The sequence below is a fragment of the Pontibacter pamirensis genome (assembly GCF_010015475.1).
GTDB classification, from domain to species: domain Bacteria; phylum Bacteroidota; class Bacteroidia; order Cytophagales; family Hymenobacteraceae; genus Pontibacter; species Pontibacter pamirensis.
The window spans coordinates 1-57,671 of the sequence record NZ_SSNI01000018.1; the positions used below are offsets into that span (position 1 = coordinate 1).

At 47.0% G+C, this 57,671-nt stretch carries 45 protein-coding genes and 1 rRNA gene (1 of these 46 running past the window's edge); 28 read left to right on the top strand and 18 right to left on the bottom strand.

The annotated features are described in order from the left end of the window. Positions 1-82, top strand: a 5S ribosomal RNA gene (gene rrf / locus E1919_RS15385); the annotation flags it as partial. 79 nt (positions 83-161) lie between these two features. Here rrf and E1919_RS15390 read toward each other — a convergent pair. The 3 genes from E1919_RS15390 to E1919_RS15400 form a co-directional block, all read right to left on the bottom strand. Continuing rightward, positions 162-554 carry an SPW repeat domain-containing protein gene (locus E1919_RS15390; protein WP_162054297.1) on the bottom strand — a complete coding sequence of 131 codons (393 nt, stop codon included), beginning with the start codon at positions 552-554 and terminating at the stop codon, positions 162-164. 235 nt (positions 555-789) lie between these two features. Beyond that, on the bottom strand, positions 790-1,035 hold the full coding sequence (locus E1919_RS15395; RefSeq protein WP_162054298.1) for a hypothetical protein: 246 nt from the start codon (positions 1,033-1,035) through the stop codon (positions 790-792). A 252-nt stretch (positions 1,036-1,287) separates the two neighbouring features. Next, on the bottom strand, positions 1,288-2,037 hold the full coding sequence (locus E1919_RS15400; protein ID WP_162054299.1) for a class I SAM-dependent methyltransferase: 750 nt from the start codon (positions 2,035-2,037) through the stop codon (positions 1,288-1,290). Positions 2,038-2,630: 593 nt separating this feature from the next. On the opposite strand from E1919_RS15400, the gene E1919_RS15405 reads away from it, so the two are divergent. The 4 genes from E1919_RS15405 to E1919_RS15420 all read left to right on the top strand — a co-directional run bounded on the left by E1919_RS15405 (position 2,631) and on the right by E1919_RS15420 (position 7,380). Further along, the gene (locus E1919_RS15405) at positions 2,631-3,428 is read left to right on the top strand and encodes a HipA family kinase (protein WP_162054300.1); all 798 of its coding nucleotides are present in this window, start codon (positions 2,631-2,633) and stop codon (positions 3,426-3,428) included. Further along, entirely contained in the window at positions 3,406-3,789 is a 384-nt protein-coding gene (locus tag E1919_RS15410) for a DUF3037 domain-containing protein (RefSeq protein ID WP_162054301.1), read from the top strand. The genes E1919_RS15405 and E1919_RS15410 overlap by 23 nt, the downstream gene beginning before the upstream one ends. Before the next feature lie 455 nt (positions 3,790-4,244). Then, positions 4,245-6,326, top strand: a complete 2,082-nt coding sequence (locus E1919_RS15415; RefSeq protein WP_237144461.1) for a M3 family metallopeptidase — start codon at positions 4,245-4,247, stop codon at positions 6,324-6,326. 586 nt (positions 6,327-6,912) lie between these two features. Beyond that, a complete protein-coding gene (locus tag E1919_RS15420) occupies positions 6,913-7,380 on the top strand; it encodes a hypothetical protein (RefSeq protein ID WP_162054302.1) in 468 nt (155 codons plus the stop codon). A 229-nt stretch (positions 7,381-7,609) separates the two neighbouring features. Here E1919_RS15420 and E1919_RS15425 read toward each other — a convergent pair whose 3' ends face one another. Next, positions 7,610-8,101, bottom strand: a complete 492-nt coding sequence (locus tag E1919_RS15425; RefSeq protein WP_162054303.1) for a GAF domain-containing protein — start codon at positions 8,099-8,101, stop codon at positions 7,610-7,612. A 1,060-nt stretch (positions 8,102-9,161) separates the two neighbouring features. Here E1919_RS15425 and E1919_RS15430 point away from each other — a divergent pair. From E1919_RS15430 to E1919_RS15440, 3 genes are all read left to right on the top strand, one after another. Continuing rightward, positions 9,162-10,067, top strand: a complete 906-nt coding sequence (locus E1919_RS15430) for a YihY/virulence factor BrkB family protein (protein ID WP_162054304.1) — start codon at positions 9,162-9,164, stop codon at positions 10,065-10,067. 339 nt (positions 10,068-10,406) lie between these two features. Further along, on the top strand, positions 10,407-11,681 hold the full coding sequence (locus tag E1919_RS15435; RefSeq protein ID WP_162054305.1) for an MFS transporter: 1,275 nt from the start codon (positions 10,407-10,409) through the stop codon (positions 11,679-11,681). A 307-nt stretch (positions 11,682-11,988) separates the two neighbouring features. Next, positions 11,989-12,489 (top strand): DUF4168 domain-containing protein, encoded by a 501-nt coding sequence (locus E1919_RS15440; RefSeq protein ID WP_162054306.1) that lies wholly within the window; start codon positions 11,989-11,991, stop codon positions 12,487-12,489. 98 nt (positions 12,490-12,587) lie between these two features. Here E1919_RS15440 and E1919_RS15445 read toward each other — a convergent pair whose 3' ends face one another. After that, the gene (locus E1919_RS15445) at positions 12,588-13,742 is read right to left on the bottom strand and encodes a formylglycine-generating enzyme family protein (RefSeq protein WP_162054307.1); all 1,155 of its coding nucleotides are present in this window, start codon (positions 13,740-13,742) and stop codon (positions 12,588-12,590) included. A gap of 37 nt (positions 13,743-13,779) precedes the next feature. Beyond that, positions 13,780-15,306, bottom strand: a complete 1,527-nt coding sequence (locus E1919_RS15450) for a sulfatase family protein (protein ID WP_237144474.1) — start codon at positions 15,304-15,306, stop codon at positions 13,780-13,782. 416 nt (positions 15,307-15,722) lie between these two features. Here E1919_RS15450 and E1919_RS15455 point away from each other — a divergent pair, with 416 nt between their 5' ends. The 3 genes from E1919_RS15455 (at position 15,723) to E1919_RS15465 (ending at position 19,504) form a co-directional block, all read left to right on the top strand. Next, on the top strand, positions 15,723-16,694 hold the full coding sequence (locus E1919_RS15455) for an aldo/keto reductase (RefSeq protein WP_162054308.1): 972 nt from the start codon (positions 15,723-15,725) through the stop codon (positions 16,692-16,694). A 331-nt stretch (positions 16,695-17,025) separates the two neighbouring features. After that, the gene (locus E1919_RS15460) at positions 17,026-18,555 is read left to right on the top strand and encodes a PD40 domain-containing protein (protein ID WP_162054309.1); all 1,530 of its coding nucleotides are present in this window, start codon (positions 17,026-17,028) and stop codon (positions 18,553-18,555) included. A 100-nt stretch (positions 18,556-18,655) separates the two neighbouring features. Further along, positions 18,656-19,504: a sugar phosphate isomerase/epimerase family protein gene (locus tag E1919_RS15465; RefSeq protein WP_162054310.1), complete on the top strand. Its 849-nt coding sequence runs from the start codon at positions 18,656-18,658 to the stop codon at positions 19,502-19,504. A gap of 122 nt (positions 19,505-19,626) precedes the next feature. Here the strand turns inward: E1919_RS15465 and E1919_RS15470 are convergent, their stop codons facing one another. After that, complete coding sequence (locus E1919_RS15470) at positions 19,627-20,433, bottom strand: NIPSNAP family protein (RefSeq protein WP_162054311.1); 807 nt, start codon at positions 20,431-20,433, stop codon at positions 19,627-19,629. A 238-nt stretch (positions 20,434-20,671) separates the two neighbouring features. Between E1919_RS15470 and E1919_RS15475 the strand changes: the two genes are divergently transcribed. Beyond that, positions 20,672-21,121: a GNAT family N-acetyltransferase gene (locus E1919_RS15475; RefSeq protein WP_162054312.1), complete on the top strand. Its 450-nt coding sequence runs from the start codon at positions 20,672-20,674 to the stop codon at positions 21,119-21,121. A 38-nt stretch (positions 21,122-21,159) separates the two neighbouring features. Beyond that, positions 21,160-21,423, top strand: a complete 264-nt coding sequence (locus E1919_RS15480; protein WP_162054313.1) for a DUF3820 family protein — start codon at positions 21,160-21,162, stop codon at positions 21,421-21,423. Between the two features lie 63 nt (positions 21,424-21,486). On the opposite strand, the gene E1919_RS15485 is transcribed toward E1919_RS15480, so the two are convergent. Beyond that, on the bottom strand, positions 21,487-23,199 hold the full coding sequence (locus E1919_RS15485) for a GMC oxidoreductase (protein ID WP_162054314.1): 1,713 nt from the start codon (positions 23,197-23,199) through the stop codon (positions 21,487-21,489). Between the two features lie 4 nt (positions 23,200-23,203). Next, positions 23,204-23,737, bottom strand: a complete 534-nt coding sequence (locus tag E1919_RS15490; RefSeq protein ID WP_237144463.1) for a gluconate 2-dehydrogenase subunit 3 family protein — start codon at positions 23,735-23,737, stop codon at positions 23,204-23,206. Between the two features lie 1,228 nt (positions 23,738-24,965). Between E1919_RS15490 and E1919_RS27595 the strand changes: the two genes are divergently transcribed. Both E1919_RS27595 and E1919_RS15500 read left to right on the top strand, forming a co-directional pair. Continuing rightward, positions 24,966-27,881 (top strand): T9SS type A sorting domain-containing protein, encoded by a 2,916-nt coding sequence (locus tag E1919_RS27595; protein ID WP_237144464.1) that lies wholly within the window; start codon positions 24,966-24,968, stop codon positions 27,879-27,881. Positions 27,882-28,046: 165 nt separating this feature from the next. Further along, entirely contained in the window at positions 28,047-28,895 is an 849-nt protein-coding gene (locus E1919_RS15500; RefSeq protein WP_162054315.1) for an alpha/beta fold hydrolase, read from the top strand. A gap of 173 nt (positions 28,896-29,068) precedes the next feature. Here E1919_RS15500 and E1919_RS15505 read toward each other — a convergent pair whose 3' ends face one another. The 4 genes from E1919_RS15505 to E1919_RS15520 all read right to left on the bottom strand — a co-directional run bounded on the left by E1919_RS15505 (position 29,069) and on the right by E1919_RS15520 (position 34,136). Next, positions 29,069-30,385, bottom strand: a complete 1,317-nt coding sequence (locus E1919_RS15505; RefSeq protein WP_162054316.1) for a gluconate:H+ symporter — start codon at positions 30,383-30,385, stop codon at positions 29,069-29,071. Positions 30,386-30,479: 94 nt separating this feature from the next. Further along, the gene (locus E1919_RS15510; RefSeq protein ID WP_162054317.1) at positions 30,480-32,012 is read right to left on the bottom strand and encodes a gluconokinase; all 1,533 of its coding nucleotides are present in this window, start codon (positions 32,010-32,012) and stop codon (positions 30,480-30,482) included. A gap of 213 nt (positions 32,013-32,225) precedes the next feature. Next, entirely contained in the window at positions 32,226-33,458 is a 1,233-nt protein-coding gene (locus E1919_RS15515; protein ID WP_162054389.1) for a Bcr/CflA family multidrug efflux MFS transporter, read from the bottom strand. Between the two features lie 393 nt (positions 33,459-33,851). Beyond that, positions 33,852-34,136 carry a hypothetical protein gene (locus tag E1919_RS15520; RefSeq protein ID WP_162054318.1) on the bottom strand — a complete coding sequence of 95 codons (285 nt, stop codon included), beginning with the start codon at positions 34,134-34,136 and terminating at the stop codon, positions 33,852-33,854. A 404-nt stretch (positions 34,137-34,540) separates the two neighbouring features. Here E1919_RS15520 and E1919_RS15525 point away from each other — a divergent pair, with 404 nt between their 5' ends. Beyond that, on the top strand, positions 34,541-34,948 hold the full coding sequence (locus E1919_RS15525) for an ACT domain-containing protein (protein WP_162054319.1): 408 nt from the start codon (positions 34,541-34,543) through the stop codon (positions 34,946-34,948). Between the two features lie 183 nt (positions 34,949-35,131). Beyond that, positions 35,132-36,034, top strand: a complete 903-nt coding sequence (locus E1919_RS15530; protein WP_162054320.1) for a bestrophin family protein — start codon at positions 35,132-35,134, stop codon at positions 36,032-36,034. 131 nt (positions 36,035-36,165) lie between these two features. On the opposite strand, the gene E1919_RS15535 is transcribed toward E1919_RS15530, so the two are convergent. Continuing rightward, the gene (locus E1919_RS15535) at positions 36,166-36,447 is read right to left on the bottom strand and encodes a hypothetical protein (RefSeq protein WP_162054321.1); all 282 of its coding nucleotides are present in this window, start codon (positions 36,445-36,447) and stop codon (positions 36,166-36,168) included. Between the two features lie 362 nt (positions 36,448-36,809). Here E1919_RS15535 and E1919_RS15540 point away from each other — a divergent pair, with 362 nt between their 5' ends. Continuing rightward, the gene (locus tag E1919_RS15540; RefSeq protein ID WP_162054322.1) at positions 36,810-37,235 is read left to right on the top strand and encodes a helix-turn-helix domain-containing protein; all 426 of its coding nucleotides are present in this window, start codon (positions 36,810-36,812) and stop codon (positions 37,233-37,235) included. Positions 37,236-37,453: 218 nt separating this feature from the next. Here the strand turns inward: E1919_RS15540 and E1919_RS15545 are convergent, their stop codons facing one another. Both E1919_RS15545 and E1919_RS15550 read right to left on the bottom strand, forming a co-directional pair. Next, complete coding sequence (locus tag E1919_RS15545; RefSeq protein ID WP_162054323.1) at positions 37,454-37,939, bottom strand: META domain-containing protein; 486 nt, start codon at positions 37,937-37,939, stop codon at positions 37,454-37,456. A 154-nt stretch (positions 37,940-38,093) separates the two neighbouring features. Continuing rightward, a complete protein-coding gene (locus E1919_RS15550; protein ID WP_162054324.1) occupies positions 38,094-38,987 on the bottom strand; it encodes a hypothetical protein in 894 nt (297 codons plus the stop codon). Between the two features lie 476 nt (positions 38,988-39,463). Here E1919_RS15550 and E1919_RS15555 point away from each other — a divergent pair, with 476 nt between their 5' ends. Continuing rightward, on the top strand, positions 39,464-41,092 hold the full coding sequence (locus E1919_RS15555; protein ID WP_162054390.1) for a catalase: 1,629 nt from the start codon (positions 39,464-39,466) through the stop codon (positions 41,090-41,092). A 765-nt stretch (positions 41,093-41,857) separates the two neighbouring features. On the opposite strand, the gene E1919_RS15560 is transcribed toward E1919_RS15555, so the two are convergent. Continuing rightward, a complete protein-coding gene (locus E1919_RS15560; protein WP_162054325.1) occupies positions 41,858-43,198 on the bottom strand; it encodes an amidohydrolase family protein in 1,341 nt (446 codons plus the stop codon). Positions 43,199-43,300: 102 nt separating this feature from the next. Next, positions 43,301-46,321 carry an amidohydrolase family protein gene (locus tag E1919_RS15565; protein WP_162054326.1) on the bottom strand — a complete coding sequence of 1,007 codons (3,021 nt, stop codon included), beginning with the start codon at positions 46,319-46,321 and terminating at the stop codon, positions 43,301-43,303. A 217-nt stretch (positions 46,322-46,538) separates the two neighbouring features. Here E1919_RS15565 and E1919_RS15570 point away from each other — a divergent pair, with 217 nt between their 5' ends. From E1919_RS15570 to E1919_RS15610, 9 genes are all read left to right on the top strand, one after another. Then, a complete protein-coding gene (locus E1919_RS15570) occupies positions 46,539-47,678 on the top strand; it encodes a BamA/TamA family outer membrane protein (RefSeq protein WP_162054327.1) in 1,140 nt (379 codons plus the stop codon). 222 nt (positions 47,679-47,900) lie between these two features. After that, positions 47,901-49,040: a BamA/TamA family outer membrane protein gene (locus E1919_RS15575; protein ID WP_162054328.1), complete on the top strand. Its 1,140-nt coding sequence runs from the start codon at positions 47,901-47,903 to the stop codon at positions 49,038-49,040. A gap of 473 nt (positions 49,041-49,513) precedes the next feature. Continuing rightward, positions 49,514-49,819, top strand: a complete 306-nt coding sequence (locus E1919_RS15580) for an ArsR/SmtB family transcription factor (RefSeq protein ID WP_162054329.1) — start codon at positions 49,514-49,516, stop codon at positions 49,817-49,819. Positions 49,820-49,926: 107 nt separating this feature from the next. Further along, positions 49,927-50,328 (top strand): rhodanese-like domain-containing protein, encoded by a 402-nt coding sequence (locus tag E1919_RS15585; RefSeq protein ID WP_162054330.1) that lies wholly within the window; start codon positions 49,927-49,929, stop codon positions 50,326-50,328. Between the two features lie 303 nt (positions 50,329-50,631). Next, a complete protein-coding gene (locus E1919_RS15590) occupies positions 50,632-51,858 on the top strand; it encodes an exonuclease SbcCD subunit D C-terminal domain-containing protein (RefSeq protein WP_162054331.1) in 1,227 nt (408 codons plus the stop codon). 162 nt (positions 51,859-52,020) lie between these two features. Further along, positions 52,021-55,674, top strand: coding sequence for an AAA family ATPase (locus tag E1919_RS15595; protein ID WP_162054332.1), 3,654 nt, complete (start codon positions 52,021-52,023; stop codon positions 55,672-55,674). A 140-nt stretch (positions 55,675-55,814) separates the two neighbouring features. After that, positions 55,815-56,669, top strand: a complete 855-nt coding sequence (locus E1919_RS15600) for a thermonuclease family protein (RefSeq protein ID WP_162054333.1) — start codon at positions 55,815-55,817, stop codon at positions 56,667-56,669. Positions 56,670-56,704: 35 nt separating this feature from the next. Continuing rightward, positions 56,705-57,106: a hypothetical protein gene (locus tag E1919_RS15605; RefSeq protein WP_162054334.1), complete on the top strand. Its 402-nt coding sequence runs from the start codon at positions 56,705-56,707 to the stop codon at positions 57,104-57,106. A gap of 436 nt (positions 57,107-57,542) precedes the next feature. Further along, positions 57,543-57,671: the 5' portion of a hypothetical protein gene (locus tag E1919_RS15610; RefSeq protein WP_162054335.1), read on the top strand. It continues 51 nt past the right edge of the window; the window shows 129 of its 180 coding nt (coding positions 1-129); its start codon is at positions 57,543-57,545; its stop codon lies off the right edge, out of view.

Below are 57,671 nucleotides of genomic sequence, written 5' to 3' on the forward strand. Positions count from 1 at the left end.
TTCCCATCCCGAACAGAGAAGTTAAGCCCGGACGCGCCGATGGTACTGGGGTCACACCCGGGAGAGTAGGTGGCCGCCAACCCTACAAAAAGACGCCCCCTGTTAGAGATAGCAGGGGGCGTTCTTGCGTTTGGGGGCTTCCCTACTCAGTTAAGTTCAAACTAGTTTTCCCACCCTTCAATCTCTGGTTCTGTTGTTTGGTAAGAGGCAGCAGGAACACGATGTGTTATGAATGCTGATAATATAAGGTATAAACCAAAAATTAGATGCGGCATGTATATTCGTTGCGCGAAGTCGAAAAGCAAAGGTGAGACGGCCAGTATGACACCTATGAAGACATCAAACATTAGATGTGTGCTCATAGATGTTTTTTTTACAATACCGACCTCTATGTCTGTAAAAGCTGTTTGCATGAATACCAAAACACCTGCAAGCACAGCAGTCCAACTGGCAACTTCTACTTCTTTGAAACCTATTAGCCATGGAGATGCTATCAGCATAGGTCCTACTATATAGTCTAACATTCCATGAAAACGCGTCGGTAAAAACCTCATATATCTCCTCTTTTTTCCCTCAGTTTATACTGTTGTATGTGCTTCTTTATAAGTAACAGGAATAAATGCTTTAGGTTTAGTACAATAGTGGATGATAAGATTATCTCACAAAAGACACCCAGTTCAGGCGCAGTAGTGACAGTTGCCTTTAACCATTTCATATCATTCCCTAGGCTTTCAGAAATAGTGCATCACAACTAAGCTGAAGAGAAATGCTTCACTTATTCAAATTAGATTAACTAACTTGATTGTCATACTCTTCCGAGCTTTTAAAGTCCCAGTATATCTCTAGCGTAGTGGGGCTACTGAGGTAAGCTGGAATCGGAGTGTAAACGACCAGTCCCTGCTTAAATATCCGCTTGCCTGTCTTCGCAAGCCGCATGGCCTGCCACAGTAACCTGTTGTGGATTTCTAAGCCAATAGGACGTCTGCTGTTGATGTAAGGACTCCCCTCTTCGAATTTAAATACTGTAGTATGCATATTCTTCTTGTTCTACAGGTACAATGTACCCTACATAATTTTCTATACTTTAGCATATTAAGTTAACAAATTCAAAGTAATTACTCACTTACTATATAAAAAAATCTCTACTGATACACCTTTATCTATATTACTAGATTGAAAAGCTGTCACAGGAGAAACAGAAGCATTAAATGAAAAGCCGGTTTTATAATACAGAATAAAGGCAGGGCAGCAGCAACTGCTTTTTGCATGAAAGAAACCTACCTCCCTCTACTCTACTGCTTTCTCATAAATGAGAAAATGCTGTATCGGCAAAAAGTCTTCCTGCCTGTATAACTGAAAACCATTAGCGTCCAACTCTTTATTCACCTGACTTACACTCATCTTGTGCAGCTCCTTTATAGGTATACTGGTGTCTTCGGCGCGGTATTCAAGGAGGAGTAATTTGCCATCAGGCCTCAAGGCTTTATGAATTGCCTGTAGCATCTCCTGTGGATACTCCAGTTCATGATATACATCTACCATAATAGCCAGATCTATTGAAGCATCCGGAAGATTTGGACTTTGGCTTCCTCCTTTCACCACCTCTACATTAGATAAACCAAGTTCCTTTTTCTGCTCATTTAATGCCGAGATAAAAGCATCCTGCACATCTACAGCATAAACTTCTCCTGCGGGCACTTTAGGAGCAATTCTGAAGGTATAATAGCCCGTACCTGCACCAATGTCTGCGACCACGCTTTGCGTGCTCAGTTCCATGTTTTCAATGGCTAAAGTCACGTTCTCCTCCTCCTGCCGTGAGTTTCGCTCCAGCCATCTTCCACCTCCAGCCCCCATGATGCCTGCGATCTCGCGCCCCAGATATACTTTACCTGTGCCATCAGAGTGGGGCACTTTAGAGGAATAGCCATCGCTGACTGCTTGCTCTTTCTGGGCCTGGCAGGAGTTGCAGGCACTCAAACACAGCGACAGCAAAAGTACATACAAGCAGGTAACTGAAATGGAGGAAGCTTGTTTCATAATTGTTATGGCGTAAGTGTGGCACCTTGTTCATTTATAATCCAGCAACTGAATAACATTATTAAATAAGCAGCAAACATGGATAAAGCCTTCAAGTAAATTTTCACTCAATAAACCTGTGATGCCTTTCAATGTTCAGCTCCATAATTCAAGGTACAAGGAAATTTCGAAGCACTTGAACTTGATGAGAATATACACAACACAAGTTGAAAAATACAATATATCACAAGCAGGAAAGCAAAAGCTCAAGCTCCTTTGCAGGCGTTCAGACTTTTGTTACAGTTAAGGTAGTAGCAGATCCTTCGAATGTAAGACGCCTACCACCATATCTTCACATGTTTCTCCGAAGCTAGATATAAGCATAAACGATAAATCAGAAACAGTTGCGCCCACCCCAGTGCAGGGACAAGAGTGGCAGGTTTTCCTTATATTGCAGGTATAAGCCAGCAGGAGAAAAAAGGCTTCTCCACATACCTTTCGTCCGAGTATCGAGGTAATGCGACGGCAAAAGGAGCCCTGACTCTACTGGCTGAGATTAGCGCCAAATGCTACTAGCACTCTGGCTAAATGCTTTCTATAGATTTAAAGCTTTTATGAAGTATAGTCCACCAGAAATTCGGACCGTTGATGTGACCCGTTATGTCACACCTTTGCGTGAGGGCGGCTCACTACCTGCCATTGTGGAAGCTGACGATGAATTTCTATACGTGCTGAAGTTTCGTGGCGCAGGACAAGGCGTGAAAGCGCTTATTGCCGAACTTATTGCCGGCGAACTTGCCCGCGCGCTTGGCTTTCGGGTGCCAGAAATTGTTTTTGCAACCTTAGACGAAAGCTTTGGGCGAACAGAGCCTGACGAAGAAATTCAGGATTTGCTCCGCTTCAGCGAGGGTCTCAACCTCGGGCTTCATTACTTGTCCGGTTCCATTACATTTGATGCTTTGGTGACAACTGTCGATGCTACACTTGCCTCCCAAATAGTCTGGTTTGATTGCCTGATAACGAATGTAGACCGCACCCCCCGCAACACTAATATGCTGATGTGGCACAAGGAACTGTGGCTGATTGACCACGGCGCTTCACTCTACTTTCATCATTCCTGGCCAGACGTGGAGGAGCAGGCCAGACGGCCATTTATACAGGTAAAAGATCATGTGCTGCTGCCTCAGGCCAGTGAATTGGATACTGTGGACACAGCTTTTCGCACGATTCTTAGCCCCGAGCGTATCCGCTCCATCGTCGCCTTGATCCCGGAGGATTGGCTTACCGGCGACTCCCCTTTTGAGACGACCGATGAGCACCGGGCCGCTTACGTCCGGTTCCTGGAAATACGACTTGCCCATACCGAAAATTTTATCAAAGAAGCGCAGCATGCAAGAAAAGCACTTATTTGAGTACGCCGTTATTCGCGTGGTGCCCTGTGTAGAACGTGAAGAGTTTATAAATGTCGGAGTTGTTGTTTACTGCGCCTCCCAGGGCTTTTTGCAGACGCTGTACAAACTGAATGAGGACCGCCTTCGCGCTTTCTCCCCCAACATAGACACGCAGGAACTTCAGGAACGCCTTCATGCCTTCGAGCGCATTTGCGCTGGTCGCAGGGAAGGCGGAGCAATTGGACAGCTTCCCATCGCATCACGTTTTCGCTGGCTAACCGCTACCCGCAGCACGATCGTACAAACGTCACCAGTTCATCCGGGTTTGTGTGTTGCACCCCAGGAAACGCTCGCCCGGCTATACGCGCAGTTAGTTGATTGAATAGGAGGTGCTAGCAATAGTATAGACATGGAAAGCGCATCAACTTAATTTTATTTAGCATACCCCTCACAGCTGGAGAGGCCTTCTTGCTGCAGATTGCCTTTGGTAAGCTTTTTGCACTGTAATGTGCAAAACCTGGGTGTTCACTGGTTCTGGAGCATAACAGCAGGAGCACCTGAAAATCCAAAGAAGCTATATCCATGGAAATATGTTGTAAGCCTTTGCTGCAATTGCCTACGCTGTGAGTTTTCAGAAGGCTGTTCTCTTTTTAGTATCTTTGTTGATTAGTAACATTCACAGGGCCTGAACAAGGCCTTAATCTTTCACTTCATAAAGTATTAATGGGAAATAAATTTATTTACACAGGCAAAAAATCAAGCTTGCTTGTGATGCTGGCTTTCGTTGGCTGTACCTCCACCCAAACGCAGGTAGCTTCACAACAAACGCAAACAACAATGGAACAAAAGCAAAACACAGACAATTCTTTACTGGCTGAGTGGACCGGGCCTTACGGTGGGGTTCCTGCTTTTGATAAGATGAAGCTGGCTGATTTAAAGCCAGCCATGGAGAAAGGCATGGCATTACAGTTAGCAGAAATAGATGCCATCGCTAATAACCCGGCTCCTGCCACCTTCGAGAATACCATCGAAGCCATGGAAAGAGCAGGCGAAGAACTGAACAGGGCTTTTACATACTATGGCATCTGGAGCAGTAACATCTCATCTCCGGAGTTCAGAGCAATCCAAGCTGAACTGGCTCCTAAGATTTCTGAGTTCTCCTCTAAGATTTCGCAGAATGAGAAGCTTTTCCAGCGCATCAAAACAGTATATGATAACGCACAGAAGAACCCTTTGCCAGCTGACCAGCAGCGTGTGGTACAACTGGTGTATGAAGGCTTTGCCATGGAAGGTGCTGAATTGGATGCCGCCGCGAAGGAACGTTATGCCGCTATCAACAAAGAGCTCTCTTCCCTCTACACTAAGTTCTCGAATAACATCTTAGCAGATGAGGAGAAGTATGTGGTTTACCTGACAAAAGACCAACTGAGTGGTTTACCGGAGTCTTTTGTAAAAGCATCGGCAAAAGCTGCAGCCGACCGCGGCCAGGAAGGCAAGTATGCTGTTACCAACACCCGCTCGTCTATGGACCAGTTCCTTACTTACTCTGATGAAAGAGAGTTGAGGGAGCAGGTATGGAACAACTATTATTCCCGTGCCGACAATGCCGATGAGTATGACAACAACGAGAATATTGCAAAAATCCTGCAACTGAGAAATGAGCGTGTCAAACTGATGGGCTATGACAATTTTGCGGAATGGCGCCTGCAGAACCGTATGGCAAAGAATCCTGAAAACGCTATGGAACTGATGAATGCCGTATGGCCGGCTGCCCTTGCCAGAGTAACAGAAGAAGTGGCAGACATGCAGGCAGTGGCAGATGCCAGTGGCAAAAAGATTACTATCGAGCCTTGGGATTACCGTTACTACGCTGAAAAGGTGCGCAAGCAAAAGTATGACCTGGACTCTGATGAAGTGAAACAGTACCTGCAGTTGGACAACCTGACACAGGCTTTGTTCTTCACGGCCAGAGAGCTTTTCAATTATGATTTCCAGCCCGTTCCGGAAGGCTCAGTGCCGGTGTTTCATGAAGATGTGAAGGTATGGGAGGTGACAGACAAAACCACCGGCGAACATATCGGCCTTTGGTACCTGGACCCGTTCGCTCGCCAAGGCAAGCGTTCCGGCGCCTGGGCATCCCCTTACCGCAGCCATACCACCTTTGATGGCAAGGAAACCGTGTTAGCGTCCAACAACTCCAACTTCATAAAGCCAGCTCCGGGTGAGCCGGTGTTGGTTTCTTGGGACGATGCTACTACCTTCTTCCATGAGTTCGGACATGCGTTGCACTTCCTGGCCTCGAATGTTAAGTACCCTACGCTGAACAGTGGTGTAAGAGACTATACAGAGTTCCAATCGCAACTATTGGAGCGCTGGTTGTCTACAGACAAGGTAATCGACCAGTTCTTAAAGCACCATAAAACAGGTGAGCCCATGCCGGATGAACTGGTGGCTAAAATCAAGAAAGCCTCCACCTTTAACCAAGGGTTTGGAACGACAGAATTCTTAGCTTCTGCCCTGATGGACATGAAGTACCACTTGGCTGACCCTGCAGATATAGACCCTGACAAGTTCGAAAGGGAAACACTGACAACCTTGAATATGCCCAAAGAAATTGTGATGCGACACCGTTCGCCGCACTTCGGGCACGTTTTCTCTGGAGAAGGATATGCGACAGGATATTATGGATACCTTTGGGCTGATGTATTAACCTCAGATGCAGCCGAAGCTTTTGAAGAGGCACCCGGCGGCTTCTACGACAAAGATGTAGCTGCCCGATTGGTGAAATACCTGTTTGCCCCAAGAAACTCCATGGACCCAGCAGAGGCTTATCGCCTGTTCCGTGGCCGGGATGCAAAGATAGACGCCTTGATGCGTGACCGTGGTTTCCCGGTTCCTGAACCGCAATCAAGAAAATAAGAATAGGTCTCTTTAGAAATACAAAAAGGGAAGCGCCTGTAGTGGCGCTTCCCTTTTTGTATTTCTAAAGAGACTACATTGCACCCTTTGTCCCGGAAGATTGACACAATTCTTCAGCCTGTGCTCGTAGAAGGAACATGATTGAAATAAATGCCCCCCCCCGGAAGGTCAAGCTTCTGTTACTTGCTCATAACAAAATATCACATGCGCTTGCCTGCCTTTAGGCCAACTGTATAAAGTGTATTCTTACAAATTTCCTTTTGTAGCTTAAAGCCATAACAAGCTTCCTTCAAAAATTTCCAGTTTAGATGTATCGCCACTTCGCCATTTCTTTCCTAAAGCTGATACAGTCATACTTTAAACAGCAGGATTTTATTTACCAGGGCACAATAAACAAACGCCTCAGGGTAAGGATCTTCCATAACAAAGAAGCAGTGTAAAAGGCTGAAGGCTTCTTATATATTTTGTAGTTCTGACCTGTTTATTGTTAAACTTATTAAAAGTGGTCACTCACAATTAATATGAATAAAATATTATTTATTATAAATAAATAAACTATCTTGTTTTTATTTATAACTGCTTTTATATGGTTGCTGCAATGGGAGAGTCTGTACTTGTCAGGAGCACGTTGATACTGCCCGAAAACATTTTTGAGGTAGAGAGAGCTAATTTTCGTCTTTGGATAGACTTTGACGTGAAACTGATGTATACGGAGTGGAAACTAAAACCTTCTGCAGCGGAGTACCAGGAGGTATGTGACTTGTGTGTCAAATTAATAAAGAGCCATGCTGTAGAATGTTGGATAGCTGACTCCAAATTACTAACCGGCTTTCCCACACAAGTGCAAAAGCCTATTTTATATCAGGTAGCTCTTTCCCTGCTAGGCAGCTCACTGAAGAAAATTGCACGCATCATCGAAAAAGACTCGGAGAGCATTATCATGTTCGAAAATATATCAAGCCGTCTGAAGGAAACGCATACTTCTGCTATTGAAGTTGAACAATTCATCACCTTCGAAGATGCAGCAGATTGGATCGGAACAATTCGGGGATGATGCGTAGAATGTGTCCGGCATCAACAATACATGCCTTATTGGAAAACTGCTGTTACACACTGGTACGTGGAAGCAGAACCAACGATAGTCAATACGGTTAGCTTACCTCCTAAAAGAACAGAACAAACTGAGAAACAACTGCGCTTCTCATAAAGTAGATTGAGCCCTTGCTATGGGAGGCTTAATACTGCTACTCCCACAGCAAAGTTCAATAAACTTAGTTTTAAGCCTAAGCAGAAGCCTGTGCTGGGTTGGCAGAAATGTAGCGGCTCATCTCCTCCCCTATCCGCAGCAGGTCTTTAGTTTCCTCCTCTGTAAAATCATAAGAAACCGGTTTAGCTATACCTAATGTGCCGTATAATTCCCCGTTAAGCAACATCGGCACCGCAATAGAACCCTCTACCTTTGTCTCCTTAGCAGCAGGTCGCGCCACGCCAGAGCCATCTGTCTGCAGGTTACACATTTCTACTGGCTCTTTGCGTTCTGCAGCAATTCCGGCCATCCCCTTGCCTATAGGTATCGCATTCATTTTAGGTAGCAGAAAGGGCGGTATGCCTTCATGGGCCTTTAGCGTCAGCAGCCCGGTATTCTTATCGAGGGTATGAATCGTACCGGTGGTGCAATTAAACGCTTTTATGATAGACACTAAAAGTTGCTGCCAATCAACAGCAGATTGCGTGTTCTGAAGAGTAGAGAGAATGGAGGGATTAGTAGAAAGCATAGCGTTGTCTGTTATAAATTAAAATAAGTTCCTGGTTTAAAAAGAACAAGAATGCCTGCAATGTGAACAAGCACTTTATCATTCAGGCGTCTGGATTTTACCTTCCAGAGTATTAGGTACGATAAAACACTACGACCCGAACAAAAGAGCAGGTTTGGTGTCACAGGTTAATAAGCGAATATAGCATAAACAAATAAACGTGCCACCGCAAAGCATAGGAAAAGATGCGTAGAAAACCCTGAACTCATCTCCACACGTTGTGGAAATATTCTACAATATGTGGCGAACATACACAACAACGCAGGCCTTCCACACATAGCCCAGCCCTCATCATCTTGCCTTAATAACCTATACAACAACATCTTGAAATTAGATATAGTATTTGGCACGATTATGCTAATAAATGAGGAAGTACAAAAGAACACGACTAAGAAAAAATATAGTTTAGCTACAGCTACCGCATCTGTAGGTCATTCTCTCATAGTGCAAGCATTCAGACTTCCATCCGGCAAGCGTAAAACCCGGTTAGACAAGAGCAGAAAGAAAAATAACACAAGAACAACTACCAGAGCCTGTGAAAACAGCTCTGCGAAGTGATAGAAATAAATATTGGCTGTATAGGATCGTATCTGCCGCAGGAGAAACTAAAGGCAGTGCAGCTTATGATTTAACGGTGACCAATGCACAAGGCCAGACAGGCATTGTATGAATGAATGAAAAAGGCGGCAACGCTTCTAAAGACTAGTGAACGAATAGGTAATCCTATTGTTAAAAAGCCTTCGCCTTGCGGGGGCTTTTTTTTTGATATCACAATTACATGATGTTACCTGTAAGTACAACTTCTCTGTATAGTTTCGCTATCTCAGGAAATAGGCTAAAACCAAATTTGCTGGTATACTTTTTAGTGTTGCTGCCAGTAGGCACTGGCTCAATGACTCGACTATTATTCATCTAACTCAACCAATAGCTACTGCGTGATATTAACCCCTGGAGCAAGTACGCGTTATTTAGTAAAAGCAATTCGTTCACTTATCCTGTTGAGGGGTAACAACTACTACATGTGAAACATTTTTTTAAGACAGCCTGGCAGATTCTAAAAGACACCAAAAGTAATTTCAGGGGTAACCAGCCTATTGTGTATAGTGCTGCCATTGCCTTTTTTATGATTTTCTCACTGCCTGCCATCTTAATTGTTCTTACGCTTATAGGGTCTATTTTCTTTGCAGAAGAGGCTGTGAGAGAACGAATAGAGAAAAATGTAGCGAACTTAATAAGCAAAGAGGCTGGTGAACAGGCAAATATCATTCTGGAAAATGCAACGGAGGTGCCTGCCGGCTTTTGGGGAGTTCTTATCGGAATCATAGTCGTGATCCAAAGTGCATCTATTATATTTTTTATGGTGCAGAAAGGCCTGAACGCAATCTGGCAGGTAAAGGTAAAATCGGGAGTGAATTTCTTCAGGCTTCTGAAATATAGGTTGATAGCGTTGGCTATGGTAGTAGGCCTAGGCTTATTGCTTGCCATCAGCCTGCTGATTGACACGTTAATCGTTATTTTCAATGAGGAGTTGCAAGCTGTTTTTGAGGAGTATCTCACGCCTGCTATCCGTACATTTAACACCCTATTTTACCTGTCTGTGATTTTAATTTTTTTCACAGCAGTTCATAAAGTTTTACCCGATGCCAAGATTGCTTGGAAGGATGCATTGGCAGGCGGAGTAATCACCTCCATCCTCTTTCTGATAGGAAAGCAGATAATAAATTTTGTACTGAGCAATGTACAACTGATTGGTATTTATGCCGCTGCGGGCTCACTGGTTGTACTGCTGTTATGGGTATTCTACTCTTCCATAATTCTGCTTTTGGGCGCAGAAGTAACAAAGGCCTATGCCAACAACCACGGAAGAAAGGTAGAGCCAAAATCGATCGCAGAAAAATATAGAGAAGTAATAGGAGAAGAGGGTTAAGGTGGATAAACAGGAAGCAGAAGGTTTCTCAGAACACCCTGTCTTTTGCGTAAGTTGTTGATATATTCTGATTTCAACCACAAGAACAGGCATGAGGCGAAAACGGAAAGAACAATGCGGTGCAGGCCTCTCATTCTTAAACTCAAGTGCTTCGCCATTTCAGGTACAGTGCCAGGAACTCCTGTCATTTCAAGGAACCTGTTCAATACTGACGAGCAGAAACCTTTCAGTTGCAGGCTTATTCTCTTACTTTTGAAGATTATTGACTACAGTATAAGTTGCCGTTGTTTATAGGACAAAGCTTTTGTAAGGCTGTAGGGCATCAATTAAGAATATTCGATGAGTAAAATAATTGCCCAACCGGGCCTAAAGGAGAATGCAGGTCAGTTCTGGCTGCTGATGTTGATGACCGGATTTGTTGGGGCTATGGTGGGGCTGGAGCGAGCCGTAATACCAAAATTTGCCGAGACCGTCTTTAGCCTGAACGGGCACACCGCTATTCTTTCTTTTATTGTGGCATTTGGCCTGGCTAAGTCAGTAGCCAACCTGGTGATGGGACAACTCTCCATGCATTTAACGCGCAGGCAATTGCTGCTGATTGGCTGGCTTTTTGCGCTGCCGGTGCCCTGGCTCCTGCTTTACGCTAACAGCTGGTGGTGGGTACTGGCAGCCAACCTGCTGCTGGGCATTAACCAGGGCCTCGCCTGGACCTCCAGTATTGTAATGACAATAGACCTGGTGGGCGAAAAGAACCGTGGCCTGGCCATGGGTATCAATGAGTTTGCAGGTTACCTGGCGGTGGGGCTTGCCTCCTTTCTGGCCGGCTATATTGCCTCCGCCACCGGCGAGGTGACGTATGCCTTCGTGCCAGGCATTGCTTTCTCTCTGGCAGGTGTGCTGCTCGTGCTTTTTGTGGTACACGACACCCACGCACATGTGCAGGCAGAGGCAGCTATAAGCAGAGTGCAATTATTGTCAAACGTCTGGAAAGACACCACCTGGCGCCATATTAACCTAGGTCCTGTGACCTTGAACGGCTTTGTGACAAAAATAAACGATGGGGTACTGTGGGGGTTACTGCCCATGGTGCTCAGCTCTAAAGGTTATTCGCTGGTGGAGATTGGATTTCTGGCTGGTATCTACCCTGCTGTCTGGGGCATAGGACAGCTGTTTACAGGAAAATTAGGGGATACCTACTCCAGAAAGAAGTTGCTGTGTTTGGGCATGTTACTGCAGGGAATGGCCATTGCCGCGCTATTTTTTACGAATTCTTACGCCCTAATGCTACTGGCCCTCGCAGTCGTTGGAGTCGGAACAGCCATGGTATACCCTACCTTCCTTACCTTGGTGGCAGATAACACACACCCTAGCCAGCGGTCGCAGAGTATGGGTATCTTCCGGTTCTGGCGCGATTTCGGCTATGTGGGAGGTGCCGTGGCAGCAGGAATCTTCAGCGATTTGTTTGGGGCAGAAGTAGTATTGTTAGGCGCCGGTATTGGTACTATTGGTGCCGGTGTGTTTTCGGGAATACGCATGCTGGAACAGCCTTTGGATTCCAGCCCGCTGGAGCCTGCAAAATTGAAAAGACATAAAGCATTAGCAGAGACAAAGTAAAAGGCAAAGGTGCTCACACTTTCCCTTTCAGAAACATCCTGATTATTTGCTGCCGTAAGAGTTCCTGTTTCTGATGCACTTAACTATCCCTTAAGTGCTGCTCTCGGGAGGTTTAATGTCGTGCCGGCACAATGTATTTGGCAAGCAAGGTTTGACTTTGGCACCGTAATTGGTTAATTTTAACTACGAGTGGGCATGTGAAGATCTTCTTTATGCATTTTTTGTAGCTTTTTCACTTATGTTTTCGTTATAAAAAAGGTGCCCAATCGTTTAAAACTATTTTTAACCCAATCCTAAAAACTCCATTATGGTACTAATTAAGAAAGGGACTATTGCAGCTGCATTTGTAGTAGCATCTATGTCTTTTAGTCATGCGGCTTTTGCGCAGCAGGCAACAACTCCTCAAACTGAAACACAAGAACAGGCATCAGCCGAAGAATTCTCTGAAGATGTACTAGAGAAGTTTGTGGAAGCAAACTCAACCGTTACAGAAATACAGAAAGCCAGCCGCGACTCTTTAATTTCCGCTATTGAGAGTGAAAATCTGACAGTAGATAGGTTTAATGAGTTAGCCAAGGCACACCAGGCTCAAAAGCTTGAAGAGGTTGCCGAGGGCACGGAAGAGATTTCGGCCTTTAGTAGTGCAGCACAGCGTGTTGTAAAAATGCAGCCTGAAACAAAAGAAAGAGTGGAAGAGGCCATACAAGAAGAAGGTCTGACTGTAGAACAATATGAAAAAATAATGGCAGCCTACCAGAGCGACCCTGTTGTAAAGGCTAAAATCAGTGCAGTGATAAACAAGGACTAAAGACATTTATGGTCTGAAATATCAAAATAAAACTTCGGTTCTGTTGAACCGAAGCTTTATTTTTTTATCTGGCACGCAAAGTAGTGTCACCCCTGTTATTAATTTAAAAGCTTGTCAGGAGTTCCAGCTGGTCTGCCGTCTTTCACACATCTGAACCCGAGGTTGCTGGAACCGCTGGTTACTTCGCCTTTCCCACGGCTGCCTGCCCTGTAGCGGATGCAGTATTGGTCGCTGCACAGGTAAGAGCCTCCCCGCTGCACCCGCTTTACCGCTCCGGGCTCATCCGGATCATAACTGCTGGCCGGGCCTTTGGGATTTTCTTTGGTGCTGTGCTGGTAGTAGTCCGGCCGGTAGTAGTCGCTGCACCACTCCCACACATTGCCGTCCATATCATATAATCCGTAGGGGTTAGGAAGATAGGATTTGACCGGGGCCGCCCCGACAAAGCCATCCGCTCCTGTGTTGCGTTCAGGGAAGTGGCCCTGGTAGATGTTGGCCATCCACTTTCCATCGGGCTTTACCTCATCTCCCCAGTAATATGGCTGCTGCTCTTTGCCGCCTCTCGCAGCATATTCCCATTCTGCCTCTGTTGGCAAACGCTTTCCTGCCCATGTGGCATAGGCAAGCGCATCTTCATAGGAAACATGCACAACAGGCTCATTGGGGTGTGCTAAGGCAGCACTCCCCTTTCCTAAAGGCTTCCTCCAACTGGCGCCGGGGACATACTGCCACCACTGAAGCGGATTATCCAAAGATACCGGCTGGGCAGTAGCCACAAACACACCGGAACCGGGAACTAACTTATCAGCAGGCACCCCAGGGAAATCAGCAGGGTTCAGGGGCCGCTCCGCCACTGTTACGTACCCGGTGGCCTGCACAAACGCAGCAAACTCAGCATTCGTTACCTCATGCTCATCCATCCAGAAGCCGCGCAGGGCTACATCATGAACCGGCTTTGCATCAGGAAACGAGGCATCTTCCGCCCCCATGGCAAAGGTGCCCCCCGGAATCCAGACCATCTTCGAAGGAACAGTGTCTGTTGTTTCTTCAACTCGCCCTTCTCCCTTGCTAGCTACTCCAGCAAGTTTCGCAAACTGCTGCCCCGCCTCAGGCTGGCATACGGCTATCCCGCTTTCGTTACCAGTTGCAGCTGCCTTGGCTTGTTCCTCATGCCCAGACTGGCAACCTGTAAGGCTAGAAAGGGAGAGGCAGAAAGCTAAAGCAGCTGTGGCTATTCTATACGACTTATTCATATATATTTTTCTTTTTACACAACCACACTTTACAACATTACTGCAATATGGCTGGCTTCCTGACATTCTCGCCCACCCGGTTTGTCAGATCATCGCCTAAGTCTTTTCGTGCCTCCTCCGCAAGGCTCATTATTTTTGCGACCACCTCCGGGTACAGCTCCTGAACGTCATAATCCTCCCCGGGGTCGTGCGACAGGTTATAGAGCGCCATCGGAACCTGCACCCTTGCTATCTTGCCCGGTGTGCCCTCTTTGCCATGCAACGCTGCGTAGGTGTTGGAAGGATGCGGTAGTACGAGCTTCCAGTTCCGGTAACGTACAGCTTCCAGGCTGTTCTTACCGAAATAGTAGTAAAACACCTCCCGGGGTCCTTCATCTGCTTTACCAAGTAAAACCGGCAGGAAGTTCATCCCGTCGATTTTCTTTTCAGGAAGCGGGGCTCCTGTTGCCGCCGCAATGGTTGGCAGCAGGTCCATGTTTGTCATAAGATGGCTGTTAACGCCGGCAGCCTCTACTTTGCCTGGCCAACGCACCAGCATCGGAACCCGTGTTCCTCCCTCCCATGAGGTTGACTTGCCTTCCTTAAAGCCGCCAGACGAGCCGGCATTGTCTCCGAAGTTCAGCCAGGGGCCGTTGTCGCTGGTAACGATCAGCAGGGTGTTGTCTGCTATCTTCTCCTGGTCCAGCGCCTCCAGCACCTCCCCTAACGACCAGTCAAGTTCCAGTATCACATCCCCGAACAGGCCTATTTTACTTTTCCCCCTGAATTTATCTGATGCGGCCAGCGGCACGTGTGGCATGGGGTGCGCCAGGTAGAGAAAAAACGGTTTGGACTTGTTTTCCTTTATAAAGGCAACCGCCCTTTCGGTAAACGCTGTTGTTAAACGCGACTGCCCCTGTAAGGTAAGGATGGAGTCAACCACAACATCTCCCTGGTACACGGGTAGAACTGGCCAGCCTCCGCGCATATTCGAAGAATCCGTAATGCGGTTCCCGGCATAGTCTATGGGCCAGATGTCATTGGAATAGGGAATACCGTAAAAACTGTCGAACCCATAGTGGACAGGAGAATATGGAGGCTTGTTGCCCAGGTGCCACTTCCCGAGCATAGCGGTTTTATAGCCGGCTGCTTTGAGCAAAGAAGCAATCGTCTCTTCTTCCGGGTTCAGCGCCACTTTGCTCCCCGGGAGCAAAGCTCCAGCCAGTCCTAACCTGTTGGGGTAGGTGCCGGTAAGCAGGGCCGCTCGCGAAGTAGTACAGACAGCCTGCGCCGCATTGAAGTGGGTGAAACGTGTCCCCTCTTTTGCAACCCGGTTAAAATTGGCTGTAGATACTCCTGTCATGCCATAGGGCTCAATATCACCATAGCCCATGTCATCCATGTAAATGATGATAACGTTTGGCCTGGTCTGCTTTTGAGCGTTCACACTGGCACAAACGACGAATGCGACAATCAGCAAAAGTAAATTCCTTATCATACTTCCTTTTTTAAGTGTCGCTGCTAATGAGTAGTAGTAGTAGTAGTAGTAGTAGTAGTAGTAGTAGTAGTAGTTGCGACAAAACATATTCAAATATGCGAAGCTAGCTCTCCATCAACCTATTGTTGGAGGTAAGTGTATCATCAAAGCAAATTCATGTAACTCAATTCTAGCCTCAGCACATAATTGGTATACTTCTGAACAACGTTAAGGCATGGTGCTGATACCGCGATTACCCCCTAAGCTATATCTTCCTCAATTTAAAAAATTATAAATGCATTACCGAAGGAAAAAAGGTATGTATGTTCATGGCTACAAATGGCAATGACGACTTTATGCTAGCGCTAAAGTTATAAAGTGAAAAACAGTAAAGAAAGAGTGTCTTCCTATACAGAACATTACCCGGCTTTATCCGCACAGGCAGAACATGCGTATGTTCTGACAGAGGCCTCTTACATACAAAAGGCTTTTCTTATATTTACTTTTACATTTTAACAACAACTATGGAATATAGAAGATTTGGCCGCACGGGCTGGAAAGTAAGCGAAATCGGGTATGGCATGTGGGGTATGGCAGGATGGACGAACTCTGACGACGAGCAATCAGACCGCTCCCTGGATATTGCCGTGGAAGGCGGCTGCAACTTTTTTGACACTGCCTGGGGCTACGGCGCCGGCAAAAGCGAGGAGATACTGGGCCGCCTGCTGAAGCGCCACCCGGACCAGCGACTATATGTTGCCACTAAGATACCGCCCAAAAACATGAAATGGCCATCCAAACCAGATTATAAACTGGAAGACTGCTTTCCGGCAGATCACATTATAGAATACACGGAGAAGAGCCTCAAAAATCTCGGAGTGGAAACCATCGACCTGCAGCAGTTTCACGTGTGGGAAGACGGCTGGGCTGAAAATGAGGAATGGCAACGGGCAGTGGAGAAGCTGAAAGCAGAAGGCAAGATTCAGCATATGGGCGTGAGCGTAAACCGTTGGGAGCCTGAGAATGTGCTGAATACCCTGCGCACCGGCCATATCAGCAGCGTACAGGTCATCTACAACATCTTTGATCAGGCGCCCGAAGACACACTGTTCCCGCTTTGCAGAGAACTGGACATCGCCACAATTGCACGTGTCCCGTTTGATGAAGGCACCCTGACCGGAACATTTACGAAAGAAACTACCTTCCCGGAAGAAGACTGGCGCAGCACCTATTTTGTGCCGGAGAACCTAAATTCCAGTGTAAACCACGCCGACCGCCTGAAACCACTGGTGCCACAAGGTATGACCATGCCGGAAATGGCACTTCGGTTCATTTTGAGCAATCCGGATGTGAGCACAACCATTCCGGGTATGCGCAAAGCACCACATGTAAAATCTAATCTAAGCGCCAGCGATGGAAATGGCTTGCCTAAAGACCTGCTGGACGAACTGAAGCAGCATCGCTGGGATCGTAAACCAACGGAGTGGTCACAATAAGCGCAACTGTTGCCATATCAGTGTTCAGATGCTGGTTTAACAGAATCTGACCTTATCAACAGAAAGGCCCCTGATGAATTTCAGGAGCCTTTCTGTTGATGGGATGTAGGTTGTGCTACTGGTGCTTCTCTTATTACTTTTCCCCAAAAATGTTCTTGCTGTGTCTTTCGACAAGCAAGCTGTTGGGGATAATACACCACTGCTGCACTTCTGGCTTCTGGCTGGTGCAGCAGTGGTTATAGATATTTAATTTCCTGATTTTTAGAATCCTAAAAAGATTCTACTTATATTAATAAATCAATGAGTAATCACTTTTTCAAGAAGCCATAGAATGAAGCATACGACGTGGGGCACACTCCTATTTTGTGTTGGGTTATTAGTCACACTCTCCTTTTCTGCTTTCTCTCAGCAGCAACAGATTGGTGTGTTTGAAGGCAGTACGGATATTGGTCAGGTGCGGAAACCCGGCTCCGCCACCTATAAACCAAGTACACAGCAGTACGAGGTAGCAGGATCCGGATATAACATCTGGTTCGACAAGGACGAGTTTCATTATCTATGGAAACGCATGTCCGGTGACTTCATCCTCTACACCCGCGCCAAATTTGTGGGCGAGGGCGTAGACCCACATCGGAAAGTGGGCTGGATGGTGCGCTCTAACCTAGAGGGAAACTCGCCCCACATCAACGCAGTAGTGCACGGCGACGGACTTACATCGCTGCAGTACCGGGAAGCAAAGGGCGACAGTACTAAAGAAATACGCGCTGACCTGACAGGCGCGGATGTGATTCAACTGGAAAGAAAAGGAACTACCTACACCATGCGTGTCGCTAAATTCGGTGAGCCTTTCGTGACGGAGGAGGTCCGCCATTTAAATTTAGGCGATGAGGTATATGTCGGGCTGTTTGTGGGTTCGCATAACGAGGATGTGCTGGAGCGGGGCGTTTTTCAGGATGTGCGCATTACGGTGCCTGCCCCGGATGACCTCGTACAGTACCGGCAATACCTGGGCAGTAACTTGGAGATACTCGACGTGAACACCGGCGACCGCGAAATAATCTATACATCACCTAAGTCACTGCAGGCTCCGAACTGGACCCCGGACGGTAAAACCCTTATTTACAACTCCGATGGTTTGATTTACACGTTTGATTTAGCCACGCGCGAGCCGAAAAGACTGAACACCGGCAAGGTCACCAACAACAATAACGACCATGCGCTGTCTTTCGACGGCAAAATGCTGGGCCTGAGCAGTGGTGTAGAGGAACTGGGCGGCTCCATCATCTATACCGTGCCTGTAACAGGCGGAACACCAAAACAGATTACGCCCAGAGGCCCCTCCTACCTGCACAGTTGGTCTCCCGATGGCAAAACGCTTACCTACACAGCAGAGCGAAACGGAGAGTGGGATATTTATACTATACCCGCCAAAGGTGGTAAGGAAAAAAATCTGACCAATGCCAAAGGCCTCGACGATGGCTCAGAATATACTCCGGACGGCAAGTACATTTACTTCAACTCCAACCGCAACGGCCCTATGCAGATCTGGCGCATGAAAGCAGACGGCAGCGAGCAGGAAGCCGTTACTAATGGCGATTTTCATGACTGGTTCCCGCATATTTCACCGGATGGCAAGTCCATTGTGTTCCTCTCGTTCCTGAAAGAGGAAGTGGAACCCGGTGATCATCCCTTTTACAAGCACGTGTACCTGCGCATGATGCCGGTGAGTGGCGGAGAGCCAAAAGTGATAGCCTATGTGTATGGCGGCCAGGGCAGTATAAACACGCCATCCTGGTCTCCGGACAGTAAAAAGGTCGCCTTCATCAGTAACTCAGCACCAGTTGAGGCTCAGGCTAAATAATATGATGCTTCAGAAAATATACTCCCGGTTTTTCCTTTTATTCATTTGGTAATCAGGAACTGATACAGGCAATACTATAAGAGATCTAAACAAAACCTAAATGAACACAAGACGTGATTTTTTAAAAAGCTCAGGCGCTATGGCACTTGGTGCACTCCTTCTTCCAAACCTGGCCGCCACCGCCAAAGGAACAGCCAAAGTAAACAACGTAGGCATACAGCTCTATACTGTCCGTAAGGAGATGCTTGCTGATGCGGTGGGCACGCTGAAGCAACTTGCCAACATCGGCTACAAAGAACTGGAGTCTGCCCGTAGTGAGAAGGGTTTATACTATGGCCTGGAGCCAAAGGAAATCAAGAAGATAACAGAGGACCTGGGTATGACGCTGCGTAGCGGCCACGTGGGCATTGACAAGGACTGGGAGCGCACAGTAGCCGCCGCAGCAGAAACAGGTCAGGACTACCTTATCTGCTCTTCACTCCCTTCAAGCGGGCAAACTGTGTCTAACTACAAGCATGTGGCAGATACCTTCTCTAAAGCCGCCGAAGATTGTAAAAAAGCAGGTATGATTTTCGGCTACCATAACCACGAATACGAGTTCGAAAAAGAAAACGGGCAGGTACTGTACGATGTGCTGTTAGATGAAACAGATCCTGAAATGGTGAAGATGGAATTAGACTTAGGCTGGGTTATCTTAACCGGAAATGATCCGGTGACCTATTTCAATAAATACCCGGGCCGCTTCCCGCTCTGGCACCTGAAAGATATGGATAAAACAAAAAGGGAGAGCACTGAATTCGGTAAAGGTGCCATTGATATAAAGCGGATGTTGCAGAATGCAGACAAATCCGCCATGAAGTATTTCTTTGTGGAGCAGGAAGAGTACGCTGGTGTCGCCATGGACAGCGTGAAGCACAATTACCAGTATCTTCAAAAACTGAGCATATAAGTTTAAAACAACTTTCTGCTGAAAAGGATTTAAAATAAAAACGCCTGACCTTTTATATGAGGTCAGGCGTTTTTTATAGCTGTGGAAAATATGCCAGGCTACTTGTGCAGCAGCAAAGCTATTTAAATATCAGAGTATGACGTTGGGTGAAGCAGGTAGATATCGGCATGAGATACGTTATTTGCATATTCCGGCATAGCACTCATCTTTTTCCACTCCGGGTCTGCTCCGAAAGCCTTCCATTTCTTATCACGCTCTGCCATGTTCTCAAAAGTAGTCATGTACATGAGGTTCGGCATTCTGCTACCGGCTAGCACACGCCCATAGAAAACAGCATTGAAGCCCAACCGGTCAAAAAGCTGGATCTCCCCTTTGTTGAACATGTCCACTTTATTCTGGTGGAGTTTTTCGGTAGCTGCTTCGTAGCTGCGCAACTCATATATCCTTTCCTGTGACGCAGACTTAAGTTTCGGGACACTTACACCCTTCATGCCGACAAAAGCATCTAATAAAATCGTCTCGAAGTGGCTATAGAGAGGGTTGTTATGGGGAGCATCTATATACTCTTTTCCTGCAGCAGTATACTGTTTGTCTTTTGCCAGCGTCTCATCCAGTTTATATACCTGGTCTGGAGAAGAGAGTGGAATTAATACGTAAACCAGTTGCTCTGTCGGAGCGGGCGCACTGGCATCCGTGTTCTCGGCTGGCTTGAACACACCTACTTTGCTGATGCCCGCACGGTGCAGGGCTGGCAGGTATGCGTTCTGCAGGAAGTTATCGAGCCGTTCTTCCTGACCTTTATCTTTCAGGTGGAATATTTTTAACTGTTGAAGGTTAGGCTTGGCAGCCTGGCTAAGGGCAGGCATGGCGCTTACTACCCACAGCACAAGCAGGCAGAGGGCAAACAGGTTCAACTTTTTATAGTTCATGTTAAGAGGTTGATGTTGAAGTGTAAGATTGAACATAACAGAACTCTAATCTAACACATAATCCGGAATTTTCTTTAAAATATGTTCACTCACTTACTTCTGATTTTGATAGTAAAAGCATTCTCATTCGTTGAAACTTAATTTATCTTTGCCATTCCGTGCTTTAGCATGATATTGCGCAGCATTGCATCAGCCTTGATTTAATTAGAGGCTAAGACAGAGAAAGAATTTGATTCGAATGACACTTACCAAAGTAAGCAAAGGTTTTGATGACCTCACGCCGCATGAAATGTATGAGATGCTGCGCTTAAGAAGCGATGTGTTTGTGGTAGAGCAAAACTGTGTTTTCCTGGACCTGGACAATAAAGATCAGAAGTGCCACCACCTGCTGCTCTACAACGAGCAGGCACTGGTAGCTTATGCGCGTTTAGTGCCTCAGGGTGTTTCATACCCCAACATCATGTCGATTGGCAGAATTGTGACGAGTTCAGAGGTAAGAGGAACTGGGCTGGGCAAGCATTTAATGGAGATAGCAATTGCAGAATGCTATACCTTGTTTGGCACTGGCTCCATTAAAATCGGAGCACAGCTCTATGCTAAAAAGTTCTACAACGCATTTGGCTTTGTGCAAAGCAGCGAGGTGTATGACGAAGACGGCATTGACCACATCGAAATGATCAAAGCATAACAGACGCAACTTTCACCTCACGTATCAACAAAAATATCATGGCAGAATTCACGCAACCGGACCCGAGCATTCTGGTCGATCTGGTAAAAATTAAAATGCCTTTTGGAAAGTACAAGAATACTGTGTTATGTGACCTTCCTGTCTCCTACCTCGAATGGTTTTACCGGGAAGGCTTTCCTCCCGGGAAACTGGGGATGCAACTGGCTACCATTTTTGAAATTAAAACAAACGGCTTAAGTTATTTATTAGATCCCCTGAAGCGGCAGGCTTCCAAGAGCCAAACTAAATTCCCTCGCAGATAAACAGGAAAGCCAGCAATAAACACCGCTGGCTTTCCTGTTTTAGGTAGAGTTTATGCTCTGCGATCAAAGATTCATTTTCTTCATTTCTTTTACAGCGTAATCTACTGCACGGGCAGTAAAAGCCATGTAAGTAAGCGAAGGGTTCTGCGTAGAGGTGGAGGTCATACTGGCACCGTCTGTTACAAATACGTTCTTGCATTCGTGCAGCTGGTTCCACTTGTTCAGCAGCGATGTCTTTGGATCTTTGCCCATTCTCACGCCACCCATTTCATGTATGTCAAGACCGGGAGCCTGCTTCGAGTCTTTTGCCTGGATGTTCTTGAAGCCGGCGTTTGTGAACATCTCCGTCATCTGCTCTATATAATCCTTCGTCATTTTCTCGTCGTTCTCATCATAGTCAATCGAGACTTTAAGCTGCGGCATGTCGTACGGATCTTTCTTGCTTTTGTCGAGAGCTACATAGTTGCTTTCTTTCGGAATAGTCTCGCCCATCATGTGAGAACCGACTGACCAGCCACCCAACGAAGGGTTCAGCAAACTGTTTTTCAGGCTCTCCCCCAACCCATCCTGATTTGTGATGCTTTTACGGTTGGCATTGAAGCCGGCAGCATAGCCTCTCAGGAAATCTGTCTCCTGCTTATGCACATTCCTGAAGCGTGGTATATACGGGCTATTCGGTCTGCGCCCGTCAGTGGTAGAGTCCAGGTGGCCATCATACTCCGCAGACACTCTTGCCCGGTAGTTATGGAAGCCCACATACTTGCCCATCAGTTCGTTGTCGTTACCTAACCCGTTCGGGAAGCGCTTCGACGTAGAGTTTAGCAGGATAAGGTTGGTGTTAAGCGCAGCAGCATTCACAAAAATGATTTTGGCATAAAACTCCATCACCTCTTTCGTGTTCGCATCGATCACGCGCACACCGGTTGCTTTGCCTTTCTCATCGTCGTAGATAATAGAATGCACCACTGAATCAGCACGAAGCGTCAGGTTCCCTGTCCTGGCAGCCCAGGGAATAGTAGAGGCATTGCTGCTGAAATAGCCGCCAAACGGGCAGCCACGCTCGCAGATGGTACGGTGCTGGCACTGTGCCCTCCCCTGCTCCAGGTGGATAGGCTGTGGCTTTGTGATGTGTGCCGCACGCCCCATGATCACCTGCCGGTCTTTGTATTTCTGCGCTACCTGCTTCTGAAAAAAGGTTTCTGCGCAGTTCATTTCATGCGGTGGAAGAAACTCTCCGTCCGGAAGCTGCGGAATACCGTCTCTGTTACCGGAGATACCGGCGAACTTCTCCACATAGCTGTACCATGGCGCGATGTCCGCGTAACGGATAGGCCAATCTACAGCAAAGCCGTCGCGAGCCGGTCCTTCAAAATCGAAGTCGCTCCAGCGCTGCGTCTGTCGCGCCCACAGTAACGACTTGCCCCCTACCTGGTAACCGCGAATCCAGTCGAAAGGCTTTTCCTGCACGTAAGGGTGCTCGGCATCTTTTACAAAGAACTGCTCGGTGCCTTCATAAAAAGCGTAACACTTGCTGATGATCGGGTTCTGATTCTTTACCTCGAGCGGCAGTTGCCCACGGTGCTCGAACTCCCACGGGTTTTTAGTGGTGGTCGGGTAATCTTTTATATGTTTTACGTCCTTGCCCCTCTCCAGAACAAGGGTTTTAAGGCCATGTCCGGTCAGTTCTTTTGCTGCCCAGCCGCCGCTGATGCCTGAACCTATAACGATGGCATCATAGGTCATATCTTTAACTGCGTCTATCGCTAAATTTGCCATTTTATTAAGAAAGGGATTCTTGATTAACAGGAACACAACCATAGTAGTGGCCGGGTACTGCCTGGTAGTTGGTAAGGTTCATCATCACGTACTCTGAATTCATATAACCGCGCACGGTCAGGCCTTTTACCAGTTTATAAAACTCACTCTCACTTGTGTCGCCGGACTGCTCCATGTCTCTCAGCAAGGCTATGCGCTCGTCAGTGCTGCAGGCTTCGAATACTTTGCCGTGCTTTTTCCTAGCCTTCGCTTTAAGACCATCCAGTCCTTTCGATAAATTTTCCTGCGCTTCCTTCTCATAGCAATCAGCCACCATTTTCTGGACGAAGAGATGCACATTCAGGTCTTTGGCGCCGGGAGTGTCTGTAGCGGGGATAATGGTATCAACCACATGTGCTAAAAGTCCCTCTTGGCTAGGTGAAAGGTATGGCTGCAATTCCTGCGCTGTTGCTTTTTTACTGCTGAGATCGCATCCCGGGAGAAGCACCAGGCCAGTAACGGCCAGGGCCATATTTCTAATTACTACTCGTCTGTTCATGCGGGCCTAAATAATTCTAATATTGTTATGTAAAATGTTAGCGGGTATGCACTGGTTGAGTTTACACTTATCTATTCAAGCATAAGAAGGCTAATCTATTAAAAGAATCAGCTACTGACGCAAACTAAATCTCTGGAATTATATGCTGTGCGGCAACACAATTATGTAAGACTACATTATCCTGAAAAGTTCATTTTGCATTTGGGAACATATTACAGCTTTTTTCTAAAGTTGCCAAATACCGGAGATAGAAAGGACAAAGCGGCAGCTTTATCAGAAGGCGCAAACATATTTGGCACCTATACTACGCGCTGTTGGCTATTATGACAAGGGAAAGCACGAGGAGCTAATATACTGATCGAAACTTCAGGATACTCTATACTATCTTATCCAGTACTGAACTGCTTTTTTACCATCACTACCTAAAGCCACATATGATTAAAAGCTTGGGTGCTATAGATGGTCTTTTTATCCAGATTTTATGGTTGGAAGCGAGTCATCCGGAACTTAAGAAGAGTTACTTCTGAAATGTACAGCTATCTTTTTGTTTAAAAGGTAACTACCCCCAGTTTTTAAAGATATACTTCCAGAATTAAAGTACAAAGCTAAACAAGTGCTTAGCGGATTGGTTTGTGAATGAGTCGGAAAGGGAAGGGTACTAAAGAAGCATTCCGCATGGGGAGCATCATGAAAAAGGAGTTCAAAAAAAATTTTTAAACCAAACACTTGAATTTACACCAGCCTTGAAATGATTATTTTTTATGAGCACTTCAACAAAAACTAAAAGGACAATATTATATACTGTTTTTATTATACATGAATAGCATGTTAATCACTTTTCAGTTGTTTTTGTTCACTTTTATTACAAAATGAACAACCGCATTATTGTCTTAAACCAACATATAAAATACTTATCTCATTATTTTTTCCTAATAAAGCTCTAGTATTTAATATACCTTATATGTAATATTGCTCCATATCTATATAAAATTAGAGTAAAAGAAGCCTATTAGATAAAACATCAGGAAATATTACCAAATGAAAAATGCTGTGAAAACAGCAATGGGAAAACTATTGCCTAAAAAGTAAAGACTTCCTGTAGCCAACTGCAGCATCTATAAATAAGCAAAAATCATCATGTTTTTGCAAAGGAAAACTATTGCCTAAAAAGTAAGACAAACCTATTCGCTAAGTAAGAGCTCAGTCACCCTCAACACAAAACAATTATATGGAAAACCTTTACATTTCAAATTCACCTCTATTACGGACAAAACCTGCCACGGTTGCATTAAAAAGCATTTGCGGCAGAATTAATCAACAAATGCTGCTTTTAATGCTGAGCATGCTGCTGCTTAGCTTTAGTAGTTTTGGGCAAGCAGGAACAACATTCACAACAGTAGGGTCTGGAGATTGGCATTTACCTGCTACTTGGGGTAAACCAGCCACTTCTAGCCCTCTGGCTGGTACACATTATCCTAGTACAAACGACAACGTTAACATATTTAACGGTCATGCAGTAACTGTAAGAACTGGCGAATACGCATGTAAAAACATAAGAATCTATGCGGGACAAGGTCAGCCTAAGACAGGTGGCCAGTTAATTATCGGAGATACTACCAACAGTACAGCCATTACTTCGATTGCAAAACTTAGTTTGGCTGATTTGATGTTTGAAACTGCTACTGGCAAGCCAAAAGAACGCGCTACTTTAAGGATAGCTCGTAACGGGAACATGATTCTTTCTGGAGCCATAACCAAAGGTAAATTTCAAGGTAACAACAACTCAGACTATAGTAACAATCAAGATATTTTCTATAGATTCAGTTCTACTAGTACTATTGAGTACAACGGAACAGCGGCTCAAAATATCTTCAACTTCTACGAAATGGCTGGAGTCAACGTGGCTGAAACGGCAACATCATATGGTAATTTAATATTAAGCGGTTCCGGTACAAAAACGCCAGTTGCAGGGCTTGGTGTTAGAGGTAATTTAACAGTAAATTCCGGTGTTATTTTTGATGCTCTCGCATTAAATCATACTATATTAAAAAGTCTTTCTAACGCTGGAACCATAGAAGCAAAAACAAGCACCATTAATATTGGGGAGAATTTTACTAACAACATCAATACTATAACAGGCATATTCAATAAAGGTACAGGTCTTGTAAACTATAACGGTGGAAACCAAAGTGTTGCTGGCATAGCGTACCATAACTTACAGTTCTCGGGTTCGGGCACTAAAATGGCTACAGGCAATCTTTCAGTTGGGAGTAACTTGGATATAATATCAGGTGTCACTTTTAATGCTGGTAGTGGAGTCCATTCAATTGCTGCCAATTTAACAAATGCAGGTAGAATTGATGCTTTCACCAGCACTATCCATATTGGAGGCACTTTCAACAGCACTGGTCAGTTCAATAAAGGAATCGGTAATGTTATATATGATGGTAACGCTCAGTCCATTTCACCTCTTAGTTACTATAATCTAACTTTAACTCATGCTTCAGGCACTTCAGATATAACAAAAACTGCAGGTGGTGCAATCTCTGTAAGTAATATTTTCACAATAAATACCGGTGTTTCGTTTGCTCATAATAACAGTTTTTTCTTTTACGATGGTGACGCAAATCAAAATATCACACCTGCTGTCTATTACAATTTAACTCTTGGCGGAAAAGACACTAAGTTCGCTACCACAGGACTTGAAATAAAGAACAACTTTCAAGTTTACAGTCAGGTTAATTTTGAATCGGACGGTAACTACACACACACTATCACAGGGAATGTGCAAAACGATGGCACTATTAATAATCCCAACACCAATGTCACCAATCAATTAAATGTAAGAGGCAACTTTACAAACAACGGTATTTTTAATGCAAAGGCTGCAACTCACACTATAAGCGGGAACTGGCTAAATGATCGCACCTTTAATTCCGATGCTTCAACTATTATCCTCAATGGACTCAACAAAACAATCACGTCTACAATAACTAGTACTGGAGCCTTCCATAACTTAACAGTTTCAAATGGCACAACATCTAGCATGACAACAGATTTAACTGTTAACAATGAGTTGAAAGTTGAAAACACAGTGCTGACGACAGGCGATAGAACACTGTTTTTAGGTGCAACCGCAAACATGTTATCTTTAGAGACAGCAACAGCGCATGTCAGAGGAAATCTGCAAACGACAAGAAACGTGGCAGCAGGTGGTACTGAACTGTTTGGAAGAATGGGCATGAGAATTACTGATAGTTCTACTCCTATAAACAACGTTACTGTAAAACGCGTGACTGGAACAACTTTCGAAAACAGTTCCGTACAGCGCCAGTATTATGTTTCTACTCCAAATGCCCAGGCAACAGATAAATTTACAGCTGGGATGGAGTTAGCATTTCCTGATTTCAATTTAACGGAATCAGCTGGAACGTTGTATGAGGTTTACCGAAAGAACATAAACAACACCTACGAATTCTTGCCAAAAGTTGAAACAGCAGAAGCTTTTTACAACTATCAGCTAGCTGATGCAGACAGAAAGTACGGAGTATATACGTTAGCAAACCGTAACAATCCCCTCCCCGTCGAACTTACCTGGTTCAAAGCGCAGCGCCAGGCGCAGGGCGTGCTGCTGACATGGGAGACGGCTTCTGAGCAAGATAACAGTGGCTTTGAGGTGCAGGTGTCAACCAACGGCACGACCTTCAGCAAAGTAGCTTTTGTGGATAGCAAAGTGGTAAACTCATCCGTGAAACAGCGCTATAGCTATACAGACAACGCCACTCTTGCCTTTGGCACACGCTACTACCGTTTGGCTCAGATGGATTTAGATGGCACAACTACTTATTCTAGCATCAAAGCGGTAAACATGGATACAAAGATGGAGGCGGCCGCCGCTTTCCCTAATCCGTTCGCAGACGGACAGGAGGTAATGGTGCGCCTGCCACAGGGTGGTGAAAGCCGTCCGGTGAGCCTGGTACTGACAAACACGCTGGGCCAGGTAATATTGGAGCAGCAGGCACAGGTGCAGGATGGCCAGGTGGAACTCGCAGTGAACACTGCAAAAGCAAATGCAAAAGGGATGTACCTGCTCAACGTCATCGACAACGGCTCAAAGTATACCTTTAAGCTGGTTAAAAAGTAACACACCACATACACCAACAGCAGAAGAGGGTAGCACAAGCGTGTTGCCCTCTTTCTGTTTTAACCAACCTGGCTATAAGGGTTGAAACAGAGTTGCTCTGCCTCAGAGAATTTCTATTACACGTTTTTATGCATCCTGAAGTGCTCTAGGCAGGTATGACAGCCTATGGAGATAAGAGACAAATACTACACAGTAAATGGTATCCGGTTGCATGTAGCGGAAGCAGGTAACCCGGAGGGGCCGGTTTTGTTATTCCTGCACGGGTTCCCGGAGTTCTGGTACGGCTGGCGCAAGCAACTGGGCTTTTTTGCAGCCAAAGGCTTTTGGGTATTGGCGCCCGATCAGCGGGGGTACAACACCAGCAGCAAACCTTCCGGAGTGAAAGCTTATACCATCTCTCAACTAACAACTGATATTGCTGACCTGATACAGCAGGTTATCTCCCGGAAGGTATACCTGGTCGGCCACGATTGGGGCGGAGCGGTAGCGTGGGCTGTGGCACAACACTACCCGAACCTGCTGGAAAAGCTCATTATTCTGAACATGCCGCATCCCGAGGTGATGCACCAGGAACTCCGGACAAACCCAAAGCAGCTCTTAATGAGTTGGTATACCGGCTTTTTCCAGCTTCCTATGCTGCCGGAGGCATATTGTAGGGCCTTTAATTTTAAGGCGCTGGAGAAAAGTATGATGCTAACGGCAAATGAGGGTACCTTCTCCAAGGCAGAGATAAAATGTTACAAAGTAGCCTGGCAGCAGCCCCAGGCCCTGACTACTATGATTAACTGGTACCGCGCCTATAAGTATAAAACGCTGTACGTAAGCCGAGAAGTAACCGTGCCCACCCTGATGCTATGGGGAAGGAAAGACACCTTCCTAAGCGACACAATGGCACAGCCCAGTATAGCGAAGTGCACCAATGGACAACTGGTTTTTATGGATAACGCCACCCATTGGCTGCATCACGAAAAACCAGATGAGGTAAACAGCTTCATATATGAATTCATAAAATAAGGCACCAAAGATAAACATGTAGCATACGGGCTTCTCCTTTGATAAATTAATCTGCTTTCTCTATAACTGAACAATAGTTCTCCAAAGGCTGTTTTGGATGCCCTGATCAATCCTGCTCGCAAAGCACCAATAATAATCAGTATATCGCTGTGCATACTGCTGTTTAAGCGTCTTTATAGAAAGGGCTCCAGCGCGAGTACGCCCAGCAATCCCAAGACGGACACTAGTGTTTCCATAATAGACCAGGTAGCCAGGGTTTGGGGAATCGAAAGGTTGAAATATTCTTTAAACATCCAGAAACCAGGGTCATTAACGTGGGAGAACATAAGGCTACCGGCTCCGATGGACAGCACCATCAGTTCCGGACTTACGCCGGTGCTGGCAACCAGCGGCAGCGCAATACCGGCACCTGTAATGGCCGCTACGGTTGCCGAACCCAGGCAAACCCGCAGGAGCGCCGTAATCAGCCAGGCCAGAAACAGGGGCGAATAGTTGGTGCCGCTGAGCATGGCCGTTACCTCATTTCCTACGCCACTGTCTATCAGTACCTGCTTCAAGGCACCACCACCGCCAATAATCAGCAGAATCATAGCAATGCCTGCTATGGAGTCTGTACATACCCGCATCACTTCCGGCATTGTTTTCCCTCTGTTCAGGCCCAGGGTAACAATGGCCACCAGCACCGAGATCAGGAGCGCCATCACCGGATCGCCTATAAACTCAAACAGTTGCCTTAAAGGCGAAGCAGCAGGCAGCATGATGGTCAATACAGCAGACGTGGCCATCAGTGCAATCGGAACCAAGGCTGTTAAAATGCTTATCCCGTAGCCTGGCATTTGCTCCTCCGAAAGGGGCTTTAGCACAAAGAGGTTCTGAGGCGGCTCTGTTTTGATATTCCTCAGAAAGCGCGTGAACAAGGGGCCAGCCACCACAATAGTAGGCACAGCCAGTATGAGGCCGTAAAGGAGTGTGAGGGTTATATCGGCTCCGAATATGACTGCAATGGCGGTTGGCCCGGGGTGCGGTGGCAGAAAACCGTGCGTTACAGAAAGTGCGGCCGCAGCCGGGATGCCTACATAGAGCAGCGGCAGTTCCGCAGAAATAGCAACAGCGAACACCAGTGGCATGATCACCACAAATCCTGCATTATAAAACATGGGCAAGCCCACAATAAAACCAGTCAGCACCATGGCCCACTGCAGGTTGCGCTTACCAAAGCGCTTTATCAGGCCGTAGGTAATACGTTGCGCCGCGCCGCTCTCCGACAACAGGTTTCCCAGCATGGCCCCGAACCCCAGTATCAGCACCAGCGAACCCAGTGTATCGCCTATCCCTTTCTGCAGCGACGCCAGTGCATCTTTCACGGCCATGCCTTCGGCCAGTCCTACGCCTAACGCCACCAGCACAAGTGCTATAAAGGCATTTATCCGGAAAACAAGCGTCAGGATAAGCAGCGATATAACGCCAAAAAGAACGATGAGAAGCGACATAGTGTAGGGATTTACAGGTGCTGAAAATCTAGTATAACCGGCATACGACATGCTATGCCTGAATATATAGATTAAAGTTTATATCCTGTACTTTTTATGCGCCAATGTGGTGAGAAGCTTTATGGAGGCAGTCTTTTAACTTTGGGTAGAGTTCGTTGAACAGCGAAAAATTCTGCATGTAGCGTGAATGAAGCTTGGAATCAGGCACAAAGGTTTTCTTTACCCTAATCATAGCTGCGGCATCTTCAAGGTTGGTGATAAAGCCTAAGGCATACATGCCCATGATAACCGCGCCGAAAGCAGATCCCTCGTGCGTATCGGTAAGGTGCACTTCTTTGTTGAAGATATCAGCCAGCATCTGCACCCATAAGTCGGAGCGCGAAAAGCCGCCGTTCGCATAAATGGCAGCAATGGGACCTGTGGTTTGTTCAAGCGCCCTACCCACGCTGTACACGTTGTACATGACGCCTTCCATCAGTGCCCGCAGAAAATGCTCGCGGGTATGGTTATAATGTACACCAAAAAAACAGGCCCGTGCCGCAGGATCCCAGATAGGAGCGCGTTCGCCCAGCAGGTATGGCAGGAAAATCAATCCGTCAGCACCGGGCGGCACGGCAGCAGCCTTCTTGTTCATCAGCTCATATATATCTTTGTCCTCCTGCGCTGCCAGGGCTGCTTCGGATGCATAGAAATTATCTCGGAACCAGCGCAGGACTACACCACCGTTGTTCACGGCTCCTCCCAGCACAAAGCGCTTTGGGGTAAGAATATAGCTGAAGATACGCTCCTGGATATCTGTGGCTGGCTCACTCGCCATCACACGCACCGCACCGCTGGTACCAATCGTGACAACGGCATCCCCCGGACGAACAGCATTGGAACCCAGATTGGCCAGGCAACCATCGCTCGCCCCAATCACAAAAGGAACGGTAGCAGGTATGTTAAGCAAAGTCGCATAGTCCGGCTTCAGGTTGCGGAAGGTATGGGTAGGTGGTACAGGCTCAGACAGCTTGTCTTTGGTGATTCCGGCTAATTCCAGGGAATCCAGGTGCCAATCAAATTTAAAAATGTTAAAGAGACCGGTAGCTGAGGCAATGGAGTAATCTATCTTGTACTCCCCGAACAGCCGGAAAAACACATACTCTTTTATACCGATAAACTTCGCTGTGTTCTTAAACAACAACGGCTCGTGGTCACGCAGCCAGCGTAGTTTGGGCAAGGGCGACATGGGGTGCAGCGGTGTTCCGGTGTGCAGGTAAATGTCGTGTCCAATCACGCTTCCTTTCAGGTTTGTTGCATACACTTTGCTTCGGGTGTCGGCCCATATAATGCATTTTGTGAGGGTGTTGCCCTGCGCATCTACTGCGATAAGGCTGTGCATGGCACTGCTAAAGCTTACGCCTGTTAATTCTACACCAAGTATTTTCAGTTCTAAAACAACAGTGCTTAAAGTATCCAGCACAGCCTTGAATACCACCTCCGGATCCTGCTCAGCATAATCAGGCTGTGTACTGATAATAGGATATTCGATTGCTTCACGAAACAGCATGTTCCCCTCCATATCAAAAGCTACTGCTTTGGTACTGGTTGTACCTATATCCATACCTATAAGGGCTTGCTGCTTCATATTTCTTTCTTGGTTCAAACTAAAGTACGAGATCGAGCTTGTAAGTTGTTCTATGTTCTCCTGCACACCTGTGCTTTCAACTCATTACCAAAAATAGCCTGTTTGAGCAGAGTGTAGCAAATTAAGTATGACAAAAGCTGCTAAAAAGTCCATAAAAAGAAAGCCTCTAACTTAAACCAGGGGCTTTATTTTTACATCGGCTATAACAAAACTTTACATCACAACGGAAATATCTTCTTCCACTTCCTGCTGGCTTGCCTTATACCGCACATTTCGCTTACTAATCGTCAGCACAACCAGGCCACCCAGCGCGCAAGCAGTCATCACGCTCACCATCGGAATGGCTGTGCTGTTGTGAAATACACTAACCAAAGCAGACACTACTCCGGCCATCGCCATCCTAAAGCTGCCCATTAAGGCAGACGCGCTACCGGCATGTTTTGTGAAAGGCGCCAGGGAAAGCGCTGTGGCATTAGGGTTTGTTAAGCCCTGCCCTGTCAGGAAAACAAACATCAACACGATGAGGCTGTACATACCGAACCACCCATACCAGGTGCCTGCCACCAGCAGAATACCTATGGCGGTCTGGTAAAATAGGGTAAAGTTGATGATTTGCTGACTCTTAAACTTCTTCAGCAAGATATGATTTAGCTGCGTTGAGCCAATCATAGCAAAGGCCAGAAAAGCAAATATCCACCCGTAGGTCTGCTCACTTACATTGTAGATGTTCATGAAAACATCAGCAGAGCCTGCTATGTAGGCAAACGGAGCAGATGTGGCGATACCTCCCACCAGCGCATACACCAGGAACTGGGGTTGTTTTAGTACTGTGAAAAAATTATTTATTACCGGTTTTGGGCGGAGTGACATGGTGGTATCCGGCTGCCTTCCTTCTGGCAACGCAAAATGAACGCCCAGCAGGATAAGCGCAGTAATGATGGCCAGAATGATAAAAACATAATGCCACCCGAAAACTGCTGTTACATAACCGCCAACCGTTGGCGCTATCATCGGAGACACCGCAATAACGAGGGTAATCAGCGAAAAAGCCTGAGCCGTTTTATTAACCGGAAACAAGTCCCGTACCAGGGCCTGAGCTGCCACCATACCGGCACAGCCTCCTAATGCCTGCAAAAACCGCATGGCAATTAAAGACTCCACTGAAGTGGTGAAGGCGCAGCCTAAGGAAGCAAGCAGGTAAACTACCAGGCCAACATAAAGTGGGTTCTTTCTCCCGTACCGGTCCAGCAATGGACCGTAAAGCAGCTGCCCTGCAGAAATACCGATGAGGTAGCTGGTTAAGGATAACTGCACCTGGGCAATAGAAGTGTTTAAATCTTTTGCAATAGCCGGGAAACCGGGCAAGTACATATCTATAGAAAAAGGACTTATGGTTGCCAAAGCCCCTAATATTAATACAATTATAAAGTAATCTTTACGCGTCATGTATTCATAAACTTCAAAGTTATAACATTCATCAACAATACCTGCCATCTAAAGTTTAATGAAAGTGATAATTATTTTATTGAGACCATTCATACGCCCTAAAGCGTAAGAACTATGCAGAGGCCACAGCATTTATGGCGAGAGGAGTTGCTTTGTTAGTGGTAGTAGCAAAAATTATTCGCAGCTGTATGCCCTATACCTTGCGCTAATGCTATCCTTCTGAAGAAAAGGCACAAGTAGCAGGACAAATTGTTTTCATTATATCCAGGGAAGGTGTTAAGGAAACAGCGTACGGTAGGTAACAGCTAGAAATAGGAAAGCCTTGTATGTGGCTTTACAAGGCTTTGTTGATGAAGATATCGTTGGTAGTAGCATCTACCAACATTGGCTATTCTATTTATCTAATTCTGCACTTTCAAGAGCTCCCTCGCCATCGGTAGCTTTTAATAATTTTGCGTATTTATCCTTCAGACGTGAGATGCTGTTTTCATCAATCATTTCATCGTCCTCGCTTAGCAGAAGAAGTTCTTCCTGAAGGCTGATGTCTGTGATAAACATTCTGTCGAGGTAGAGCCCGTTTAGATAAAACCGGCAATAAAACCGGCCTTCATTTATAGGAGTAAGCGCAATAAAATCACAACCGGATAACTTCTTGTAAAAATTTGTTAACTCATTCATTCTTAACACCATTTAGCGTTATACAACACCTGCATTACCTTCCCCTCAATAGTTTTAAGGATAGAGTCTACTGACTGTGTATTTGTATATCTACTTCAAATATACTACATAATCGAGCAGATAGTTATAAATACCTAGATTTATCAGTATTTATACGTTAACAAAGATTTACACTCAAACTTCAAACCCTTTTATAGTGAGAATTGTACAAAAACCCTTATGCGTTATATAAAAACAAACCTTCTCATTCAGAGGCTGGAACGGCAGTAAACAGCCTACGCTAGCATCTGCTGTGCCCCTACAAAATCCGTGTAGTTAATGGCGGTCGTTTTTATTCTTAGCATTGTTTCTTTATCCTGCTTAAACTTAGAATTCTAGAAGTGGTTTTTAACGTATGCAGCCTGATGGACACGAACGGAGTAAAAAACCTTACGACACTACTGCAGCAACTGGAACCTGAGCTAAACGATGGAGAATACGTATTCTGTACAATTCAAGAGAACAGCTCCTTAGACCTGGCTCAGGTGCTGTTCAGCTTCAAAGAACAAGAAGGTCTCACGGTAGTGTTACTCAAAGAAGCAGCAGACAAAGCGGCCCTGCCCTATTCTTTTGTGTCATCCTGGATTACACTAAAGGTACATTCCTCGCTGGAAGCAGTGGGACTAACAGCCGCTTTCTCTACGGCACTGGCAAAAGCCGGTATCAGCTGCAATGTAGTGGCAGCATTTTATCATGATCATATTTTCGTACCCTCCAAAGATGCCGTGAATGCGATTCAGGTGCTGAAATCGTGCGCTTCCCAAGCTACATGAAGATACGATTTGTCCTCATCAATTTACATCGCCTTTCTGCCTGCTTGTACCCAACGAAGGGAGGAGCGATTCGTAAAGACGTATGCTGTTGTATTTACTAGACCAACCACAACAGCATATATTGCCCTGGGCTGTATTGGTTTCCCTGCCATTGGCGTATGAACAAATAAACAAACGTGCCGAATGCTAATAAATACACGCATCCCTTTCAGGTATATTTTCAGAAAAGTCAAAAATGATCTGCTCAGTGTGCTCTGTTTTTCTGTTGTGTTTCATATCCTGAAGCTGTTCTTTGTAGATTATCTCCCCATCATTCCGTTTCAACTACCTACCATTCTGGGTACTTCCATTGCGCTGATACTGGCTTTTAACCTCAACCAGTCTTATGATAGGTGGTGGGAAGCCAGAAAAGTATGGGGCGCTATTGTTAATGATTCCCGCTCGTTTGTTATGCAACTAAAAGGGTTTACCAGGAGAGAAGGGGACACAGGCACAATAATAAAAAGGATGGCGCACAGGCAGATTGCCTGGTGCTATTGCCTTGGCCAGTCGCTAAGGGGGCAGGATCCGATTGCAGCAGAACAGACCAGCCATTTATCGGAGGAAGACATTGACTTTATCAAAACACAGAACAACAAGCCATTTGCCCTGTTAATGCTGCACACGGAAGATTTGAGAAATCTTTACGAGCGTGAAGCTGTAAACCCTTTTCAGCAGGTTCAGATAGATAGCACTATTACGCGACTCTGTGACTCAATGGGGAAAGCGGAAAGAATCAACAGCACCGTTTTTCCAATTACCTACAGGTTATTCGTTCACTTCTTTATTTACCTGTTCCTGATTGTGCTTTCTCTTGCGTTGGTGGAAACCGTTGGCCTTTTCGAGATTCCCATCCTAACTTTTATTGCTTCTACGTTTTTCCTTTTAGAAAAAACCGGAAAGCACATGCAGGACCCTTTCCGCAACAAACCTACCGACACAGCTGTAACAGCTATCGCCAGAACAATAGAGATTAATATCAAGCAGATTTTACAAGAGGAGGAGGTACCAAAACCGCTGGCTCCGGAAGCATTCTATCTGATGTAAGTCAGTTTTAATATAACCTGCTGACTTTTAAACAGGATGAACGATGAGTCTGTTGGCTCATTTCGAAAGAGCTACACGTTTTTACCCGGCTAGTTTCTGATGAGGCTATTTGAACTGAACTGAAAAAGCGTTCAGCATTTACTGATAACAAGGTTTGTGAGCGCCATCAGAATCAGAGGATGCTTCTGCCTCATTTTCTCTAACATAAACTCCATAATAAAATAATCGCTTACGTCACTGTCTATACCATCGCAGAGCAGTGAATATTTAAACCTGATAACACCAATGTAACAGGCATCATCGTGATCAATTAAGTAATTGCAAATGCTGTAATACAACTCCTGAGACTCCTTCTCCCCCAGTTCTATACTTAGTACATCTTCTACAGCTTTTTTGGCACTGTTCTTTAACATGACCTTACTGAAATTTAAAATACCGTACTAGAAATACGTGTTTATCTGACATAGTATACGTATTTCAATAAATAAATTGCGTTCCTCTATTTTATAACCTACTTTTTCTTCCCCCCGCTATACCGATGAAGCAGATCAGGCATAAAGCCTTTATCATTGTGTGGATAATATGTGTATAGTTAAAAGGCACAAGTTAGTCCGCGAAACACTTCAAACCCACAACTCATTGTTTATCAGAAAGAAACAATATAAAGACACAGAACCACTATTCCACATACGTGTAAAATTTGTCCACATTCACATATCATACATACTGGTTACCTATATTTGTATACATATACACCCTTACACAAACAGGTAACATGCAGCAGACAGAGATAAAAACAGGTATACACCGAGGTGAAATAATTAAAGATGCCATAAAAGCGAGTGGTGTGGCAGTAGGTGTGGTAGCAGAAAAGCTTGGCATTAGCCGCAAAACCCTATACAACAAGTTTAAGGAGTCGAGCATTCCGTATAGCTTTATCCTGAAGTTAGGCGAGGTAATACACCATGACTTTTCACTGGAGTTCCCGCATCTGAGTAAAACCGTAAAGAAAGAGACACCTAAGCCACAGGCGCCTATAAACAATAACCTGCTGTTGCAATTTGATGGAGCACCTCAGGAGCCTTACAAGCCCAATAGCATGAAAGAGTGTGAACAGGAACTTGTAACACTGCAGCGCAAATACATCAGTCTGCTGGAGAACTTTAATGAACTGCTGCTGAAAACATCGCAAAGCAAGTAGTTAACTCAGCTGTGGGTTAAAGAATATAGCTGCACGCACTATCCTACACCTGAGGTAGCAAGAGTTGTGCAGCTGCTTTAAAGGGAATGTAAGCAAACTGGTGCTGAGTGAAGCAGTCTACATCTCCCACTATCGCAGAAGTGAATTTGCGGATGGTTATACAAATCATTCGCAACAGACAGATGTATGGGCATGTTTCACCTGCTGCAAAGGGTGCGTCAGTTATTGTCGTTGTTTATGTTCCTGTCCAAATCACTTTCCATCACCTCTACATTACCTGTCATAAAAGTAGCCACGGCTTTGTCACCGTCATACAGGGTTAATACATCTCCTGCAACACGGTACGTATTTACACGGCTTAGCACCTCCAACATTTTATTTTCCAGCTGCATGTCTGCGCAGGTCATCCGGGTGGTGCTTAACTCTGATAGCTGCAGGCGCTCATCTGTTAATGTATAACTGCCCGATATTCTGTTACAGCCTGTGTAACCGGTTACATCATCGTCTTTTTCCTCAAACCGGATATAGGCTGTGCGTGTATCTTTTGATGCCTGCACATTCTGTCCTTCCAGGGATACAAGTATCCAGTAAGCGTCCTGTATAGTTTCTGTTTGAGTACTAAGGGTATTATTTTGAAGGGTGCAGGAGCTACTTAAGAGAAGCAGCAGCAGTGCCACCGGAAGTATAGCGGTTAGGGTATTCATCTTCGTGTAAATTTCAAAAACATTATTTCGTGCCTGGGTTTTAGCCTGATGCCTGTGTATTTACGCAAAACTTACCCAAGGCTCTAGGTATGTATAACACAACAAAAGCCCACAATATAGCGTGGGCTTTTGTTGTGTTAAAAAATCAAATTACTTATCCACGTACCTGGCCATGCGGACTATAGTCACTGGCCGATGAACTGGCCCTGTAATCAGGTCCTGACCTGCCGGAGCGGTTTTGACGGCTGCTCACGCGGTCTCCGTCGCTGTCAGACTGCGGATTGTCGCTGCGGTAAGCGCGGTTAGAAGCGTAAAGGCCGGTAGCGTAGTTATCGTCGCGGTCGCTGCCGGTACTCTGTATGCGTCCGCTATAGCGGAAGTCTTCGTTGTCGAGGTAGCGGTCGTTGTCACGGCTATAGCCCGTGTCTCTGCTACGGCCTCCACCACGGTAATTGTTATCTTCCCGGTCGTATTTAAAATCAGAACGGTCGTAGTAACTATCTTCTGTGCCTGCGTTGTAACCGGTGTTTCGGTCCCGGTTATATGTTCTGCCTTCATCACGGCCAAATTCGCCGAAGCGCCTGCCCTGGCCGCTATACTGGTAACTGTTGTCTCCACGGGAATATCCGCCCTCTCGTCCCTGGTCTCTGCCTCTGTCGTCTTGGTTGTTTCTGGTATTATTAGTGTATCTGTCGTTATTATCGCGCCAGCCTGTACCCCTTGTACGCTCGTAGCCACCATTCCTGTCGTTGTCCATGAATGGGTTTGGATCGCCGTAACGGTATTGGTCCTGGTCGGTATCCTGGGCACCGCGCCAACTGCTGGCACCGTAGCCTCCTACCGGGCCGGCACCGTACGTGTTGCTGCCTGTGCTGCGCACATTACTGTACTCCGCATCTTCATCCCGCATGCCATAGTAATTGCCACCATCACTGCTGCTGTAGCGGTCTCTATAATTTTCGAACTGCTCATCTTTATCGTTGCGGTAATTATTTCGGTTGCTGTTGTTGCGATAATCTCGGTTGTAATTCTGGTTGTCTCTTTCCATAGGTATAGTATGTTTTAAATTTCAATTCTACTTTACCTATATAAACGAACCTAAGCCGCCAACGTTTATTTATACCTCTAAAATGCAGCTGCAAATAGATATAAAGGTGTATCTCCTGCAGTTTTTCCACCTTATGGTAATCGTAGAAGCCGTCCTCTTTTCCCTTAGAACCTATAACCGCCCTTTCAGGAACCGCCCTTTCAGGCAAAGCCCCGATAATCACAGTTGACAGAAAGCGGAACTGCAGCCCATGAGGTAAATCTTCTCCACCTGCCTTTGCATAACATAAACTACCCTCTCGTATACAATCTAAAAGCATTATATACATGATAGATTATGCATTGAGAAAATCTATAACCAATTCAGGTTCAGACATAGTATAAGCATAAGGGAGATATGTCTCTCATCAAAACAGGTAAATTATAATTATGAAAGAAAAAAGCGAAAACGGCAAGCAAAACCAAAGCGGCGGGAAAATGAACTCAGGTAACGGCCAGAATGGTCAACAAGGCAACAGGCTTACCACCCGCCAGGGCCATCCGGTTACTGACAACCAGAATACTCGAACTGTCGGCAACCGTGGACCTGCTACCATGGAGAACTATCATTTTATAGAAAAAATCTCTCACTTTGATCGGGAGCGTATTCCAGAACGTGTGGTACATGCCAGAGGAGCCGGTGCTCATGGGGTTTTTACGGCTTATGGCAAAGTGGGCGATCAGCAAATTTCCAAATACACACGTGCCAAGTTGTTTCAGGAAGAAGGAAAAGAAACGCCTGTGTTTGTGCGCTTCTCCACTGTCGGCCATCCGTCTGGCTCACCTGAAACACTGCGTGACCCACGCGGCTTTGCAGTGAAGTTTTATACCGAAGACGGTAACTGGGATCTTGTAGGTAACAACCTCAAGATTTTCTTTATCCGGGACGCGATGAAGTTCCCTGACCTGATACACTCCCAAAAGCCTGACCCTATTACTAATATACAGAGCGCAGGGCGCATCTTTGACTTTTTCTCAGGTACTCCAGAGGCAACTCACATGGTGACGTTCCTGTATTCGCCGTGGGGCATTCCGGCCAATTACCGCCAGATGCAAGGCTCTGGAGTGAATACCTATAAGTGGGTGAACGCTGACGGTGAAGCTGTGCTGGTGAAGTACCACTGGGAGCCGCTGCAGGGCATCCGCAATCTCACGCAAAAAGAGGCGCAGGAAGTGCAGAGCAAAAACTTTAACCACGCCACACAGGATTTATATGAGGCCATTGAAGAGGGTAACTATCCTGAATGGGAACTGCTGGTGCAGATTATGAGTGATGATGAGCATCCGGAACTGGATTTCGACCCGTTGGATGATACCAAGCTTTGGCCAAGAGAAGATTTCCCATGGTACCCTGTTGGTAAAATGACGTTGAACAGAAACCCTGAAGACTACTTTAATGAGGTAGAGCAGTCAGCATTTGGTACCGGGGTTCTCGTAGACGGCCTGGATTTCTCAGATGATAAAATGCTGCAGGGCCGCACGTTCTCCTATTCTGATACACAGCGTTACCGGGTTGGTGCGAACTATCTGCAACTTCCGATTAACGCACCAAGAAACAAAGTTGCCACAAATCAGCGCGGCGGGCAAATGTCCTTTAAAACAGATTTCGCTGAGGGCCAGAACAAACACGTGAACTACGAACCGTCTGTTCTAGGTGGTTTGCAGGAAGCTCCGAAGCCTGGGAAAGATCATATGCCCCTTTATGAAGCCCGCCTGACGCGCCAGCATATTGATCGTACAAATACCTTTAAGCAAGCTGGTGAAACGTATCGCAACTTCGAAGACTGGGAACGCGATGAACTGATCATGAACCTATCCAATGACTTGGCTACCTGTGACAAGCGCATTCAGGACAAGATGCTGGAACACTTCACGCAAGCCGATGAAGATTACGGACGCCGTGTGGCTGAAGGAATTAAGCTGATGAGCGAGAAGATGATGAAAATGAAAGAAGAAATGAAGAAGAAGAGACAAGCTGAGGGTACTGACGGACCAATGGGTAATACAACTGGTGAAGAAGGTGTTGAACAGGCACAGAAGGACTCTCATTCTGCTAAACCTTACTAAATAAAATAACTCTTATGCAAAAAGGAAAGGCCGCAAATTTTGCGGCCTTTCCTTTTTGCACGCAGGCAATTGCAGCATCAATGATGTTTTAACCCTAATCGTCGAGAAGTTCGGGCAGTTCATCTATTTTTTTAGGTGAAACCAGAAGGGTTCCTTAGCTTTATCCTATTGCTACTGCCTGTTCCAAGCTTATGAAGAAACTTATTGCTGCCCTGGGTCTGATACCCCTCCTCTCGCTCATTCCGGATGCAGAGGCAGGGCTTACGGTAAAACAACGCATAAACTGGTATAGATAAGCAAAACCTCACCCAGCTGAATAACAGAACTAGGTATTTGTTAAACCTGTTGAAACACAGTAATCCCTGTGCACCAGTTGTTCTGCCTGATATAAAATAAAAGGAGAATGCCTGTTCCATGCAGGAAAAGGGAAAGCGCAGCATTAACCAGTATTCCGGAGCGGGTCAGCCTCCTAGCCGATTAGCTAGGTAGCATTTAAAACGTTTAGTTTAGTATTTGATTGTTTGTTTATATCTTACTGAGGACCCTGCGCCAGAAGCGTGGGGTTTTCTTTTTCCTGCCAGGCATACAATACAGTAAGCTTTGATAAGTCTAAGCTGAACGTAGCTATAAAACTTATAACCGTATTGAACTGCTCATGCTTTTTGATTTTCAGTACAGCCAAAGGCGCGTGTGAGCACCTGCTAAAACAAAACGAGCTGCCGGAAACCAGGCAGCTCGTTTTAAAATTATCAACTTAATACAGATTTAGTTTTTCATGGAAGTAGGTGTAGTAGGAGCTGACTTCTGCTGCGCCTTATACTTGTTGTCAAACTTCTCATACAGGTACTTCTGCTTGTTGTTGAGGTCCACGTTGCGGCCCTGGATGTAGGCGTGCGTTACATTGCTGGTGCGCATATCCAGCAGGTCGCCGGCTGACACCACAATGGTTGCGTCTTTACCTACCTCCACAGAACCCACCTGCTTGTCTACACCAAGAATTTTAGCGGCGTTCAGGGTAACGGCAGCCAATGCCTGCTCTTTATCCAGGCCATAAGCGGCGGCAGTGCCTGCAATAAAGGGCAGGTTACGAATACCATGTATACTGGTGTTGTAATCCAGCGCAAAAGGAATACCCGCTTTGTGCAAAAGGTAAGGCGTTTTATAAGGCATATCCACATCTTCCCCGGCACGTGATGGCAGGGCGTGCACACCAGAATAAATTACTGATATGTTATTTGCCTTCAGGAAATCAGCCACGGCTATTGCATCTCCTCCACCAACAATCACAATGTCTTTCACACCGTGCTGTTTTGCAAAGTTTATAGATTCAATGATTTCCTTGCCATAGTCTGCATGAATGTACAGCTTCTTAGAACCATCAAACAGACCAGCCATAGACGCTAATTTCAGATTCTCATTGTCGTGCTCACCATTTTTGTACACCGCTGCATCGCGCATCAGCTTCGTCAGTTCTGTCAGGGTCTCCTCCCGGCTCTCAGCCATGCGCTTCAGCCTCTCATCGTTGTCGCTGTTACTTGTCTGGATGAGCATGTTTGGCCAGTTCAGGTGAATACCCTCATCGGCTTTCATAACAGCATCTTCCCAGTTCCATGCATCCAAATGGACAATGCTGGAAGAACCGGAAATGGTACCGCCCACCGGCGTCAGTTGCGTCATCAGCACACCATTCGTACGCACAGTAGGTATAATGTCTGAATCTGTATTATAGGCGATAATTGAGCGCACGTTTGGGTTAAAGTCCCCCACTTCGCGCCAATCGATGGTAGCACGCACACTCTCTACCTCATTCAAGCCCAGCGTGGAATTTGGGTGGATCAGCCCTGGGTAAATGTGCTGCCCCGTCACGTCCACCACCTCGTAACTACCCATACTCACACCATTCTGCGGTCCGGCATACGTAATCCTGCCGTTGTCAAACCCTACGGCAGCGTTTTCTATTACCTGGCCGTTGCCCACATGCAGTGTAGCGCCTTTTAGCAAGATCGGTTTGCTCTGCTTCAGAGCTGGAGCAGGCACCTGTGCCAAGGCTGGTATACTTAGTAAGGCTGTCAGTGCTGCAGTTATATATATGTTTCTGAATCTCATGATTTTAACTTTAATTGTTGAATTGCTGCATGGTTAAATTGCTGAACAGGTGTAAGAAAACGCACAACCATTTATCAATTTAGCCATGTAACCATTTGTTATTTAATGTGCGAGGTAAGACTCTTCCTCACTGAACTCCACATCTTCGCAGTGCACCACACGGGCTTTTCTAGTGACAGGGGCCTGTGTTTTAGCACCGCCTGACTTCTCGTTCAGCATTTTCTGCACCAGGCGCATCCGTTCTTTTTCCAAGTCCACACGCAACTGCTCGTCGCGCTCCAGGTCATAGTAGGCGATGCCGTCCACAAACGTGGTCAGCGGCTTGGCGTAGATAGAAAGCGGATGATCGTTCCAAAGCACTACGTCAGCGTCTTTGCCTTCCTTCAGGCTACCCATTCTGTCGTCGAGGTGCATGAGTTTGGCCGGGTTCAACGTCACCATTTTAAGGGCGTCTTCTTCGCTTACTCCGGCATACTTCACGCTCTTGGCGGCCTCCTGGTTCAGGCGGCGGGCCATTTCAGCGTCGTCAGAGTTAATGGCCGTCAGCACGCCCACGTTATTCATGATACCTGCATTGTACGGAATGGCATCTTTCACTTCCATTTTGTAAGCCCACCAGTCAGAGAATGTACCGGCACCGGCACCATGCTCCTGCATTTTGTCGGCTACTTTATAGCCCTCCAGAATGTGCGTGAACGTGTTCACTCTAAAGCCTATCTGCTCGGCTACCTTTATCATCATGTTGATTTCAGACTGCACGTAAGAGTGGCAGGTGATAAAGCGCTCGTCGTTCAGGATTTCTACCAACGCATCCAATTCCAGGTCGCGGCGTGGGGCCGGTGTTTTGGCTTTTTCGCGCTTACTCAGTTTGTTGTAGTTCTTCCAGGCCAGGTCATATTCTTTGGCACGTGTAAAGGCATCCACATACACCTGCTCCACCCCCATTCTCGACTGCGGGAAACGGATGCTGTGCAGGTTACTGCGGTTAGAGTGCTTCACGTTTTCACCCAAAGCAAACTTAATGAACTTGGCGTCTTTGATGAGCATTTCGTCGGCGCTCTTGCCCCAACGCAGCTTCACTACCGCCGACTGCCCACCAATCGGGTTAGCAGAACCGTGCAGCAACTGCGAGGTGGTGACACCACCAGCCAACTGGCGGTAAATGTTAATATCCTCCGGGTCCACCACATCGGCCATACGTACTTCAGCAGTAACAGACTGTGTGCCTTCGTTCACGCCATCCAGCGCAATGTGAGAGTGCTCGTCAATGATACCCGGCGTTACGTGCTTGCCTGTTCCGTCAATTACGCGAGCACCAGACTCGCTCAGGTTCTTGCCTACTTTGGCAATCTTGCCGTTCTTCAGCAGCACGTCTGCGTTCTCCAACTTCCCTTCTTTCTCGTTTGTCCAGACAGTGGCATTTTTGATTAATACCGTCTCCTGCTTCGGCAACTCAGCGACACCAAACGCCTGGAAAGGGTAAATCATATTGCCCAGTTCTACTGGCTGCGCTGTTTTGGTGCTGTCGCTTTTCGCTTTCTGGCTCATGGCCTCAGAAAAAGTAGCCATCCATTTCACGGACGTGGCATCAGGCAACTGTCCTTCGCCCTGCAGGTTTTTGTCATTTAACCAGCCACTCAGGCGGATGCTCTCTTTGCTCTTCTTGTCTTTGTTGAACGAGAGCGTCACCATTTTACCATAGAAGGAGATGTTACCTTTTACCGTATCCTGCGCCACCACCTTCAGTTCTGGCTTTTCTGGTGTACCTGCAATCAGCAACCTGCGCTCCGGCTGGTTTGCCATTTTCAGGGTATACACGCCGCGGTAATCAGAAGGCACTTCTGAAACTTTATATTGGTTGCCCTGCACCCAGTTCTCCAGAATCACGTTCTCTTTGTCGAACAAATCAGCGCTCGTGATGATGAAATTAGCTAAATAACCTTTGTTCAGGCTGCCCACTTTGTTGTCTGCATTCAGTAATTTAGCGGGTGTGGCGGTGAGGGCTTTCAGTGCCTCCTCTGCTGGCAGACCATATTCAATGGCCTTACGCAGGTTTGGCAGGAAATCTTTTTTATCCTTCATGTCAGAAGCAGTAAAAGCAATGGTAACACCAGCTTTCTGCAGCATCGCCGGGTTGGCAGCCGCCATCTCCCAATGCTTCATGTCTTCCAAAGACACGCGGCGCGCATCAAAAGGGTCTTCCACGTTATAGGCGTCCGGGAAATTCAGAGACAGGATAACCGGAGCGTTGGTCGCTTTCACCTGCGGCAGCATCTGATATTCATCGCCTGCTCCTTTCATAATGTATTGCTTGCCAAACTCGTCGCCTACCTTGTCGGCACGCATCAGGTTCAGTTTGTCTTCTACCTCAAAAATTTGAGGATACTTGTTGGCCGCTGTAAAAGCATTCAGGGAAAGGTTCTGCTCTTTCTCCGGGTTCTGTTCGTTCCACTGGGCATCCAGGTACGTCTGGCGCAACAGGGCAACCGCACCCATGAGCGAGTTAGGGTAATCCTGCTTCGAAGAACCACGGTCGAATGACAGTGTGCCGGCTGCTTTCTCCAATACAACCACCTGGTTTTCGCGCTCTTCAGCCAGTGTTACCAAAGCAGCCGTACCACGGGCAATGCCATCGCGGTGCACCGCCAGCACAGTACCGAAGCCAAGCTTGCGCAGCTCTTCAGCCTGCTTCTTATTAATTTTGAAAAGCTCCACCGCATTTGTTTCCGGGCGGATGGCCTGGTTCCAGTTAAAAGCGCCCTCTTTTTCTGTGTCTGGCTGCGGCGGTGAGCCATAGCCTCTGCGCTCGCTTTTTACCTCTGGCAAGCCGTAGCTGGTGAACATGTCTACCAGGCCCGGATAAATGTGCTTGCCTTTTGCATCTACCACTACAGCGCCTGCAGGCACTTTTACATTGCCCCCGACAGCCTCTACCTTTCCGTTTCGGATAACTAGTGTGGCATTCGGAAGCGTTGTTTTATAATCAGTATGAATGGTGGCATTTGTGAACGCTACCAGGCCGGAGCGTTCATCATATACCCCGTTGCGCGGAAAAGTCTCCTGCGCCATTACGTTGCCTGCACCAAGCGCCAGACAAACTGCAATGGTTAAGATTTTGTTCATCAAGTAGATTACTAAAGTTTTAAGGTTAGTTTAGATATACCAAATGTAACCAAGTCGCCACAAAGTTTTGACATCATACTTTATTTTATTGCCCAAAGTGCCAGATATAGTTTATGTCAGTAGAAGACAGTATATTTAGTTGGATGAAAGTAACATCACATATTACTTTCCGGATTTAAATTCCTTTCAATTTCTTCACTTTATCAGCAGTACGCGTATGAAAAAACACCTCTCTCTCCTGCTGCTGATAAGCTGCTGCTTATTGGGCAATACTGCCACTACGCTGGCTCAAACTGCTACTGACACCACTGCCGCTAGTAGCAAGGCCAGTGAAAGTGTGAAAGGCCTTATCCCGATACCAGTGGTGTACTATACCCCCGACACCCGCCTTGGCCTGGGCGCTGCCGTAATTGGATACCTGCGCCTGAAAAGCCACACCGACTCCACCTATACCCGCCTTTCCACAGCCCGGCTTTTAGCCGATTACACGCTGAACAAGCAGATGGACCAGCAGTTGTTGTGGGAAGTGTTTACGCGGGAGGAAAAATACCTTTTGCGGGGCGAGCTGCGGCACCGGGTGTACACGGACCGCTTTTATGGTATAGGCAACAACACTGTCATCGCAGACGAAGGTAAGTATGCTTTCAACTTTGTGAGTGCCCGGTTAGGCGGGTTAAAAAACATAGGCCATCGTGTGTTTGTAGGGCTCGACTTCCTGCTGACAAACTACTACAACCTGAGTTATGACTCGCTTAGTGAGGGGCGCGAAAGCCTACTGCAAGCGCAGCAGATACCTGGCTACAAAGGCGGCCTGAACAGCGGTGCTGGCCTGGTTTTTCTGTACGATACCCGCGACAACACAGCCTATGCCAGCAGCGGCATGCTCTTCGAAGCATCTTTTTATAATTTCGGCAAAATGCTTGGTGGTGATTTTGATTACCGGAACGTCAACCTCAACTTCGGCAAGTACCTTGAAGTGCGGCCGGGGCGGGTGCTGGCCTTTAACACAGTGCTCAACCTGAACAACGGCGAGGTGCCGGTAATGCGCATGGCCACTGCCGGCGGCGACCGTATATTGCGCGGCTATGCCCGCAACAGGTTCCTCGACGATAATTTTGCCGGCACGCAGGTAGAGTACCGCTTTCCCCTGTACCGCAGATTCGGTATGGCAGCCTTCGCGGGAATAGGCGATGTGTTCGACCAGACTTCCGATGTACAATTCTCTACACTTAAATATTCTATCGGCTCCGGCCTCCGCTATGCACTCAGCAAAGAGCAGCGGCTGAACATCCGCATCGATGTGGGCTACGGTCGCGAAGGCAGCAACTTTTATATTGTAATTGGGGAGGCTTTCTAAACTGAGAAGGAGGCGGCTTTCTCAGGTAGAATTCAGGCGAACCATCTGCTTTTTAGCATAAACATGAAACTTAAACTCCCTCAAGGTTATGTATACCCAACTAATTCAAGGTAAAATCTCCTTATTCATTAAAAAAAGTAGTCCTAAACAGCTTTAGCACCCCCTGCAGCAGCAGCTTTAACGTAAGAACTTCAAAACAACCATGTTTACACGTTAACACACATGCAAAGCACCAAACAGTATCTTCTTATTGTCTCCTGCCTTACTATTCTACTTATTGCGCAACCCGCCGCTGCGCAGCAAAAGCCGCTTGCAATAGAGCAAATCGAGGCAAACAAAACAAAAAGAGGCATCATACCGGCGCCGATAGCCTACTATACTCCAAACACGAAATTTGCTTTCGGGGCCTCTGTCATCGGCTATCTGAAATTGAGAAGCAAAACAGACACCGCCTCTACCAGGCTTTCCATAGCCCGGCTATTCACCGACTTTACAACAAACAGGCAAACGCACCAGTGGCTTTTCTGGAATATTTTTACCCGGGACGAAAAGTATTTTATACGCGGTGAAATGCGTCACCGCGTCTTCCGCGACCGCTTCTTTGGCATAGGCAATGAAACGCCAGACCAAGCCGAGGAAATATTCAGATACAGTTATATAGGCGGCAGGATAGCTCCTTTAAAGAACATCGGGAACCGTGTATTTATTGGGCCCGAATTGCAGGCAACGAACTACTATGAAACGAATTTAAACCCTGCTGAAGGAGAGTCGCAAAGCCAACTGCTGACAAATCAAATACCGGGTTACAGGGGAGGCATCAATACAGGCATAGGGGTTGCCATCATAAACGACAATAGGAACAACACAGCCTTCCCGAGCAGCGGTTATTACCTGGAAGCTTCTGCACACCGTTTCAGCGAGTCCTTTGGCGGCGATTTCAATTATAACAACTATAATTTTATTGCCAGCAAATACTGGAGCCTGAAGACAGACAATGTATTTGCCGTTAATGCTGTCCTAAACCTGAACGATGGGGAAGTTCCGGTGCAAAGGCTGGCTAGTGCCGGCGGCGAGCAGATTCTGCGCAGCTATAACCGCAACCGTTTTCTTGCCAATAATTTCGCGGGCGTACAGGCAGAGTACCGCTTTCCGCTTTTCTGGCGCCTGGGTATGGTTGCCTTTGCGGGAGCAGGAGATGTCTTCAATGAGTTTTCCGAAACAAGCTTATCCTCCCTGAAGTATTCTGTTGGTACCGGCTTCCGGTTAAGACTGCTCCCGGAAGAGAAACTCCACTCCCGGCTGGACATAGGCTATGGCCGGGCAGGGTTTGCTGTTCAGGTAGGTATAGGCGAAGCATTTTAATAGCGGATGTACGCGCTGCCGGCGTAAGGCCGGGCTTCGTCGTTTGTACATATCTGGTGGCATAAACAGGTTCAGCAGCGCCACTGGAATATTTTATTTAGCGCTTTTATTATAAAAGCCTAACAGGAACTTCCCGAACAGTTTCGACACCATCTATACTGATGAAACATACAAGGAGCCCGCTGAGAACCTTGGCCAGAACGTTATAGCTGACTGGTACGACCGCAATGGCGTAGGCGAAAACGACCACTATACGCAACTTGGAGACCTGTACCGGTTGATGTCTGTTGAGGAGAAGCAGAACACTAAAAGCAGTACTGGTATTGCCAGTGCTGCTTTTCTTTTTTTACCGTTGCTTTTCAAGGGAAACAAGTCACAAATGCAGGAAAAAATGAACTTCGATGGTGCTTTAGCTGTATGTTTTAATATATGAATACATGGCCATATATTTTGCCACCCAATTGCACCTCTGTATGGATAACCTAAGAGTCAGGATCGACAAAAAAAAATTGGAAAAGGCCGCTTACGTTCTCAAGTGCCTGGCCCACCCCATGCGCATAAGCATCATTGACTTGCTGGAGCAGCGCAACCGGCTCACTGTTACCCAACTGCAGGAAGTCCTGAAAATTGAGCAGTCTCTCCTCTCTCACCACCTCATTAACATGCGAGACAAAGGCATCGTCAGCACGCACCGGGAGGGCAAATACATCTACTACTCTCTCACCGATACAACACTTACAGAAATTATTGACCTTATTAACAGGGGCAAAGCATTTTAAAACGTGTCAATTCATTGAATTGAATTTAAAAGCCATACATGCATGATTCTGCTCTATAATTTCTAAATTTGATACGAGTTACATCTGAAGTATTTATACATATACCCATGAAAGCCATACTGTTAGTCTTTATCATTCTTGTCTCTTTCAGTTGTACCGGTCCACAGCATAGTACGCCGGTGGAGGTCCAGAACCTGAGCACTCAGGAGTTTAAAAGGCAGCGCATGAGTGGCAAAACCATGGTGGTGGATGTGCGCACGCCGGAAGAATTTACCGATGGCCACCTGACTGGCGCTATCAACTCAGATTACAGAGGCGGGGATTTTGCCGAAGAGATAAAAACTTGGAAGAAGGATAAAGTCTATTATCTATACTGTGCCTCCGGAAACCGCAGCGGCAAAGCTGCTGAACTAATGAAGGAAGCAGGGTTTCAGCACATCTATAACATTGGCGGCTTTCAAAGTTTAAAAGAAGCAGGTTTACCTACTGAACAAGGTGTGGATGAGTAAGTTGAATATGATAGGATTAAGGGCAGGAGTAGATGTATACTCCTGCCCTTGTTGTTTTAAGCAAACATTTTCTACTGCCCTCTACTGTTCTTCCGGATATCTGTATCTGTAAACCACCTGCCGGGGACATTGGTTTCCCCATACAACAATGCCTAGTTGAAAACCATAACAGCAAGAAAAACTTCTACCGGCTACAAATTATTCTAATTGTTAATAACCTGTTGATAAATGCTTTTCCCTCAACTTGTATTATGCCTGCCTCCTGCTGTATCTTAGAGCTGAATAGGAGACAAGAAAAGGGATATGCGCGTACTACACACTTCAGACTGGCACCTGGGCCAGCGCCTCGTTAACCTCGAACGGACAGAAGAACATCAGTATTTCCTGAACTGGCTGCTGCAAACCATTGAGCAGGAGCAGGTAGAGGTGCTTATTATGGCCGGCGATGTGTTCGACAACGGAGCCCCTTCCAACACCGCCCTGAAACTGTACTATGACTTTCTGCGGAGAGTATGCGCCACCTGCTGCCGCCATATCATCATTACGGGTGGTAACCACGATTCCGTTTCTACCCTGAACGCCCCACGGGAGCTGCTGGAATGCTTCAATATTTACGTGATTGGTGGTGCCACACCTGACCCGCTGGACGAGTTAATCGAATTGCGAAACACGCAGGGTCAGTTGGAATTGGTAGTGTGTGCTGTGCCCTTCCTCCGCGACCGCGACATCAGGCTATCTGTGGCCGGAGAAAGCTATGAGGAGCGGGAGCAGCGCATCAAAGAAGGTATAGCAGCGCATTACGAGGCTTTTGTGCCGCATCTGCACCAGTACAAGGAGCAAGGCATACCTGTGGTAGCAACAGGCCATTTGTTTGCTGCTGGCAGCACCGCCTGCGACAGTGAGAAAGAGATACATGTGGGCAACCTCGGGCAGATCGGCGCAGAACAGTTCCCGAAGGAGTTCGACTATGTGGCCCTCGGCCACTTGCACCGTCCGCAGCAGGTAAACAAGCGCCATCACATCCGCTACTCTGGTTCTCCCATTCCCCTTTCCTTCAGCGAGGTAACCGACAGGAAAGTCAATTACGTGCTGGATTTTGAAGGTGGCAAACTAGCCGACCTAAAGGAGTTGGAGATACCCTGCTGCCGTAAATTAGTGCGCTTCAAAGGTTCTTTGGAGAAGGTGAAGCAGCAACTGGCAGTGTATGATAACAGTGACTATACTTTAACCGCCTGGGCCGAGATACAGGTAGAACTCGACACGCCCCTCCCCGACCTGAACCAGCAACTGGAGGAGGTACTGTCACTAAAGCCGGAGATACAGTTGCTCATCCACCGCCCGCCCCTTATCAAGGCCGCAACGCAAACGCTGGAACAGCAGGTGCACGAAGAAATGGACCTGCACACCCTCCGCGAAAAAGACGTGTTCCTCAAACGCTGCGAAAGCGCCTATCCTGACAGTGACTATTCTGAACTGGTGGCTACCTTTTCTGAACTGCTGGAGCTAATGGAACAGGTGGAGGAGAGTTAAAGAAGTTAAAAGTTAGAAGGTTAAAGAGTTAGAAAGTTAACATAGACCTCGCAGCGTGCGCAGCTCCTGCGAGGTATAGCACACTACGCAGCAAAAGCCGAACTCTAAAGTCATGTTCGATTAGCACTTGCGCCAGATAAACAAAAGCAAACAAGTACACCCATGAAAATCCTTTCTGTCCGTTTCCAGAACCTGAACTCGCTGAAGGGTGAGCATGAAATCCGCTTTGACCAGAGCCCGCTGGCCGATGCAGGATTATTTGCCATCACAGGCCAGACCGGTGCCGGCAAAACCACCATACTGGATGCCATCACAGTGGGCTTGTATGGATTGGTGCATCGCCATAGTAGTGATAAGCCACTGGAGCTGATGACACGCCACACAGCAGAGGCCTTTTCGGAGGTGGAGTTTGAGGCGAACGGCCAGCGCTACCGCTCGCGCTGGCACATCCGCCGCAGCCGGGGCAAAGCAGACGGCAACATGCAGCCGGTGCACATGGAGCTGTGCGACCTGGAGGATGACAAACCATTTGATCTGAAGCCGAGCCAGGTGCCCGACAGAGTAGCTGAAGTCTGCGGACTGGATTACAACCAGTTCCTCCGCTCCGTCATGCTGTCGCAGGGAGACTTTGCGCGTTTTCTGAAGGCAAACCCGAATGAACGCAGCAACCTCTTAGAGAAAATCACTGACACTGGCATTTATTCCGAGATTTCTAAATCAGCCTTTGAAAAGGCAAAGACCGAGCGACAAAAGCGCGAAGCGTTGGAGCGCCGCCTGCAGGACAGCAAGCTACTACCCGAAGAACAGCGCCAGGCATATGAGCAAAGCGTTGCAGAGCTAAAGGAGCAGGAAGCAGTATTTCAGAAGGAAATCAACCTTGTGCAGGAACAGCTGCAGTGGCTGCAGCAGGTAAAGCAACTACAGTCCAGGAAACAGCAGCACGAGGCGGCCCTTCAGGTACAGGAGCAGAAGCTGCAACAACTGCAACCCGATTTCCGGAAGCTGCAGCAGCATGAACAGGCAAACCAGTATGTGGGCGAACTAACAGAGATTAAAGCTGCCAACAGCAAGGTGACAGAAGTACAGGAGCAGCTCCTGACACTGGAAAAGCAGTTACCAGTACTGGAGGCGGAGTTGGAGTTGGCCGGAAAGGTGGCCACGGATGCCGGTAAAGCTTATCTGCAGCAAGAGGAAAAGCTTCAAAAGCTGGAGCCACTCCTGGAGCAGGTTACCAGGCTGGACCACCAGCTAAACGCTGTTCGGGATAATTACACAAAAGATAAGTCAACTTATCAGCAATTTGAGGCAGCCCTGAAGCAGGAACAGGCGCTGTTGCCCGAAAAGCAACAGGAGCTGGAAAAGCTGACGCAGGAGGCCACCGCACTCAAAGGCTGGCTGGAGACCAACCAGCACCTGCAGGACTTGCGGGAAAATCTGCCTGAGTTCCGGCGGACCCTGAAAGACCTGCAGGAAGTGGAGCAAAAGTTAAATACCAACCAGAAAGAGCAGCAGGAGCTACAAAGCCAACGCGCGCAGGAGGCGCACCAGGTAAAGCAACTTATACAGGCACAGGAGCAACAGCAGGCACAACAAAAAGAGCTGGAAAAGCAAAAGAAGGAAAAGCTGACACAGCTGCAGGAAATTCTCTCCGACAAAAGCATGGAGGAACTGGAGCAGGCGGCACAGGCCCAGCCGGCAGTGCTGGCTCGGTACGAACGCCTGGCTGAATTAGCTCAACAGCATGCTGTGTTGCAGCAGAAACTGAAAAGCCTTCAGAACCAAATTGCAGAGCAGGAGCAGGAAACAGCTTCACACAAAACAAAATTAGAGGAAACGCAACGAAGCCACACAGCTGCCGCAGAACGGCTGGAAGACCTTCAGAAGCTGGTGGTTTTACAGCAGCGCATCCAGGAGTATGAGCAGGCGCGACATACCCTGAAACCGGAGGAGCCTTGTCCTTTGTGCGGCTCTGAACATCATCCTTTTGTAGAAGGTGCCTATAGCATCAACCTAACGGAAGAAGAGCAGAAAAGAGACAGTCAACAGGCCTTGGTAGCGAAACTTCAGCGCAACATCCACACACTGCAATTGCAAATCAGTGCGCTGCAGCCAAAACTACAGTTAGCTGCACAGGCGAAAGCAGAAGCTGCGTCAGAAGAGGAACGCCTGCAACTTAGCTTTATCCAGTTAGGAGAAGGCATTGCCTTAAACCTGACAATCGATGAAGCCGCTAAGCTTACAGAACTGCTACAGAATGAAAAGCAGGCGCTGGACCAGCTGCATAAGACATTGGCGCAGGCCCGCAACCTGAGCCGCGAAACCGAGGCTGTAAACCAGCAACTAATGCAGCTACGCGAGGCGCAGGTACAGGCGCAGGGCAAATACGCCCAGTTGCAACACTCTGATAAGCTGCTGCAAACGCAGCTGCAAAAGCTTCAGGATGCCTTACAGGAGTTTCAGGAGCAGCAACAGGCACATACAGAGATAACAGAGTCTTTTGCAGCCACATATCGCTTAGTCTACAAGCCGGAGGCAAAACAAGAGCTCCTTCAAACGCTGGAGCAGCAGGCAGCTGCGCACCAGCAGAAACAGCAGGCACTGGAGCAGATGCGTGAAAAGTATATTGAACTGAAAGAGCAGGTAAAAGCCCTGCAGACGAAGGTACAGGAGAAAGAGCAGGAGTTGAAAGAGCGCCAGGAAAACCTGAGGCTGGAACACGTGAAACTGACAAAGCTGAAGGAAACACGCACGCAGCTTTTCGGTGAAAAAGCTCCACAGCAGGAGCGGCAGATGGCCCAGCAGGAACTCCGCCATCTTTCTAATCAGGCAGAAGAAGCCCGTTCAAAATATCAAAAAAAACAACAGCAGCTGCAGGAGGCACGGCAACGACGAAAAGAGTGCACCTCCAAACATCAGCAAAATAAGTCTGTGCTCGACAGGCTGCGCGATGCCTTGCTGCAGGTGTTGCAGCAGAAAGGCATCGCGACCATTGAGGTCCTTAGCCAGATGTTGCTGGAACGGGACGAAGCAGACCGTTTGGCTAACCTGAAAGCCCAGACAGAGAAGCACCTGACAGAAATTCGTAAATCCCTGAGCGATGTGCGGCACGACCTGGAGATAACGCAGGCGAAACAGCTTACTTCAGAAAGCACGGAAATACTGCAAAAAACATCCGAAGACAAAAAGCAGCAACAACGGGAGTTGATTGAGCAGCGCGCCCGCTACCAGCAACTGTTAGAGCAGGACGCAGCGCAACGCGCCAAAAACAAAGAACTGGCCGAGCAGCTGCAAACACAGCAACTGGTATGCAACCGCTGGGACCAACTAGCCGAACTGATTGGCTCTGCAGATGGAAATAAATTCAGCCGTTTTGCCCAAGGCCTGACCCTGGCCAGGCTCGTTGAACTTGCCAACCGCCACCTGCAAAAGCTCAACGACCGCTACCGCATCCTCAAATCCTCAGACGAGGACCTGGAGCTGCTGATAGTGGACACGTACCAGGCCGAAGCCATCCGACCGATGAACACGCTGTCGGGCGGTGAGAGCTTTCTGGTTAGCCTGGCGCTGGCGCTGGGCCTCTCCGACCTCGCAGGTCGCCGTACTCAGATAAACTCGCTGTTTATTGACGAAGGGTTCGGCACACTGGACGCTGAGACACTGGATGCTGCCATATCTACCCTGGAAAATTTACAGGCTGGTGGCAAAATGATAGGCATCATCTCGCATGTCGAGGCGCTGAAAGAGCGCATCGGCACCCAGATACGCGTGCAAAAGAAAGCCGGAGGTGTGAGCAAGGTGGAAATTGTGGGGTGGTAAGCAGTATGTAGAAAGCTAATGAATATGGCAGAGAAATCGAGAAGAAGCCATTTGTAATATGGCTCATCCAAAAAAGATAAATAGCAGCATTATTTTTCTCCGTTGCACATGTGTATTTTTGTATAAGCCCATACATACGCATGAGAAAACATTTTCACTTCCTGCTTATTCTTGCGCTCTGTGCAACCATCTCCTGCAGGCAGAGCAGCCGGGACGAGGCCCAGGAGCAGTTCAGGCAGCGGCAACAGGCGATACTGGAGCGCAACGAAAATCTGCCTGATTCTTTACCTGCCGAAACTACTGCGGAAGAAACTACTACAACTGAGGAGACAGCCGATACAGCGCCTGACAGACCCTCCACAACTGCCGGAGATAAAGTGATTGGTATAAAAGACGGTGACACAATCGAGCTGCTGCGCAATGGTCAGTCGGAAACTGTGCGGCTATATGGCGTGGACACACCGGAGAAAAAGCAGGCCTATGGAGAAAGAGCAAGGCAATTCACCTCAGACCTGGCGTTTGGCAAAACAGTCCGCCTGATAGTGCATAACAAGGACAGGTATGGCCGCACCGTCGGGACTATTATGCTACCCGATGGGCGCAATCTAAACGAGGAACTGGTAAAAAGCGGCTATGCCTGGCACTATGCAGCTTACTCAAAGGACATGAACCTGGCAAATGCTGAGGTTGATGCCAGGCGGTTTAAGCGCGGCCTGTGGCAGGACCCAAACCCGGTAGCTCCCTGGGATTTCCGGAAAGAGAAGCGTAGCGGGAACAACAACACCTCCGAAGCTTCTGCCAGCACAGCACCTATACCGGCAGGTGCCACCAAACGCACCGTATACCTCTGTAACAGCAGCGGTTCCGCCGTATACCACCTCACCGAAACCTGCCACGTGCTGAAGCGTTGCAAGCAGGATATACTAGCTGTAACGGAGGCCGCCGCTATCAGGGAGTATGACCGTAGAGCCGACAAGGCCTGCAGCAAACTATAAAAATATTTACCTTTGGTAAACCGCCATCAAGTACAATGAACTTCACCCTACCAACCAAAGTAGCCAGCGCTTGTAGAAATGCACTCCTGCTGGCAGTAACGTGTATTTTTTTTGCATGCCAGGAAACAGTTGAGACTGATGACACCCCTCAATCAGAAGCTGCAACTTCCGTTGCTGGGGCAGATACCACAGAGACCAGACCAGCTCCTGATTTTTTTATTATTCCGCCGGATTTGGCAGAAAAGCGTGTCTGGATCTGTGAAAACGCATCGTCAGATATATTCCATGTGCAGCACGATTGTCCGCTGCTGGTGGAGTGCAAAGGCAATTTCCGAAATGTGATAATTCCCCGTGCCATTGAAACATACGGCCGCTACAATTGCCAGGTATGTAGCGAAGATTTAGATCATATCTTCGATGAAGATATGGTAAGATAGCATAAGCTAATAGAAACTTCGAAGCCCCTGCCCAGTTTGATGACAAGCTAGGCAGGGGCTTTCGCATAAATTGTCTTTAGCAACCGGCATTGCCCTTTTATCTGTTGAATCGGCAGGCTGCACTGTTGTAGAACAGGAGTGGAAGGTACCTTTTCTCTTCTATTTCCGGTCGCAGCCATTGCTATACCACAGCATGTATGATGGAGGGAAATATCAACCTTTCACCTGCAAGAAATCAGGCACTTATGAACAACACAATCAATTTCCCGTACATCATATTTCCTTTGCCCGAATAAGCGGGCATTGAACTTCCTTGTGAATCAAGGTGTTAGACACTGAACACTTCAATGTTCGTACATTTTATTGCTTATACGGAAGCTTTAATTTTAATTTGTAGCCCTGAAACTTAATGTGGCAGGTATTAATCAGTTTAGTCATGGAAAAGAAAATACAGCTAGAAATAACAGACCAGGAACTGTCTCGGCTTGAGGAGACGGTAAATGTGATGATATATAAGTTACAAAAAGATTGGTGTGAAGGTGAGGACGTGCTGCAGTACAAGAGT

Coding starts and splice junctions, on each gene's coding strand:
- E1919_RS15390 (WP_162054297.1), bottom strand. CDS start 554: ATGAGGTTTTTACCGACGCGTTTTCATGGAATGTTAGACTATATAGTA.
- E1919_RS15395 (WP_162054298.1), bottom strand. CDS start 1,035: ATGCATACTACAGTATTTAAATTCGAAGAGGGGAGTCCTTACATCAAC.
- E1919_RS15400 (WP_162054299.1), bottom strand. CDS start 2,037: ATGAAACAAGCTTCCTCCATTTCAGTTACCTGCTTGTATGTACTTTTG.
- E1919_RS15405 (WP_162054300.1), top strand. CDS start 2,631: ATGAAGTATAGTCCACCAGAAATTCGGACCGTTGATGTGACCCGTTAT.
- E1919_RS15410 (WP_162054301.1), top strand. CDS start 3,406: ATGCAAGAAAAGCACTTATTTGAGTACGCCGTTATTCGCGTGGTGCCC.
- E1919_RS15415 (WP_237144461.1), top strand. CDS start 4,245: ATGGAACAAAAGCAAAACACAGACAATTCTTTACTGGCTGAGTGGACC.
- E1919_RS15420 (WP_162054302.1), top strand. CDS start 6,913: ATGGTTGCTGCAATGGGAGAGTCTGTACTTGTCAGGAGCACGTTGATA.
- E1919_RS15425 (WP_162054303.1), bottom strand. CDS start 8,101: ATGCTTTCTACTAATCCCTCCATTCTCTCTACTCTTCAGAACACGCAA.
- E1919_RS15435 (WP_162054305.1), top strand. CDS start 10,407: ATGAGTAAAATAATTGCCCAACCGGGCCTAAAGGAGAATGCAGGTCAG.
- E1919_RS15440 (WP_162054306.1), top strand. CDS start 11,989: ATGGTACTAATTAAGAAAGGGACTATTGCAGCTGCATTTGTAGTAGCA.
- E1919_RS15445 (WP_162054307.1), bottom strand. CDS start 13,742: ATGAATAAGTCGTATAGAATAGCCACAGCTGCTTTAGCTTTCTGCCTC.
- E1919_RS15450 (WP_237144474.1), bottom strand. CDS start 15,306: ATGTTTTGTCGCAACTACTACTACTACTACTACTACTACTACTACTAC.
- E1919_RS15455 (WP_162054308.1), top strand. CDS start 15,723: ATGGAATATAGAAGATTTGGCCGCACGGGCTGGAAAGTAAGCGAAATC.
- E1919_RS15460 (WP_162054309.1), top strand. CDS start 17,026: ATGAAGCATACGACGTGGGGCACACTCCTATTTTGTGTTGGGTTATTA.
- E1919_RS15465 (WP_162054310.1), top strand. CDS start 18,656: ATGAACACAAGACGTGATTTTTTAAAAAGCTCAGGCGCTATGGCACTT.
- E1919_RS15470 (WP_162054311.1), bottom strand. CDS start 20,433: ATGAACTATAAAAAGTTGAACCTGTTTGCCCTCTGCCTGCTTGTGCTG.
- E1919_RS15475 (WP_162054312.1), top strand. CDS start 20,672: ATGACACTTACCAAAGTAAGCAAAGGTTTTGATGACCTCACGCCGCAT.
- E1919_RS15480 (WP_162054313.1), top strand. CDS start 21,160: ATGGCAGAATTCACGCAACCGGACCCGAGCATTCTGGTCGATCTGGTA.
- E1919_RS15485 (WP_162054314.1), bottom strand. CDS start 23,199: ATGGCAAATTTAGCGATAGACGCAGTTAAAGATATGACCTATGATGCC.
- E1919_RS15490 (WP_237144463.1), bottom strand. CDS start 23,737: ATGAACAGACGAGTAGTAATTAGAAATATGGCCCTGGCCGTTACTGGC.
- E1919_RS27595 (WP_237144464.1), top strand. CDS start 24,966: ATGGAAAACCTTTACATTTCAAATTCACCTCTATTACGGACAAAACCT.
- E1919_RS15500 (WP_162054315.1), top strand. CDS start 28,047: ATGGAGATAAGAGACAAATACTACACAGTAAATGGTATCCGGTTGCAT.
- E1919_RS15505 (WP_162054316.1), bottom strand. CDS start 30,385: ATGTCGCTTCTCATCGTTCTTTTTGGCGTTATATCGCTGCTTATCCTG.
- E1919_RS15510 (WP_162054317.1), bottom strand. CDS start 32,012: ATGAAGCAGCAAGCCCTTATAGGTATGGATATAGGTACAACCAGTACC.
- E1919_RS15515 (WP_162054389.1), bottom strand. CDS start 33,458: ATGACGCGTAAAGATTACTTTATAATTGTATTAATATTAGGGGCTTTG.
- E1919_RS15520 (WP_162054318.1), bottom strand. CDS start 34,136: ATGAATGAGTTAACAAATTTTTACAAGAAGTTATCCGGTTGTGATTTT.
- E1919_RS15525 (WP_162054319.1), top strand. CDS start 34,541: ATGGACACGAACGGAGTAAAAAACCTTACGACACTACTGCAGCAACTG.
- E1919_RS15530 (WP_162054320.1), top strand. CDS start 35,132: ATGCTAATAAATACACGCATCCCTTTCAGGTATATTTTCAGAAAAGTC.
- E1919_RS15535 (WP_162054321.1), bottom strand. CDS start 36,447: ATGTTAAAGAACAGTGCCAAAAAAGCTGTAGAAGATGTACTAAGTATA.
- E1919_RS15540 (WP_162054322.1), top strand. CDS start 36,810: ATGCAGCAGACAGAGATAAAAACAGGTATACACCGAGGTGAAATAATT.
- E1919_RS15545 (WP_162054323.1), bottom strand. CDS start 37,939: ATGAATACCCTAACCGCTATACTTCCGGTGGCACTGCTGCTGCTTCTC.
- E1919_RS15550 (WP_162054324.1), bottom strand. CDS start 38,987: ATGGAAAGAGACAACCAGAATTACAACCGAGATTATCGCAACAACAGC.
- E1919_RS15555 (WP_162054390.1), top strand. CDS start 39,464: ATGAACTCAGGTAACGGCCAGAATGGTCAACAAGGCAACAGGCTTACC.
- E1919_RS15560 (WP_162054325.1), bottom strand. CDS start 43,198: ATGAGATTCAGAAACATATATATAACTGCAGCACTGACAGCCTTACTA.
- E1919_RS15565 (WP_162054326.1), bottom strand. CDS start 46,321: ATGAACAAAATCTTAACCATTGCAGTTTGTCTGGCGCTTGGTGCAGGC.
- E1919_RS15570 (WP_162054327.1), top strand. CDS start 46,539: ATGAAAAAACACCTCTCTCTCCTGCTGCTGATAAGCTGCTGCTTATTG.
- E1919_RS15575 (WP_162054328.1), top strand. CDS start 47,901: ATGCAAAGCACCAAACAGTATCTTCTTATTGTCTCCTGCCTTACTATT.
- E1919_RS15580 (WP_162054329.1), top strand. CDS start 49,514: ATGGATAACCTAAGAGTCAGGATCGACAAAAAAAAATTGGAAAAGGCC.
- E1919_RS15585 (WP_162054330.1), top strand. CDS start 49,927: ATGAAAGCCATACTGTTAGTCTTTATCATTCTTGTCTCTTTCAGTTGT.
- E1919_RS15590 (WP_162054331.1), top strand. CDS start 50,632: ATGCGCGTACTACACACTTCAGACTGGCACCTGGGCCAGCGCCTCGTT.
- E1919_RS15595 (WP_162054332.1), top strand. CDS start 52,021: ATGAAAATCCTTTCTGTCCGTTTCCAGAACCTGAACTCGCTGAAGGGT.
- E1919_RS15600 (WP_162054333.1), top strand. CDS start 55,815: ATGAGAAAACATTTTCACTTCCTGCTTATTCTTGCGCTCTGTGCAACC.
- E1919_RS15605 (WP_162054334.1), top strand. CDS start 56,705: ATGAACTTCACCCTACCAACCAAAGTAGCCAGCGCTTGTAGAAATGCA.